Consider the following 57,671-nt stretch of genomic DNA (forward strand, 5'->3'; position numbering starts at 1 on the left):
AATTATCACAAATTGCGAAAAAGCTTGAAGAACATTACTTAGATATGCAGGATATAGAATTCACTATAGAAAATAATAAGCTATATATCTTACAAACACGTACTGCAAAAAGAACAGCCATCGCTGCTATTAATATTGCCGTACAAATGGTAGAAGAGAATCTTATTTCTAAAGAACAAGCCTTAATGCGAATCGATCCGGAATCATTAAATCAATTATTACATACAAGAATTGATTACAGTAAGGGGCTTACTTCTATTGCTGAGGGGCTACCTGCTTCTCCTGGGGCTGCAACAGGTATTGCGGCATTCTCACCTTATGATGCCGAAAAATTATCTCATCATCATAAAGTAATTTTAGTACGCCATGATACTAGTCCTGAGGATATTAATGGAATGCATGTTTCTTCAGGTATTTTAACTATTAGAGGGGGAATGACTTCACATGCCGCAGTTGTGGCAAGAGGTATGGGGAAGCCTTGTGTTTGCGGTACAAATAATTTATCTATAGATGAGAAAAAGCAAATATTAACAGCAGGGGACATAGTTATTAAACAAGGTGATATTATAACGATTGACGGAGGTAGCGGCAAAATCTTCTTAGGTGAAATGCCGTTAATTCAACCTACTTTCAGTGAGGAATCAAAATTAATTTTAGATTGGGCAGACGAGATTAGTAGCTTAAAAGTTCGTGCAAATGCCGAAACAGTTAACGATGCTTTAGTATCTATAAAATTTGGGGCTCAAGGTATAGGTTTGTGTCGTAGCGAACATATGTTTTTTGATAAAAATAAAATTCCTTTAGTAAGGGAAATGATTATTGCTCCTGATATAGAACGTAGAAAGCTTGCCGTGCAGAAATTATTACCTTTGCAAACTGAGGATTTTAAAGCTTTATTTAGAGTAATGAAAGACAAACCGGTAAATATTAGATTACTTGATCCGCCGTTACATGAGTTTTTACCTACTACTGAAGAAGATAAAAAGAATTTGGCAAATAGCTTAAATCTACCGTTATCCATGATTAATCAACGTCTTCATGCTATGCACGAAGTAAATCCTATGCTTGGTCACCGTGGATGTAGACTTGGTATATGTTCACCGGAAATTTACCAAATGCAAATTGAAGCAATTTTTACGGCTATTTTTGAGCTACATAAAAAAGAACATATAGAATGTAATTTAGAACTAATGATTCCTTTAATTAGCAATGTAGGTGAAATAAAAAAGCTTAAAATGGATATTTATGAGGTAATAGAGGAATTAGAGCAACGTTATAGATATAAATTTTCTTTTACACTTGGTACTATGATAGAACTACCAAGGGCAGCACTCAGCAGTAAGAAAATAGCTAAGGAAGTTGACTATTTTAGTTTTGGGACTAATGATTTAACCCAAACTACATATGGAATTTCTAGAGATGATATTGCATCTTTCCTCCCATATTACTTAGAAGAAAAGATTTTTGAATCTGATCCGTTTACTACTCTCGATGAAGAAGGAGTGGGAGAATTAATTGAACTTGCTATAAAACGAGGAAAAAGTAGTAATCCTAATTTAAAGTTAGGTGCTTGTGGAGAGCATGCAGGAAACCCTGCATCTATAGAGTTTTTTCATAAAATGAATTTAAACTATGTTTCTTGCTCTCCATACCGCATTCCTATAGCAAGAATCGCCGCAGCACAAGCTAAGATTAAACACGGGTGATAATATATAACTTGTAATAGTTGAGATTTAATCTCACATTTAGTAAAATTAAGATAATATTAAATGGAGGATTAGAGATGAATCTAAATCAAAAAATAATAAAGCCAAAAATAGGATTACTAGAATTAGCTAGGAGTCTTGGTAGTATATCGTCAGCATATAAAGCTATGGGTTACAGTAGAGACAGTTATTATAGGTTTAAAGAGTTATATGAAACAGGAGGAGAAGAAGCATTATATGAGATTAGTCGGAAGAAGCCAATTATAGCGAATAGAGTTGATCCTGCCGTAGAGAGAGCAGTATTAGATATGGCAATAGAATACCCCGCTTATGGTCAGCTGCGAGTATCAAATGAGCTTAAAAAGACTGGTATTCTTGTATCACCTGGAGGAGTTAGATCTATTTGGCTACGTAATGATTTAAATAATATCAATAAAAGACTTAAAGCATTAGAAGCCAAAATGGCTCAGGATGGTATTGTTCTTACCGAAGCTCAGTTACAAGTATTAGAGAAACGGCGTAGCGAGAAAGAAGCTCATGGTGAGATTGATACACAGCATCCAGGTTATCTAGGATGCCAAGACACATATTATGTAGGTAATTTTAAAGGCATAGGCAAGGTATATTCTCAAGTGTTTATTGATAGTTACACTCGGGTTGCAGAGGCTAAACTATATACTGATAAAACAGCACTTACCGCTGCTGACATGCTTAATGATAGAGTGTTACCATGGTATGAGAGTCAGCAAATACCAGTACTTCGTATTTTAACTGATAGAGGTGGTGAGTATAAAGGTAATATAGAACATCATGCTTTTGAATTGTTCTTAAGCATTGAGGGTATTGAGCATACTACTACTAAAGCATATTCTCCTCAAACAAATGGTATGTGTGAACGTTTTAATAAAACTATGAAACAAGAATTCTTTGATACTGCTATGCGTAAAAAGATCTATACTGATCTTGATGATCTACAACTAGATCTTGATATTTGGCTAGAATATTATAATAATGAAAGACCGCATTCCGGTAAATATTGCTATGGAAAAACACCTATGCAGACTTTTATGGATAGTAAAAAGTTAGCTGTTGAAAAGAATAACGAAATCTTATATCTTGAATACTCATCTGACAGTCATAACTTATCAGACATTCAGATATAATTTTTATAATGTCTGTAAGATTAAATCTTGACTTCTACATCGTCATTGCGTGCGGTCTTCGAACGTGCGGCAATCTCGTCAGATATCCTGCTGCGATTGCTTCGTTAGTTACTTCGTAATCTTCCTCGCAATGACGAAAAAACTGAATCCTGCAAGAACAACGTCCCTCAATCCCTAAACCGGCATTTCAAATGTTGATGACTCACCTATAAGATCGCTAGCATCGCCTACCTCTATTAGTGTATACCCATCAGCGTCTTTAACAGCATTATGATTACCCTCGTTATCAAATATGATTAGATGTTTATCACCGTTTCGATATCCTTTACTAGGATATAACCTGGTATCTTGATCAATTTTTAATTCTATTTTATCATCAAGGAGTTTTATTCCGTTTTCACCTTCGCTTCTATAAACAACACCTTTTTTTAAAGCGTTAGTAAATATATCGAATGTTGTTTTTTCAAGCTTTAGCTTAGAATCAATTACTGCATAGGTAACCCCCCCAAAAACAATCGACAAAAGGAGTAGAATTTTCTAGAAACAAAGGAGGAGATTCTATAAATGACAATATCAAAGCACAGTGATAGCCAAATCATGTCTATCTTAAAGCAAGCGAGCGGTGGGATGCCTGTAGCGTCTATACTGAGAGAGCACAAAATACCATCAGCGACATTTTATAAATGGAGATCAAAGTATGGTGGTATGGCTTTACCGATGATTACTAAATTAAAGGAGTTAGAATCGGAAAATGCACGGCTTAAAAAGATGTATGCTGAGGAAAGGCTAAGAGCTGATATATTAAAGGAAGTACTTGAAAAAAAAGTTAGGAAGCCATCTCAAAGGCGGGAGATGGCTAAAATAATATCTGGAGAAAAAGATATTTCTATAAGGAGTGCATGCAATATAATGGACTGAGAAAACAGGACAGAAAAAATAGTACTCAAGTTTCCGAAATAAGTTACAATAAATAGGTAAAACTTAGGAGGAAAGATGAAGAAAAATAAGGTTAGGATTTTCAGTAGTGAAGAAAAGACTAAGGTAGTATTAGAATTAATAAAAGAGGATGCTACCTTAAGTCAATTAGCATCAAAATATGAGATAAGCTCCAAGACAATTCAGAATTGGAAAAAGCAGTTTGTTGCTAATGCAGCTCTAGCTTTTGAGCCAGCTAAAGTTTTGAGTGAATATCAAGAACAAATTAGTGATCTCAAAGAACAAAATGATGAACTAGCTAAAGCTCTTGGGAAAGCTACGGTGGAGAGGGACTGGGCTGTGGGAAAGCTAAAAAGCTTGGACTTATCAAATAGAAAGAGTCTTGTCCAGTCCAAGCTAGATCAACTACCAAAGACAAGACAATGTGAGTTGCTAGATATTAGTCGCTCTACAACATATTATAAAGTTAAACCGCTTAGTGTAGATAAATTAAGTATCTTAAATAGAATAGATGAAATATATACAGATAATCCCGAATTTGGTTATCGTTATATTTATCATCAGTTATTAGAGGATGGTTTTTCAATTGGCAGAGATCGAGTATTAAAATATATGAGGATGATGGGAATAGAAGCCATTTATCCTCATAAGAGAAAGTCTACTTCTGTAAAGGATAATGAGCATAAAGTATACAGTTATTTACTTGATCAATATTGGACTAAATCTAGAACAACAAAAACAGTACATGTACCTAATGTCAATGAGGTTTGGAGTGGTGACATTACTTACATTAGAACTCATGATGGCTTTATGTATATGGCGGCTATTATAGACTGGCATAGCAAAGCTATATTAAGTTATAAATTATCCAATTCTATGGATGCAACTCTTGTTACTGATGTCTTGAAGGATGCCCTTAATAAATATAATGCTCCAAAGATATTTAATAGTGATCAGGGTAGTCAATATACTAGTCATGACCATATACAGATACTAAAAGATAATAATATTCAAATCTCAATGAATGGAAAAGGTCGAAGTATTGATAATATCGTAATAGAGAGATTTTTTAGGACTATAAAATATAACTGTATATTTATTAATGATTTTAAAAATATTAAAGAACTGAGGATAGGTATTGATAATTATCTGTATAAGTATAATTATCAAAGATTTCATTCGGGTATTGGTTACAAAAAACCTATGGATGTTTATCTGAATTATACGCAAAATTATTATCAATTAGCTGCTTAACAATATAATAAAAATAGGAAACGAATTTGATTATTTTTTGTCTTGATTTCTCAGTCCATTATAATTTACATTTTTATATTTGTTGGGTAGAATAGACCTCGTGAATAACCTAGCTAATTTTTAAAAATATATGATCATAATACCGATATTAAGCCTTTTTGGCTTTTCGTCTTTTTTTGCCGAATATTTCAAAACAAGATTGACCTTTGCTATTCCTATAACAATCAGCATATTAGTATCGATTTTATATTGCTTTGCTATGTTAAAGCTATTACCGGCTGCAACCTATGTAAGTTATTTCGTCGGTATATTTTTAGCTTTCATATCATCTTCGCCCTTTATGTCATTCCTGCGGAAGCAGGAATCAAAAAAAAATATAATTGAAATCATCGTATTTACTTTATTGATTCTTTTATTTTTTCTTTATACAAGAGAAGCATCGCTGCATGCTTATGATGATTTTTCACACTGGGGGATATTTACTAAGGAATTGCTATATTTCGGTGTTTTTGAAAGCCAAAACTCGTTAACTTCAATTATTACTACTCATGCACATTATCCAAGAGGTGCTGCCGTTTATCACTACTTTATGCTTTCACTTTCAGGTTATTCGGACGGTAACGTATTATTTGCTCATTTCTTATTACATTTAGCATTTCTAGCTCCCTTAGTCGCAAATAAGAAGCTCTGGCAAACCGGAATGTTGTTTTCACTTTTATTTTGCAGTGTAGTATTATACACAACCGGAATTCGCTCAATATATAACGATAGTACTATCGGCTTGATGTTCGGAGCTATTTTTACGATTTATATACTTGAGGAAGACAAGAAAAAGGCATTATTGCTTATTTTACCTATCACGATATTACTTGCACTTTTCCGAGAAATTGGAACATGGTTTGCAAGTTTTGCTTCGATAATTCTTATAGCTCATTATACAATTTTCTATAAGAAACCTAAAAAATCAAGTGATTATATTGTATATCTGATACTACTTACCTCACCAATTTTGTGTAATTTTATTTGGATGAGTTATTTTAAAAATACTCATGATTTTTTTGACAGAGGCGAACATAGTTTTAGCAATTTAATATATATTGTTGAGAATTTTAATGAACAGCATAGAGCGTTATTACTAAATTACGGTAAATTTCTCTTGTTATTCTTAGTAAAAGAAGGAAGTTTAGTTGTATATACTATTTGTATAGCTGCATGGTACGGAATTCGTAAATATAAACCAGATTTGCTGAAAGAATATAAATTTTTCCTGATAAGTATTTTTGTATGTTTTATAATTTTTGCTTTGTGGCGGTTATATTTATATTTCTTTAACTTTAGTTATGAAGAGGCAATTAGAGGAGCATCGTTACTGAGATATCTTGGATGTTATATTATAGCTATCGGAATGATTGCAGCTTCATATGTTAAAAATAGTATTTTCTTAAATAAGCAAAGTAATAAAGAATTATTTATATTCTTTCTGCTTCTTGCTGTTTCTGCGTTTTCCGTAGTAAAAAATATATTAAGAATCAAACACTTAAGCTTAGAACAAAAGAATTTTATTCGGCAAACGATAGAGATTAAAAAGCTATTAGAGCAAGGCAATAAAATTGAATTTAATTTTAGTGGTAAGAAAGGTAATTTACAATGTTATATATTAAATTATAATCTAGCACCGTATTTAGGTAAGAAATCCTTACAAGAATGTATAAAAACTCCTAAAGAAGCGATTATAGAAACAGAAGGAGAGTCGGTATATGCTCCTTTTAAATAGAGCCGAATTGCGTGGATACCCGAACACCGTCATTGCGAGAAGAATTACAAAGTAATTCGACGAAGCAATCTCAGAAGCTTATCATTATTTCATGAGATTGCCGCGTCGTTGCTAACGAAACTCCTCGCAATGACAACTTTTCAATATAGATTTTAATAATAATGAATATAAAATATAATTTAGCTGCCGCTTACCGAATAATGGCGTATTTATCGCTGGATGATCATACTTACACGCATCTATCCGCAAGACCTAAAAATGCCGATTTTTACTATATTTATCCTTTTGGACTAAGGTTTGAAGAAGTAACTACAGAGAATCTTTTAAAAGTTAGTTTAGATGGAAAAATTTTAGAAGGGGAAGAATATCAATATAATAAAACCGGTTACTTTATTCATGGTAGTATTTATAAAGCACGCCCTGATATTTCTGCCGTTTTTCATTATCATACTCCCGCAAGCATAGCAGTTTCTGCTTTAAAATGCAGGCTTTTACCTCTCAGTCAATGGGCATTACACTTTTACGACAGAATATCATATCACGATTATAATTCTCTAGTGCTAGATGCTGACAAGCAAAGTAGTAGGCTCGTTAATGACCTTAAGCAAAATTACGTGATGTTACTTCGTAATCACGGTGCTATTACCTGCGGCAAAACTATTCATGAAGCTATGTTTTATACTTACCATTTAGAACAAGCTTGTAAAACGCAATGTTTGCTAAATTCTACAAAAGAACAAGAACTTATAATTCCTTCCATAGAAATATGTACTCAGACAGTAAAAGACTTATTATCATTTGAAGAAGATTTAGGTAAACGTGATTGGGATGCTTGGCTACGACTTGTAAAGATGTAATCACAACACTACTATCCCGGCAGCTTTACTTGCTTGTTTTAAGGATTTATCAAGGGTTGCTATTGGTAACCCACAGCGTAATGCTAACTCTAAATAGCTAGCATCATAAAGTGTTAATCCATACTGCAACGCTAAATCCATTGTTTCAAACCATGTGTGCTCTAGAGTTATTTGATCAACTTTGATGTAAATATCTTTTAAAGTATAAATTGCCTGGTGGCGTTGGGTCGTGCCTCCGTATTGCAGTTTAGAGTAAATAGTCTATAATCCTCAAACAGTAATAAGAGAGAATTATAGTTAAGGAGTTATGGCAAAAATAGATGTTAAGTGTAGATATTGTAACAACACAGAAGAAGTAATAAAGTCAGGATATTCAATTTCAAAACAACAGAGATATCAATGCAAGCGGTGTAATCGATATTTTCAATTGGAGTATATTAATAATGCATCTAAGCCTGGAGTTAAGGAGCAAATAGTAGAAATGTCAATCAACGGCTCTGGAGTTAGAGATACAGTAAGAGTATTAAAAGTGGGTATCAATACAGTTATCCGTGTTTTAAAAAAATCTAGTATTAAAAAACAATAAATCATTCTATCAGTACAACAGAAGTAATTATTGCTCCTGAGATAGATGAACAATGGTCTTATGTACAGAATAAATCCATACAACGATGGCTTTGGTATGCCTTGGATAAGATTTCGTTAAAAGTAGTTGCTTATACGTTTGGTACAAGATGTGATAGCACATTAGAATCATTACTGAAAAAACTAGAGAATTTCAAGGTGACTTTTTACTATACAGATGGATGGGGGAGTTATGCTAGGTTATTAGACCCTAAAAAGCATATTATCAGTAAAAAATACACTCAACGGATAGAACGAAGTAACTTGAACCTTAGAACGAGATGCAAGAGGCTTGCACGTAAGACAATCTGCTTTTCCAAGTCATTGGATATTCATGATAAGGTTATTGGTACTCTTATTGAACGTATAGCTTTTTAATAGGCATAACTGCAATATGGGGGCATGACCCTTCGCCTTTACTAGCACGGTCTAATAACTTAGCAAAATGTGTTTTAGCATCAAAGGCTGTAATTGCGTTTTTCATATAATTAACTAGTTAATTATAACATATTTTAAATTCAAATGTCAAAAACTTTAGGCTCTGCGTGCGGAAAATTAAATTATTGATATTTTTAGATATTACAGCCTAATGCCGACAACCGCTACCGTGAATATGTGGAGGATGGAGTTTGATATGCTTTAGCATCTTTTTAAGGAGTGTATCACGCTTAAGTTTTGATACATAATCTAGGAAAGTTTTGCCGTTTAAATAATCTATTTCATGCTGAATTACAGTTGCTAAAAAGCCTTCTGCTTCTAGCTCTTGCTTATTACCGTTATAATCAAGATATTTTACCTTGATTGCTTTTGATCGTGTAATAGATGCTTCAATGCCTGGAAATGATAAAGAACCTTCAATAAAAGTTTGTTTTTCTTCCGAAAAATAAGTTATTTCCGGATTAATAAAAACTATAGGCGATGATTTATTATTTTCATGTAGGTCAACTACTGCTATACGTTTTAATATTCCTACCATATTAGCACCGAGGCCCACTGCCCTTTCTATATTTAAAGTCTGAAGCATTTTATCGACAATAGTACGAATATTATCATCAATAATGTCTATATATTCTGCTTGTTTTTTAAAAATATCGTTTGGTGCATAAACTATTTGATAGTAATGTTTCTCTTGATTCATTAATATACTCCGGATAAATGAAGAGTTATTTTTGCATTGTTAAATAAAGATAGATATCGTCATTGCGAGGAAAAGCTGCAAGTTTTGACTAAGCAATCTCGTGCCAAAGTCCTGAGATTGCCATGCTCCTTTTAGTCGCTCGCAATGACGTAGCCTTATTTAACAATACTGTTATTTAATGACTATAGCTGATAATATATTCTGATTATAAGGTTCTTGCAAATGATATGAGCGTCTTTTACTTGGGTATTTTAACGGATTTGTATAAGTATCTTCAGTAATATTTTTTATATCTTTAACGCCTGATTCTTTAAGTTTTAACTCTACAAAAGCAGGTAAATCAAACATATAATGATTTTCTTTTATTGAGTTTATAAAAAACTGTTTATTGTTAATATCCTTACTTAAGAAAGCTTTATAATATTCATCATCAACTTCATATGAACTTTGAGCTATAGCAGGACCTATCACTGCTATTAAATTCTTTGCTCCTTTTTCTGTCATTTTAGTAACTATATTACTAATAATATTATTTATACTTCCTTTCCAACCTGCATGTGCCGCTCCGATTATTTTACCATCGCCGCTTGCAAGTAATACCGGTACACAATCTGCCGATTGTACCGCTAATACTAAATTTTTCTTAGTTGTAATGCCTCCATCTGCTTCAGGTACTGCTATTATGGACTCATCAGCATTAATAATTTGATTGCTATGTACTTGGTTTAAAATTAAAATATCTTGTGCTTTAAAATAAGTAGTAATAGATTTTTTGTTTTCAACTATTTCTGTTTCATTTATAGAGTTATTTTTTTTTATATATCTATGACTAGAATTATTGAATGTTTTATCAAAAATTTTATAATAAACTGATTCGTTTATTAATCCTTCCATGAAAATACCCCATATTAATTATAATAGTTTTATTAATACTTTATCCAATCGTTTACAAAAAAATAAACAACTGGAAAAAATAATAGCACAATTTCACCAAGACTATAACCTAATTCCTATTATCGGCGTAGAACTAGAGTTTTATTTAAGTCGCAATATTGATATAGCTAAATTTGAAATACTTTCAAGAAAATACTTAACTAGATTTAAAATTTCTAAAATAAAAAAAGAAAAAGGCAATAACCAATTTGAAATAGATCTCCCTCCTTCTACAAACCTAATACAATATATAAAAAATATATTAGAGGTTAAAACTATTTTAAAAAAAATGGCACAGCAGTTAAACGGTTATATAGATTTTTCTCCTAAGCCGTTTTTGGATGATTATGGTAATAGTATGCATTTTCATATTAATTTTAATTCCGAGTTCAACGATTATTATATAATTTTAGCAGCACAAGGGTTATGTCACTATATGTTAGACACCCTGCTTGCTTTTATGCCGACTACTCTAGATTATTCACGGATAAATAAAAAATTTATGGCTCCTACGCATATATCATACGGTGGAAATAATAGAAGCGTAGCCGTACGAACTCCAAATTCTTTTCCAAAACGTTTAGAACATCGCTTATCTTCTCCCGAAACCGATCCATATATAGCAATTTTTACTATTTTAAAGTCAATATTGTTGGCTTTAAAATCTCCAAGTTCGCTCCAAAAAATAGAAAAGATTTACGGGAACGCTTTCGATCCACAATATAATTTAACTCCATTACCGACATCATCTCAGGAGAGCTTTATGTTATTTAAATCGGACTTTTTTAAATAAATTGTATTTTGTTCATAAAACCTAAAAACTAAAAAATAATTGTTTTTTACAACTAAAATAAAGATTGATATAAAGTTTTAAATACAAAACTACCGAAATTGTTTCAATTAATTATTTTATTTTTGTAAAACTAAATACTTATGAAGCACTTTAAGTCGCACTTCACTCTATATTTTCATAATTTTTCATTAGATAATTAAATTCCGCACCATAGATAAATATCATATTTATAATATAGAAGAATATTAATGTAACTATTATACTACCAAGGGAACCATACATTAGATTTAGTTGATTATAATAGACTATATATGTTGAAAGCAAATAGCCGCTTATTACCCATAATATTACAGTTAATAAAGCCCCTGGAAATACATCAATAAAATTTAGTTTTACATTAGGTAATATATAATACAAAGATGAGGCACCTAAAAATAATAAAATTAAAATTAAAGAATATCTTATAAAATTTAAAACGATCTTATATTTTTCAATAGTCTCTAATATTATCGGAATTTTTGTAAATAATATTGGAATTACCACTAAAAGAAACATAGTAAAGGTAATCAAGGCACTAATTATAAGAAACTGTATAATACTAAGTAATCTTCTTCTTATATAAGGGGGGGGAGATTTTATTTGATATACACGATTTAAAATAGTCCTTAAACATTCTACAAAAGAAGAAGCAGTCCAAATACTGCCTACTATGGCAAGATTCATTAAACTTTGAGGAGGAGAACTTAGTAATTCTCGTATTCTCTTTTCTATTGATTCCGTTGCTTGTTCCGGAAGACTCTCTAGAAAAATTTGTATAAAATTTTGACCAAGTTCTGAAGCTCCTAAAAAGCTTGTTAAAGCTAATAAGAATACTAGGAAAGGGAAAATAGATAAAAGTATCATGAATGACATATATCCCGAATGTTCAACGCCATCATCTTCTATTGTTCTAAATAAGGCTACGTAAAGACAATTAAAAATTTTTCTCATTATAAGCTTTAGTTGTTATTATTAATTTATATTTAACCTTAAATAAGTTCGCTGTAAATAATTAATTTATAATTTAAATGAAACTATATTTTATCTTTGATTTGAAATATTGATATAGAAATGAAATTTTCCCTTGCATTAGTTTTATATTTTTCTATAATACACCAAAATTTTATTTTTTTATAAATTGTAATTTATACCTCAGTAAATAAGTTTTTAAAACATAAGATATTCATATTTTATCTTTAAAATAATTTTAAAGCTCTTATGATATTTTTATTTGATAAGAAATAATATTGCACGATTCTTTAATAATTATTTAACAAATGATTACAAAAAACTTAAAAAATGTTATTTTATAGTTGCTTATAATATTAATTTATGGTATTATTTCTACTTACAATTGGATAAGTTTAATGGTATAAAATTATTAATAACCACATGTTTTATAATAATATAGGATAATATCATTTTTGTTCAAAGAAAATTTTTAAATATAGACATAATTAGTAACTAAGGAGAAGATAATGGGTAGAAAAAACGATATTATACAAAAAATCGATAGTTTTATCGGTAAGAAAATTTATTCTTTAAGATTAGCTAAGGGGTTGTCTCGTCAACAACTTGCTGAAGTAATTGATGTTACTCATCAACAATTACAAAAATACGAAAAAGCGATTAATAGAATTTCTGTAGGAAGGCTAGTGCTAATCGCAGAAGCTTTAGATAGGAATATTGATTATTTCTTTGAAGGTTTAGAAGAAGCTAATAAACCGCAGCCTATACATACTCAACATCAACGTATGTGCATTGAAGTTTCAAGAAATTTTATGAAAATTAATAGCACGGAAGAACAACAAGCTGTTAATAATCTAGTAAAATGTTTAGCCGGAAAAGATAAGCTAAAAACTAACGCATAAAGGCACGCTGATCTCCTGATTATGTTTTGATATCATTTATGTCATTCCCGCGGAAGCGGGAATCCGAAAATAACTTTAATATAGATACAGAATTTACATATTTGATAACATAAACATATAAAAACTTAGTTTTTATATGTTTTACTAGATTCCCGCTTTTAGCTAGGAATGACATTGCTTGCCTTTATAACATACAGCATACAAATCTTGATTAGCGTGGCGGAAAGGAAGACTCTCTTTTAATAGGTGTTGATTTATTTAAATTTTCCGACTGAATAATGCTATCTCTTGCATTCATTAATGCTCCCATAATTTTTATATTATCTTTGATATTAACTTTATCTCTTCCTACTACCATTTTAGCTTTTTCAATATCCGGCTCATCTTTACTTATAGGTTTTAATTCAGACTGTCCTGATACTACCCTTACATCTTCCGTTTTAACATTAGGGTTTTCAATTGCTTCTGCTCGTTTTTGCGCTTGTTCTTGTAATAACTTATCTATAGTTTGTAAACGTATCTCTTTAGATAAAGTTTTACCATCAATTAAATTAGCTTTAATAAAACTTTGCTGTTCTTCAGTAGAAGATTTAGTACCAAATTCCTTTACCAACTCATCTACTTTTTTTGTTGATTCAGCTTTTTTTTCTTCAAGAGTTTTAAGATTACCATCCGGAGAGAGCATAGCACGAAAATGATTGACTTTCTCAATTGCAAGCTTAGAGATATCATTTAATATACTGGAAGTTTTTTTCACAACTTCTTCTGAGACTTCACGTTTTTCAGGATGAGCATCTAAAACAGGCTTAATAACATTTTTTAATGCATCCGCTACATCTTGGGCTTTGTTATATATATCATCACGAGGCTTAGGTTCTTCTAAATTCTGTCCTTTTAACCCTTCAGTTAAATCTTGAGTTTCTCTATCTAAAGCTGCCTCACTCGCTGCATCTTTAAGAGCTTGTTTATCTTCCGGTATAGCAGTACTCTTATCAATCCCTCTAGAAACAGCTTTAGTCATTTCAGAAGTTATTTCAGGATTTGCTTTGCCTTCATAAATACCCTCTACTAACCCTTTAGTCATGAACTTTTTATCTTCCAAATCTGTTATACTTTCGGCTACCCCTTTTTCTACGGATTCTATAGCAGAAATTTTTGCTGTAGGTGCCATAGTTTTATGACTAACTATAGCTTCTCCCATACCTTTAACAATGTCTGCTTTATCTTGACCGTTCAAAGGACTCTCAGCAACTACCTTAGTAATACTTTCGAGCGTTTCGCCTTTTATTTCTGCTTTAATCGGACTATCTAAAACCTTTGTAGTAACATTTTGTATTGCCTCAGTTTTAGCGATAGTATTAAATGCAGGGTTAGCTAAAATACCTTGTACCTCTGTTATTTGAGCATTTTTAGTTTGTTCTGCTGTAATCTTATCTAAATTCTGCTGCATCAATTGTTGTTGTTCCGGACTGAGAATTTGGGCTTCTACACCTTGCTTTAATACAGAACCTAATAATTTTTGTTTTGCCGCATTGCTTAATTCAGAGGCATTAACCTTATCACCTACTGCTATAAGCATTGTACCTTTATCTTCAGTAGAAAGGTTACTTTTTATTACAGCATGCGTAATACCGTCAATTGCCGTAGCTCTACTTGCATCATCTTTAAGACTTAAACCGACATCTACTGCCTTTTCTAACATCTGCTGTTTTTGCTTCGGTTCAAGATTCTCTGAATTTAAAGCTATAGCTACTGTAGCTTCAAGCATTTTTGATTTTTCTAGGTCTGAAGTATTCTGATCATTTTTTATGGTTTCTAATACCGAATTTACTCCAGCTACTTTTGTATCCGGTGTGAGGTCGTGATTATTGACCGTATTTTCAGTTAAAGCAATGATATTAGCCTGCTTTTCAGCAATATCACTTTTCTCATTATTAAGAATTGCCGTGGCTGCTTCGTTAATTAAATCAATTTGTTTATTACCATCTTTTTCTTTTGTTAAACCTGCATTTACATAATTTAATAAATCTTGCATACTGGTTGATAAAGCCGTAGCTGCATTAAGGAGGTTTGGATTCACTTGTTGCGGCTGTGGCATTTGTGAAGTCTCAGGTTGCAGTGGTTGGTTAGCAGGAGTAATTGGCGGTACTTGTGTAGTAGTGGGCGTTTCAATAGATGATTTTAATTCTTGATTCGGAGTTATTATTGGTTGCGGTGTTTCCTGAGATCGACCTTGTACCTTTGTTAAATCTTCAGCTATAGTTTGTGATAAATCAACGCTCTGCCCTTGGTTTAGTTCTACCTCTCTCATCATTTCTTTATATTTACCGCGTGTTACCGCAAGTGTATAAATTTCTCCGCCATGCTCAATATAAGCTACCGCATCCGGTCCGTCTCCGGCAAATTTTAAAGGTTTCGGTGAGCTTATTTCTTTAAGTTGAGGTTTACCGTTTGGTCCTTCTTCGTAGTGAGCAGTGAAATATACTGCTTTATCTTTAGAGGGTTTTGTGCCATCAGCTTTTAATGCTACCATCGATAAGTGCATTGACCCATCGGCTTTATCAAGTTTTATAGGAAAATCTATTTCTCTATATGAACTAATTTGAACTTGAGTACCGTCTTGTTTAGCTACAGTAAAAGGCTTAGTTTTAACAGTTTCTTCATTTAAGGTACAGAGTTCATCGCCTGCATCATTTCTAACTACCGTGGCTCTAAGATCGCTTGCACTTATTTGGTTTTCCCACTGTACCGGCTTAAATCCACCCTGATATCCATTAGCGGCACTATATGTTGAGTGAACATTTTTATAACCGGCTATTTCTACTGCTTCTAGCTTCTTTTTCGTATCTGAATCTTCAAAAGCATTATTAATTAATCCTTGATTATCTTGGTTACTCAAAAAAGCACGGAATTTTCTATCTTCTTCTTCTTTTGCTATTTGTTCAGCTAATTCCGGATTTGCATTGGCAAAATATTCTCTTAATATATCACGCTGCTTCTCTAGAATTTCTTTTCTGATAGCCTCGGTTATTGGGTCTGATGTCTGACCGTCAGAGGAAATACTGCCCGATAAGCCGCTGATTGAAGGAGTAGATTGAGTAGAAGATGCAGGAGTAAAGCTAAAACCATCATCAGCTGTATCTAGTGTAGGTTGAGAAAAAAATTCTTGTCCTTGTTTCATTTGTTGCTGTTTTTCTTCTTCTGTAAATTCTCTATTTAAAGGATCAAACGCACTTGTATCGGGGTTACCGTCTTTATTTGCAGTACTACTAATGGGTTGAGCAGGAATAGCTTGCTCTTGTTTTTTTTCTTCGGTGCCTGACTCATATCCACTTTCATATCCAGGATTATCACTATCTTTACTCATAAAACCTCCAATTTAACCAAAAATTAATTAGCACAAACTGTAAGTAATGCGTAGTCAAGCCTATGTTGTTACGTTGAGCTTTGCCCTTTATGTCATTCCCGCGAAAGCGAGAATCCAGACACTAAAAGATCTTAACACATTAGATTTTAAAATTAAAAGCTCGATTTATCTTGCTTTATGATGGATTTCTGCTTTCGCAGGAATGACATAAATAGCAGTTTGTGTTATACTGTCAAAGATAGTATATAGAGATTTTAGTAATATCAAGAAAAAACTGATATTATTATTGAGAAAATTTAATAGAATTTTTATATTCTTTATTGAGTTCTTTAGTTGCCCAAAGCCAAGTTAAGCAAGTAATTATAAATATAATCATTAAACAGATGGAAATAGATTGATAACTAGCGGAAGGTAATATTATAAATACTAATGATTGTAAAAATGCACTACCGGATTTACCGAGTTTTGTACCTATCACGTCGGCAGCAGCTTTACCTTTTATTTTTATTTCCGGATCTAAAGGAACATAAGCCATTTCTTTTGTTGAATCAAATAAGGTATATTTACTTGATTTACTAAGCACATTTTGAATAGCACCTATTGTTATAGCAATTAAAGCCGGATCGGTTAGAATAAAATTTGCTATTATTAAGCCGGCAAATCCTTCAAAGTTATTAACAGCAAAAAATAATATACCGGTAATAAACACTATTAAAGGTGTGATAACAGCCGCCGTAAACCAGCCAAGTCTTCTAACTATATTTGAACCAAGTACGACAAATAAAATAGTAAATACTCCGGTGTAGCTCAAATAACTTCCTATAAAAGCTGCATATTCGGTTGGAGTTTTATAAATTTTAGTAGCTGCTGCTTTCCAAGGACCTTCTACTAAATTAATGGCAATGCCATAGCAGATAAGTAAAGTTGCAATTAATCTAATATGTCTTGACGATAGAATCATCTGAAAACTTTCGGCAATAGTCATAGATTTTTTCTTTGCTTTAAATTTGAGTAACGCCATATGCTCTTTATCTAGTACTTTATGATTAAGCAGCCAAAAAGTTTTAATAGCTATTATGCCTAAAATTAGTACTATAGTTAGAATAATTTGTATAGAAAGTGTATGAAAAGACGATTGCAATGCAAATTTATTAGTTACGTAATCATTAATATTACTTAGATTCTCTAAAAACTGCCCTGCTAAATAAATACCTGTTTGACTAAGTAGACCGAATAACGGATAAAATCTTTTAGATTCTTCCACTATAGTAATGTTATTAACAAACTGCCAAAAAAGTAATGCAAAAACTACGTTTGGCCATAATTCAGCAATTATATAAAATAGCGAAAAACTCCATTTTGATAAAAGCAATATAAACCATTTTAAATTAGGTAAATTTGCAGTTAAATTTTGAACGGTTACAGAGCTTAAATGCAGTATTTCATGATTTGGAAAAATAACATAAGCAAATAGTGCAAAGAATGCCAAAAAAATTGATATAATAAGATAAAATATATTCTCTGCTTTCATCCTATTAACGAGTTTTACATAGATAGCAGTCATTAAGAAAGCCGACGGCATCACTCCCCAAAACTTCAAAAATGAGATAGTCTCGGCACCTATCATAGTAGTAACAATACTATCTTTTAAAGCTCTGATTAGATTTTGGATAAATAAAATACAGAACATTAATAAGGTGATGAATAAAAATTTAGAAACTTCGTGGCGTTTTATAGGCCAGATATAATCGGTAAGTTTGGAAAAACGGCTATTGATTTTAGAGGGAGGATTTTCTATATTACTGGAGTTAATCGTCATTATTTGGTCTAACCTATATCTTGCTATTGGCTAGAATTACATATTAAAGATTTTCTAAACTTAAGTCAAGGATATACTCGTTTAATTTGAGGTATTAACTAAAAAGAGTTGATATCGTCATTGCGAGCGAACTTTAGTTCATGTGGCAATCCAGAAAAATTAATAAAAAATGCTAAAATTAGCATTTTTTTACTGGATTGCTTCGTCAATTACTTCGTAATTCTTCTCGCAAGGCATTGTTGCGTGGACTGGTAAAATCCACTGTGTCACCCCGTGGCTTGACCACGAGGTCCAAAAAATAATAAACAAATACTAATAATTTTAGTATTTTAACTGGATCCCGTGGTCAAGCTACGGGATGACAGTGGTGAAATTGATCCACGCGACAATCTCTTCTCGCAATGACGAAAAGTTTCAACTTATCAACCCTTCATTTTATGGTAATATATTAATGAATAGTTATTGGTTAAATATTTATAAACCAAGAGGTATAAGTTCTGCTAAACTGGTTAGCATGGTAAAAAAAATACTCGGTAAAGAAGCTAAGATAGGACATGCCGGTACTTTAGATGTTGAAGCAGAAGGGATACTACCACTTGCCGTAGGTGAAGCTACAAAGCTAATACAACTGCTAATTGATGCTAGAAAAACCTATATTTTTACTGTAAAATTCGGAATGAAAACCGATAGTGGCGATTATGCCGGCACCGTAATAGCAACGAAAGATTATATCCCTTCTCAAGAAGAGGCTTATAACGTATGTTCTAAATTTATCGGTAACGTAATACAAATACCGCCGGCTTTTGCTGCTCTTAAAGTTAACGGTGTAAGGGCTTATAAATTGGCTAGAGAGGGGAAAGAAGTAGAATTAAAGCCAAGAAATATAACTATTTATAATTTAAAATGTTTAAATTTTGATGAGAAAAATGCTACCGCTACATACTATACGGAATGCTCAAGAGGTACTTATATAAGGACTTTAGCAGAAGATTTGGCATTGTCCTTGCAAAGTTTAGGATTTGTGATAGAATTACGCCGTACTCAGGTTGGAATATTTAAAGAAGAAAATGCTCTCCGAATTAAATCACCTGACGAAATTACCAAAAATTTCCTAGAGGAAAAAAGTATAAAGATAGAAGCAATACTGGACGACATCCTGGTTCTTGATGCAACTGACAGCCAAGCACAAAAAATCAGATATGGGCAGAAATGCCAATTTGATTATGAAGAAGATTTTAGGCATCTTTCCAAATTACCTCTAGAAGTAGAGTTTGGGAAGATGTCTGTTAGTCTTTTATGGGTTCGCTATAAGGGAAATCTGCTTGCAATAGGTAGCTTAAATAAGGGTTGCTTTAATTCTTTACGAGTATTTAATTTATTATAACAATTTAAGGAGAAATTATCGATGTCGATTACTACAGAACGTAAACAACAATTAATTAAAGAATATGCTATAACGGAAAATGATACCGGTTCATGTGCGGTGCAATGTGCTATCTTAACTGAAAGAATCAACAATTTAACCGAGCATTTTAAATCTAACCATAAAGATCATACTTCAAGACGTGGATTATTAATTTTAGTCGGACGCCGTCGTAGATTACTTAACTATATTAAAAAGAATAATATTAGCGAATATTTAGATTTAATAAGTAAGCTAGGAATTAGAAAGATTAAGTAGCTAAATAACCGTCATTGCGAGCAGGCATTGCTCGCATGGATACTAAAGCCCATCATTGCGAACAGCCGTAAGCTGCGTGGCAATCTCGTCAAATATCCTGAGATTGCTTCGTCGAATTACTACGTAATTCTTCTCGCAATGACGGGATAGAATACAAAAAATATAAATTATGAAATGAGATAAATAGATGTTTAACGAAATAACTAAGAGTGTTACATGGAACGGGAAAGTTCTTGAGCTTAGTACAGGTAAGATAGCAAGGCAAGCTGACGGAGCAGTTACGATAAAAATGGGTAATTCCGTTTTATTATGTACAGCAGTAGTAGCTAAAAAAGCAAAAGAAGGTATTGGCTTTTTTCCTCTAACTATTAATTATAGAGAAATGGCATATGCTGCCGGTAAAATCCCCGGAGGATTTTTTAAACGTGAGGGAAAAGCATCAGATAGAGAAGTTTTAGTATCTCGTTTAATAGATAGACCGATTAGACCGTTATTTCATCCGGCTTTTGTTAATGAAACTCATGTAACTTGTACTGTTCTTTCATATGACCCTGAAACTCCGGTAGATATACTTGCAATTATTGGTGCATCGGCTGCCCTTAGCCTATCCCCTGCTCCTTATCTAGAAATAGTTGCTGCAAGTAAAGTAGGTTTAATCAATGGTGAATTTGTTTTAAATCCGACACTTGAATTATTAAAAACAAGTCAGCTTGATTTAGTAGTTGCAGGAACTTCAGATTCAGTAATGATGGTTGAATCGGAAGCTCATTTACTCGCTGAAGAACAAATGTTAGAAGCCGTAAAATTTGGATTTGAAAGCTTCCAGTCGGTAATAAAGATAATTAAAGAACTAGCAGAAGAAGCTAAAAAACCAAAGCTTGAAATGCAAGATTTATATCCTGCCTCATTAAAGAAAGAAATTGAGAAGTTATTTGTAAAAGAAATCGAACAAGCTTTTGCGATTAAATCTAAACATGAACGTAGTACTAATTTAGATTTAATACCTGAAAAAGTTCTTACACATTTTGTAAGCGACATAGAGAATAAAAAATATAGTAATTATCAAATCGAATCGGCTTTAAAATCTATTGAATCAGATATATTACGTAACGAGATTTTAGAAAAAAATAGACGTATCGATGGTAGAAGTGCCACGGATATAAGACAAATTGCTTGTGAAATAGGTTTATTACCTTCCGCACACGGTTCAGCTTTATTTACTAGAGGCGAAACGCAAAGCTTAGTTAGTACTACATTCGGTACTAGTTTAGATGAGCAGATAGTTGACAGTTTAGAGGGTGAGCATAAAGAGCGTTTTATGCTTAATTATATCTTTCCGCCCTACTCTGTAAATGAAGCAATGCCGATGAAAGCACCTAGTCGTCGTGAAGTCGGACACGGTAAACTCGCATGGCGCGCTATTAATCCAATATTACCTAATAAAGTACAATTTCCTTATTCTATTAGAGTAGTTGCTGAAACTACGGAGTCTAACGGTTCTTCTTCAATGGCAACCGTTTGCGGTAGTTCTCTTGCTTTAATGTATGCCGGCGTACCGATAAAAGCACCGGTTGCGGGTATTGCTATGGGGCTTGTTAAGGAAGGCAAAAAATTTGCGGTATTATCCGACATTCTTGGAGATGAAGATTATTTCGGTGATATGGACTTTAAGGTCGCAGGAACTAGCGAAGGGATTACCGCATTACAAATGGATATCAAAATATCCGGAGTAGATTTTAAAATAATGAAAGTAGCTTTAGAGCAAGCACGACTCGGTCGTTTGCATATACTTGAGCAAATGAACAAAGTTATTAATAAACCAAATAGCGAACTAAGTAAAAATGCTCCTTCTACTACTACTATAAAAATAGATAAGGATAAAATTAGAGATATTATAGGACCTGGCGGTAAAGTAATAAAGGAAATTTGTGAGACTAGCGGTGCTAAAATAGATATAAGCGATGACGGTACGGTTTCTGTTTATGCTTCAGATAGAGATAAGCTAAAAGTCGCTTTAGATAAAATTAAAGTTATTGCCGTTGAACCTGAAATCGGAGAAATATTTAACGGTACGGTAATGAAAGTGTTAGATTCCGGTGCTTTTATTAATTATTTAGGTAATAAAGACGGCTTTGTTCATATTAGTGAAATTTCAGAAGAAAGAATAGAAACGGTTAGCAGTGTTTTAAAACAAGGCGATATAGTAAAAGTTAAGCTGATAGGCTTTGATAATAAAGGCAAAGCAAAACTAACTATTAAAAATACCGATAAGGATAAATCTTCAAATAATCCAAAGCCAAAAAATAATGCTAATAATGCTAAGGAAAATTCAGAACCTGAGCGACGTGATTCTAGTAAAAAACGAGCTTGGAATGAAGATTCTAACAATGATAAAGAAGAAACAATTACGGAACGTAAGTATTTTAATTGATGTTGTCATAGTATATCCGGTGTCATACCGCGACTTGATCGCGGTATCTAATAATATTTTTAAATGGATACCGCGATCAAGTCGCGGTATGACAGTAAATAAATGAACCACACAAATAATTACCAAATCATCGCAAAGAGGGTTATTTCTAGTGAAGCAAGTGCTTTAGAAAAATTATCCGAAAATATCCCTGACGACTTTAACAAAATTATAGAATTTTTACTATCTTTCAAAGGACGGGTAATTTTAACCGGCATAGGCAAAAGCGGTTATATTGCAAGAAAAATAGCTGCTAGCTTTTCTTCAACCGGTATGCCTGCTTTTTATTTACATCCGGCAGAGGCAAGTCACGGCGATTTAGGTATGGTGACGAGAAATGATCTAGTAATTATGCTATCTAATTCCGGTGAAACTAAAGAGCTATTTAATATAATTGAATATTGTAAGAACTCTTCCATAAAAATTGCTGCAATGACAATGAATAAAAATTCCACTTTAGCTAAAAGAAGCGATTTTTTATTAATAGTACCTGAATATCCGGAAGCTTCTGTAATTGGAGCTCCTACTATATCATCTTTAATAATGTTATCACTAGGTGATGCCTTAATGACTGTTATACATGAAAAACGAGGCTTTACTAAAGATGATTTTAAAATTTATCATCCGGGAGGTACAATAGGTGCTAATTTAACAAAAATTAAAAACCTAATGCGTGAGGGGAATGAAATACCTTTAGTATATGAAGATACTGCCTTTGCCGAAACTATAATTATTATGAATAAAAAACGTTTAGGTTGTACACTTGTCACAGATAAAAACCAAAATTTGATAGGGATTATAACCGACGGGGATTTACGTCGTCATATTAACGATCAAATTCACTTAAAAACAGCATCAAGCATTATGACCAAAAACCCTATTCATATCTCATCGGAAATATTTGCAAAAGAGGCTTTAAATTTAATGAAAGCCAAGAATATCACTAATATACCGATTGTTGATGATAATGTTATTACGGGTATTATTCATATTCATGATTTACTACGCATCGGAGTTAGCTAAAATCTATGCCCTCTTCTTATAAACGGCGAAAAAAAATTTGGAAATCTGTATATCTTTTAATAATAGCTGGAATTTTGTATATAGGATATATATTAATTAAAAGCGGTTATATTAATGAAGAAAATGATATTAACGTTACAAAGAAAAGTTTAAAAGATACTAAAAATTTTGATTTAAAATATAATATTATATTGAAAGATTCAATTTTTGAAGGAGTAAATAAAAATTTAAATGCGTATAAAATTAAAACTGAGCGAGCTATAAAAGAGTCGGATAACAAATATAAACTAGATATAATAAATGCTATTTATAACGTAAATCAAGACCAAACTCTTATTATCAATGCGAAAGAAGGCTTTTTAGATGAAGAATCAAACATATTAGATTTAAAAAATGATGTAAAACTTTTTTTTGATGAGATCATATTTAACACTAACGATGCAAGGATTGATTTAGTAAATAAGAATATAACCGGCAACTCCTCTGCTAAATTACTTTATAAAAACTCTTCAATTACTTCAGATAGTTTTAATACGAAGGATGAAAATAATATTATAATTTTTAAAGGCAATGTCTCTACAATCATCGATTTATCGGATTATTAAACTTATAGTATTTCTTACTGTTAGTATATCTATATATGCTAATGATAAAAATATTTCAAATTTACATATAACATCTGATACTTTAATTATTGATAGGACCAAACAAAAAGCAGAATATCTTGGAAATGTTGTTGTTTACTTCGATAACGCAATACTTAGAACAAAAGAATTATATATTTTTTATAAAACAATAGATGATAAACAAACTATTGATTATATAGTTATTCCCACCATATTGACTGTAGAAAGAAAAATAAATAATGAATTATTACTTGCAGATAATGCTAAATATTTTTTTGATGACAAACAACTTATTTTACTCGGTAATGTAATATTACAGCGTGATGATAATGTCTTAAGAACTAATAAACTAATCTATTATGTAGATATTGTTAAGAAATAGTGTTCTTTAGTACGTCATTGCGAGAAGAAACTGAAAGTTTCGACGAAGCAATCTCAGGATATTTGACAAGATTGCCACGCAGCCTACGGCTGCCCGCAATGACGTTGAGAATTAATCCACACAAAAAACACAAATAAAAAAGATGGTCAGCTTACAAGTTAAAAATATATCAAAATCCTATAAAAAAAGGAATATATTAACTGATATATCTCTGAATATAAAACAAGGAGAGATAGTTGGTTTGTTCGGTCCGAACGGAGCCGGTAAAACAACTTGTTTTAACATTATTATCGGTTTAATGAAACCGGACTCAGGACAATTACTTTTAAACGATATAAATATTACCAACCTACCTATTTATTTACGAGCAAAGCTTGGAATCGGCTATCTTCTTCAAGAACCTTCAATATTTCGAGGATTATCGGTTGAGGATAATATTAAGGCTGTAGTTGAGATATCTGAAAATGATAAGGAAGTAATTGAACAAAAAACCCATAATTTACTAGAGAAATTTTCGATAGTTCATTTAAAAGATTTATCCGCTGCTAGCTTATCAGGCGGTGAAAGGCGTAGGCTTGAGATTGCACGTTCACTTGCAATAGAGCCTAAATTTATCATGCTTGATGAACCGCTTGCCGGTATTGACCCGCTTGCTATTTCCGATATTAAAAATCTAATTACTTATTTACGTGCGTTTAATATAGGCATATTAATTACCGACCATAACGTGCGTGATACTCTAGATATAGTCGACCGTGCTTATGTTATTTTTGAAGGTAAAGTATTGCTAGAAGGAAAACCTAAGGAAATAGCAAACAGCAAGAAAGTCAAAGAAGTGTATTTGGGTGAAAGCTTTAGTTTTTAGATTCCGATGTCCTTCCTATGGCAACGTTACATAGATACCAAAACCGTCATTCCTGCAAGACCTTGTTGCGTAGATATAAAAAAAGTAGCTGCGAACTAAGAAAAGTAGTAAATCGACAAAAAACTTAACCACAAGTGTGTATGTCAAAGCTACAAAAAGTTTGCAACTGGAAAGAATATAACAGAAGTTTAAAGAAAAGAGGAACAATAATTTTCACATTTTGTGAAGAATATTTAAAAGAGTTATATTATGGAGGGGAACAGAGGCAAGGAGGAGCGAGAAGATATAATAGCAAGATGTATGAATATTTGCTAACAATTAAGCTGTTATTAAGATTGCCATGGCGAGCAACAAGCGGATTTGCAGAAGGAATGTTTAGCAAAATATTTGCGGGTAAGGATTTAAGAATACCGGATTATGCCCATGCATCAAGAATCGCTAGTAAGCTAAAGTTACGAGTAAAAAATATTGGAGTACAAGAGAAAGGTTCAGGGAAAGAGATAGTATTTGATAGTACCGGAGTAAATGTATATAGCACCAGTGGGTGGCATCAAAGGAAATACGGTAAGGATGGATTATAACGGTAAGGATGGATTATATCGTAAGAGAGAACAGTGGAAGAAGATACATGTAGCAGTCGATTTAGATAGTATGGAAGTACTATCTGTAGCCTATACGGATAGTAACACAAACGACTGTGAAGTTGTTGGTGATATGAGCAAAGAGATAACAGGCAAAGCTAAAACCGTTATAGCAGATGGAGCTTATGATACGCAGGAGTTTAGAAAGATAATATATGATTGGGGAGTACAAGATTTAATGCCCCCAGCACGAACATCTAAGTCACAAGATGAATTAAAGAATAAAAGCAAGGTAGAGAAAGAACATTTAGCTTACAGAGATAAAGTAATAAAAGGAATTAGAGAATATAAAAATTTTGATGAAGGTTTAAAAGCATGGAAAATTAATAGCGGCTATCATCAAAGGTCAAGGGTTGAATCGTTTATGTTTAGGTTGAAGCGAACGTTTGGCTTTAACTTACAACAAAAAACAGAGAAAGGAAGAAAAAACGAAGTAATTACTAAGATAAATATATTAAATGAAATGATTGCCCTTGGGAAAGCTCAATATAGCTTTTAGAATTATATAAAATTTAATTATTTTTATACTCTAAGCGCTATATTGACTTTTTTTAATCTCCACGCAACAACGCCTTGCGAGAAAGGCTTGCTTGCGTGGACTCCCAGTCGTCATTGCGAGGAGCGAAGCGACGTGGCAATCTCATGAAATAATAACAAACTCCTGAGATTGCTTCGTCAAAATTTTCAATTTTTTCTCGCAATGACGGAAAATTTGATCCATACAGTAACACTCAAGACAGTTTTTATGCAAATTAACAAAGAAATTTTTAGAGCTTATGATATAAGAGGCAATAGCCTTAAGGATTTAACAGAAGAAGTAGATTATAAAATCGGCTTTTGTTTTGCCGAGATGACTATAACGGAAGATAACAACAAAATCTGTGTTGGCTTAGACGGTCGGCTCAGCTCCCCTACCCTTTGTAAAGCCTTAGAATTAGGATTAACTGAGGCAGGTGCTGAAATCATAAATATTGGCGTAGTTCCAACTCCCGTACTATATTTTGCCGATAAACAATTTATGTCTGCCGGTAGTATTATGGTTACGGGATCGCATAACCCTCGTGACGATAACGGCTTTAAAATACTACAAAACGGTAAATCTTTTTTCGGTGATCAGATACAGGATTTACTGGCGAGGGTTTTAGATAATCATGTCATTCCTGCGCCCTCGTGCATCATTCCTGCGAAAGCAGAAATCCAGATTAATACAAATGGAGACATGGATTCCCGCTTTCGCGGGAATGACATAGAGTATGGACATAATATACAATCTAAATACCTAAAGCGTATTTTAGAAGGAATAAATATTAATCCTAAATTAAAAGTAGCTTGGGACTGCGGTAACGGAGCAACCGGCGATATTGTTGAAGAACTTAAAAAGTATCTCTCAAACAAGAATATAATCATAAATAGTAAAATTGACGGGAATTTTCCAAGCCATCACCCTGACCCTACCAACCCTGCTAATTTACAAGAGTTAATTAAATTAGTTAAAGAACAAAATTGTAACCTTGGTATAGCTTTTGACGGTGACGGTGATAGAATCGGTATTGTAAGCGGGAACGGCAAGATATTATTCGGTGATCAAATTTTATGTATATTTGCTGAGGATATTTTAAAAGAAAATCCAAACGCAACCATAATAGTCGATGTAAAAGCCAGTCAGTTAATAGTTGATAGAATTAAGTCATTTGGCGGGAATCCTATAATATGGCGAACAGGTCATCCTTTTATTAAAAGCAAAATGCTTGAGACAAAAGCTTTACTTGCCGGTGAAATGAGCGGGCATATATTCTTTGCCGATAAATATTTTGGCTTTGATGATGCAATCTATGCAGCCCTTAGATTTTTAGATTTACTTAGCAAATCGGATAAAACGCTAGATGAGATAATAGAAGATTTACCGAAAAGCTATAGTACACCGGAAATTAAAATTTTTGTTCCGTCTAGGTTAAAATTACAAATTATTAAAGAGATTAAAGAAAAATTATTAGAAGAGAAAATAGAGTTTAGCGATATAGATGGTGTGCGTGTAAATACTGAACATGGTTGGTGGTTACTACGTAGCTCTAATACTGAATCTATTATAGTTGCAAGAGTCGAATCAGCTAGTAAAGAAGGGTTAGAGGAAATAATAGCTATAATTAATAAATATCTTGAAAAATATAGGTTATTAATTAAGATTTAAAAAATTAATTAAGCTGTTGATTTTTTAAATATTATTTTATATATTCTTCTCACATTAAATTAATATAAGGAGAAATTGTATGCTCAAAAAAGCTCTTAACGTTGGGTTTCCTATTGACATTAAACAACTGTAATAGTTGAGATTTAATCTTACATTTAGTAAAATTAAGATAATATTAAATGGAGGATTAGAGATGAATCTAAATCAAAAAATAATAAAGCCAAAAATAGGATTACTAGAATTAGCTAGGAGTCTTGGTAGTATATCGTCAGCATATAAAGCTATGGGTTACAGTAGAGACAGTTATTATAGGTTTAAAGAGTTATATGAAACAGGAGGAGAAGAAGCGTTATATGAGATTAGTCGGAAGAAGCCAATTATAGCGAATAGAGTTGATCCTGCCGTAGAGAGAGCAGTATTAGATATGGCAATAGAATACCCTGCTTATGGTCAGCTGCGAGTATCAAATGAGCTTAAAAAGACTGGTATTCTTGTATCACCTGGAGGAGTTAGATCTATTTGGCTACGTAATGATTTAAATAATATCAATAAAAGACTTAAAGCATTAGAAGCCAAAATGGCTCAGGATGGTATTGTTCTTACCGAAGCTCAGTTACAAGTATTAGAGAAACGGCGTAGCGAGAAAGAAGCTCATGGTGAGATTGATACACAGCATCCAGGTTATCTAGGATGCCAAGACACATATTATGTAGGTAATTTTAAAGGCATAGGCAAGGTATATTCTCAAGTGTTTATTGATAGTTACACTCGGGTTGCAGAGGCTAAACTATATACTGATAAAACAGCACTTACCGCTGCTGACATGCTTAATGATAGAGTGTTACCATGGTATGAGAGTCAGCAAATACCAGTACTTCGTATTTTAACTGATAGAGGTGGTGAGTATAAAGGTAATATAGAACATCATGCTTTTGAATTGTTCTTAAGCATTGAGGGTATTGAGCATACTACTACTAAAGCATATTCTCCTCAAACAAATGGTATGTGTGAACGTTTTAATAAAACTATGAAACAAGAATTCTTTGATACTGCTATGCGTAAAAAGATCTATACTGATCTTGATGATCTACAACTAGATCTTGATATTTGGCTAGAATATTATAATAATGAAAGACCGCATTCCGGTAAATATTGCTATGGAAAAACACCTATGCAGACTTTTATGGATAGTAAAAAGTTAGCTGTTGAAAAGAATAACGAAATCTTATATCTTGAATACTCATCTGACAGTCATAACTTATCAGACATTCAGATATAATTTTTATAATGTCTGTAAGATTAAATCTTGACTTCTACATATAAAAATAATTAAATTTTATATAATTCTAAAAGCTATATTGAGCTTTCCCAAGGGCAATCATTTCATTTAATATATTTATCTTAGTAATTACTTCGTTTTTTCTTCCTTTCTCTGTTTTTTGTTGTAAGTTAAAGCCAAACGTTCGCTTCAACCTAAACATAAACGATTCAACCCTTGACCTTTGATGATAGCCGCTATTAATTTTCCATGCTTTTAAACCTTCATCAAAATTTTTATATTCTCTAATTCCTTTTATTACTTTATCTCTGTAAGCTAAATGTTCTTTCTCTACCTTGCTTGGTCATGCCTCCATATTGCAGTTATGCCTATTAAAAAGCTATACGTTCAATAAGAGTACCAATAACCTTATCATGAATATCCAATGACTTGGAAAAGCAGATTGTCTTACGTGCAAGCCTCTTGCATCTCGTTCTAAGGTTCAAGTTACTTCGTTCTATCCGTTGAGTGTATTTTTTACTGATAATATGCTTTTTAGGGTCTAATAACCTAGCATAACTCCCCCATCCATCTGTATAGTAAAAAGTCACCTTGAAATTCTCTAGTTTTTTCAGTAATGATTCTAATGTGCTATCACATCTTGTACCAAACGTATAAGCAACTACTTTTAACGAAATCTTATCCAAGGCATACCAAAGCCATCGTTGTATGGATTTATTCTGTACATAAGACCATTGTTCATCTATCTCAGGAGCAATAATTACTTCTGTTGTACTGATAGAATGATTTATTGTTTTTTAATACTAGATTTTTTTAAAACACGGATAACTGTATTGATACCCACTTTTAATACTCTTACTGTATCTCTAACTCCAGAGCCGTTGATTGACATTTCTACTATTTGCTCCTTAACTCCAGGCTTAGATGCATTATTAATATACTCCAATTGAAAATATCGATTACACCGCTTGCATTGATATCTCTGTTGTTTTGAAATTGAATATCCTGACTTTATTACTTCTTCTGTGTTGTTACAATATCTACACTTAACATCTATTTTTGCCATAACTCCTTAACTATAATTCTCTCTTATTACTGTTTGAGGATTATAGACTATTTACTCTAAACTGCAATACGGAGGCACGACCGTTGCTCGCCATGGCAATCTTAATAACAGCTTAATTGTTAGCAAATATTCATACATCTTGCTATTATATCTTCTCGCTCCTCCTTGCCTCTGTTCCCCTCCATAATATAACTCTTTTAAATATTCTTCACAAAATGTGAAAATTATTGTTCCTCTTTTCTTTAAACTTCTGTTATATTCTTTCCAGTTGCAAACTTTTTGTAGCTTTGACATACACACTTGTGGTTAAGTTTTTTGTCAATTTACTACTTTTCTTAGTTCGCAGCTACTTTTTTTATATCTACGCAACAAGGTCTTGCGGGAATGACGGGAGAACGAATCACGTAACAACATTATTGATTAAAAGGAATTGAACATAATTTATGAACATTAACATTTATCAAGACGACCTACCTAATAATTTTGAACTTGAAGGGGATATTGCCATAGATACCGAGACAATGGGGTTAAATCTACATAGAGATAAACTCTGTTTGCTACAATTTAGTAACGGCAACGGTGAAGCCCATCTTGTTCATTTTGTAAATCAAGATTATACTGCTCCTAATTTAAAAGCATTATTGTTAGATAAAACTAGATGCAAGATATTTCATTTTGCTAGATTTGATTTAGCAGCTATAAAAAAATATTTGAGTATAGATTTAGAAAATATCTTTTGTACTAAAATATCTTCAAAGCTCGTTAGAACCTATACTGATAGCCACGGTCTTAAGGATTTATGTCGGGAGCTACTGTCCATAAATATTTCTAAACAACAACAATCTTCCTATTGGGGTACTGACAATTTATCTTCAGAACAAAAAGAATATGCAGCAAAAGATGTGCTTTATTTGCATCAGTTAAAAGATACTTTACAAAAAATGCTACTTAGAGAAAATAGGCTTGAACTTGCCCAAGATATTTTCCACTTTTTACCGACAAGAGCTAATTTAGACCTTATAGGTTGGAATGAAATCGACATTTTCATGCATTAATTTAAATTAATACAAATTAACAAAAAGATTAAATTATTAACTTAATAAATTGACTCGGCAACCCCCCCAAAAACAATCGACAAAAGGAGTAGAATTTTCTAGAAACAAAGGAGGAGATTCTATAAATGACAATATCAAAGCACAGTGATAGCCAAATCATGTCTATCTTAAAGCAAGCGAGCGGTGGGATGCCTGTAGCGTCTATACTGAGAGAGCACAAAATACCATCAGCGACATTTTATAAATGGAGATCAAAGTATGGTGGTATAGCTTTACCGATGATTACTAAATTAAAGGAGTTAGAATCGGAAAATGCACGGCTTAAAAAGATGTATGCTGAGGAAAGGCTAAGAGCTGATATATTAAAGGAAGTACTTGAAAAAAAGTTAGGAAGCCATCTCAAAGGCGGGAGATGGCTAAAATAATATCTGGAGAAAAAGATATTTCTATAAGGAGTGCATGCAAGATCTTTGGTGTCAGCGAAACATGCTATAGATATAAAAGGAAGCTATCATCTGAGGATGATATTATAGCAGGCCAGCTAATGCGTTTAGTAGGTGATCAAAAGAACTGAGGCCTTGGCCTCTGCTTTTTATATTTACGTAATATCAAAGGTTTTGGTTGGAATCATAAACGTGTATACAGGATATATAAGGAGCTAGCCCTTAATATGAGAATAAAGCCTAAGAAGAGATTACTTAGAGCAAAGCCTAAAAAGCTTATAGTGTCTAAAACAATAAATGATTGCTGGTCCATGGATTTTATGCACGATAGTTTAGAGAATGGTAGGAAATATCGTTTATTTAATGTGATTGATGACTTTAATAGAGAGAGCCTTGGTACTGAGACTGATTTTTTATTGTCAGCAGGAAGAGTTATCAGGTCACTAGATCAAATTATAGAATGGCGAGGTAAGCCAAAATCTATACGTTGTGATAATGGACCTGAATATATCAGTAAATTATTGAGCAAGTGGGCAAAAGAAAAGAATATCAAGTTATTATTCATTCAGCCAGGCATGCCTCAGCAAAATGCATATATTGAAAGATATAATAGAACTGTAAGATATGATTGGTTAAATCAGTATTTATTTGGTTTGTAATAGTTGAGATTTAATCTTACATTTAGTAAAATTAAGATAATATTAAATGGAGGATTAGAGATGAATCTAAATCAAAAAATAATAAAGCCAAAAATAGGATTACTAGAATTAGCTAGGAGTCTTGGTAGTATATCGTCAGCATATAAAGCTATGGGTTACAGTAGAGACAGTTATTATAGGTTTAAAGAGTTATATGAAACAGGAGGAGAAGAAGCATTATATGAGATTAGTCGGAAGAAGCCAATTATAGCGAATAGAGTTGATCCTGCCGTAGAGAGAGCAGTATTAGATATGGCAATAGAATACCCCGCTTATGGTCAGCTGCGAGTATCAAATGAGCTTAAAAAGACTGGTATTCTTGTATCACCTGGAGGAGTTAGATCTATTTGGCTACGTAATGATTTAAATAATATCAATAAAAGACTTAAAGCATTAGAAGCCAAAATGGCTCAGGATGGTATTGTTCTTACCGAAGCTCAGTTACAAGTATTAGAGAAACGGCGTAGCGAGAAAGAAGCTCATGGTGAGATTGATACACAGCATCCAGGTTATCTAGGATGCCAAGACACATATTATGTAGGTAATTTTAAAGGCATAGGCAAGGTATATTCTCAAGTGTTTATTGATAGTTACACTCGGGTTGCAGAGGCTAAACTATATACTGATAAAACAGCACTTACCGCTGCTGACATGCTTAATGATAGAGTGTTACCATGGTATGAGAGTCAGCAAATACCAGTACTTCGTATTTTAACTGATAGAGGTGGTGAGTATAAAGGTAATATAGAACATCATGCTTTTGAATTGTTCTTAAGCATTGAGGGTATTGAGCATACTACTACTAAAGCATATTCTCCTCAAACAAATGGTATGTGTGAACGTTTTAATAAAACTATGAAACAAGAATTCTTTGATACTGCTATGCGTAAAAAGATCTATACTGATCTTGATGATCTACAACTAGATCTTGATATTTGGCTAGAATATTATAATAATGAAAGACCGCATTCCGGTAAATATTGCTATGGAAAAACACCTATGCAGACTTTTATGGATAGTAAAAAGTTAGCTGTTGAAAAGAATAACGAAATCTTATATCTTGAATACTCATCTGACAGTCATAACTTATCAGACATTCAGATATAATTTTTATAATGTCTGTAAGATTAAATCTTGACTTCTACATTGGCGGTATAACACCAATACAAAAATTAGCTCTCGCAACTTAACTCTCTACTCTCTGTTGCGATTAAAAATGGGAGGATTACACTCTAGGTATAAAATCAGGCACACTATTTATAGGACTACTAACAAGATAGCTTTCAAATTATTTTGTTAACAGTCCTAATTAACAACTAAAATAGGGGATCTTTATGACTGATAAAATAACAACACTCTTAGATTCAAATGAAGCACTAAATCTAAGTCTAGAGGGTGGTTATCTTAGTGATATAACTAAGGAAAAATAATTTAGGTGATGCAGATTTTATAACATCAGAAGAAAAATATGCTTTAGATCCGGACACAATCCTATCCATGACTCTAAGCGGTATATTTGGAGAAATAAGATCACAACCAGAAACAAATATTGTAAACTCCCCATTAGAACTAACATCAAAAGAAAAAAATACTTTGAATGTTGATAATAATGAAAATGCTTTAGATGCAGAAATAATCCTATCTATGACTCTAAGCGGTATAGATGACGAGGTAATATCAGCAGAAGAAAGTGCTTTAATTTCTCCAAGTGATGCAGATTCTACAGCCCTCACAGAACCAAAAAACGAAAATGCTTTAAGTGTTGATAATAATGAAAATGCTTTAAGTATTAATGTTGTTGTAGCATTTTGTTGGTGGGCAGTAAATTATATAATAGCATCAGTTGCAAATATTTGTAATTACCGCGAGAGTCCGTCACAGCAACAACAAGAAGAGCCGTTTGATATTGCAAAACTGTGGTTCAATGACCCTGTTATTTCAAGCATATGCAAATGGGAGGAGACACAGGGATGGTTGCGATTGGAGCGATGGGGACGATTGAGGCACACTAAAAAGTGATGCAACTAAGCATACTCTACTGACATTCGTAATTGTGAATGAGCGTAGGTATTATCTGCGTGGATACCAAATCGTCATTGCGAGGAGCGAAGCGACGCGGCAATCTCATGAAATAATAACAAGCTCCTGAGATTGCTTCGTCAATTGCTATGCAATTTCCGTAGCTCAGACAGAAAAAATATCAAACTATAATATTCACAATTTTACGAGGCACGAGAATAATCTTCTTCGACTCTTTCCCTTCTAAGAATTTTTGTACTTTTGGCAAATTGACGGTAATTTGCTTTATTTCATCTTCGCTTGCAGAAGTTTTAAACTCATAAGTATCACGGAGTTTGCCATTAACCTGCACTGCCATAACATATGTATCTAATTCTAACATTGATTCATCAAATGCTGGAAAGGCTGAATTATATAACCGCTCTTTATTCCCAAGCTTTTGCCAAATTTCTTCCGTAATATGCGGGATAAAAGGGTTTAGCAGCTGAACTAAAACATTAAAGCCGTATCTTACGGTTTTAACATCAACCACTTCTTTATTAAGCTCAGCAGATATAGCATTAGAAAGCTCACGCATACGTGCTATTGCTCTATTTAGGGCAAAATGCTTTATACCGTCTGCGACGTGCTTTATGGTAAAATGCACTAATCTATTAAGTTCTTTATTAAACTCACTATTCACATCATCTGTTAAAGAAGCTATCGCCTCAAACATATGCTTAAGCTTATTAATAAAACGTGAGCAGCCTTCAATACCGCTTGCCGACCATTCTAGATCTTTCTCAGGCGGACTATCGGACAGTACAAAAAACCTAATAGCATCAGCTCCATATTGCTCTTGCATCGTCTCAAGATCGATGAGATTCTTTTTAGACTTACTCATCTTTTCAATGCGTCCCTGCACTACTCTATTATTGCTTTCTTTATGAAAAAATTCATTACCTTTTTTAACTACTTCTTCAGGGTATAACCAATTATTATGTTCATCTTTATAAGTAGCATGCAGCACCATTCCTTGAGTAAATAGCCCTTTAAAAGGCTCACGAACGCTTACGTAATTCTGTTCATTCATTACTTTTGTGAAAAACCTCGCATATAATAGATGCATTACTGCATGTTCTATACCGCCTATATATTTATCCACCGGTAGCCAATAATCACAAGCTTTTTTATCGGTCATCTCTGTAGCATTGCTATTGCAATATCTCGTAAAATACCAAGATGACTCGAAAAATGTATCAAAAGTATCGGTTTCACGAATAGCCGACTTATCGCATTTCGGACAATTAACATGTTTCCAACTAGGATGATGATCAAGCGGATTACCGTGACCGTCAAAACTAACATCATCAGGTAACGTAACGGGTAAGTTACTGCACGGTACGGGAACTATGCCGCAAGCTTCACAGTGAATCATAGGAATAGGACAACCCCAAAAGCGTTGACGAGAAATTCCCCAATCTTTTAGACGATAATTTACACTGCGTTTACCTATGCCTAGTTTCTCAAATTCATCGATTACTTTTTGTTTTGCTTCATTACTAGTTAAGCCGTTTAGAAAATCTGAGTTAACCAAAATTCCATCTTCCGTATAAGCGGTCTTTTGTACATCAATATCCGTTTCAATTACCTGCTTAATAGGCAAATTCATTTTAACAGCTAATTCATGGTCACGTTCGTCATGAGCAGGACAACCGAAAACAGCACCAGTACCGTAATCCATTAACACAAAATTCGTAATAATAACCGGTAAAACTATATTTGAATCGAAAGGATGAATGACATAAAGACCGGTAAAGACTCCCTCTTTTTCAGCCTTTTCTAGTTCGCTACTTCCTGTAATGTGCGAACATTTAGTTATAAAACTCAATATTTCAGGTGTCTTGGAAATTAATTTCTCTATTATCGGATGATTAAAGGCAATTCCTATAAAACCAGCGCCGAAAATAGTTTCAGGTTTGGTTGAGAATGCTTCTATAGTATTATCTTCATTATCCTTAATTTTGAAATGAAAGTTAGCACCTATCGATTTACCTATCCATTTCTCTTGCATAGAGCGAACGGCTTCAGGCCATTCTTTTAAATTCTGAATTTCATTTAATAACTCTTCAGCATAATCGGTGATTTTTAAGAACCATTGCTTTAAATAACGCTTCTCAACAATTGCACCTGAACGCCAACCACGCCCGTCTACAACTTGCTCATTTGCAAGAACGGTATTATCAACCAGATCCCAGTTAACAAGCGATTCTTTTTGATAAGCAAGATTTCTCTCATAAAGCTCTAAAAAGAATTTCTGCTCATGTTTATAATACTCTGGATCACAGCTATTTATCTCTCTAGTCCAATCATAAGAAAAGCCCATGGATTTTAGCTGCTTTTTCATATTTTCGATATTAGAATAAGTCCAATCTTTCGGATGAGAATTATTGTTTATTGCGGCATTTTCGGCAGGTAGCCCAAAAGCATCCCAGCCCATCGGATGAAGCACGTTAAAACCTTGCATAGTCATAAACCTTGCAATAACATCACCTATAGAATAGTTGCGTACGTGACCTACATGGATTTTGCCAGAAGGATAAGGCAACATTTCAAGTACGTAATATTTCGGCTTGCTACTCTCGTTTGATACCTCAAAAGCTTTCTCATCATGCCAAATTTGTTGCCATTTTTGATCTATTTGATTCATATTTTTTTATAATTTATATACTGCGTCGTCATAGGATTTGTTGCATGGATCAGTTGTCTCGTTATTGCGAGCTAGCATTTATGCTGGTGTGGCAATCTCAGGAGTTTTATGCTACTTCACGAGATTGCCACGTCGCTTCACTCCTCGCAATGACGGGTTTGGTAATACCTCTTCGCAATGACAGAGTCATTACCTAGCACTGTTAATGTACAAATCCCTAGCTTTTCTTAAAATTTTATCTTCAAGCGTGATAGCAAGATTTGAGGAGTTTTCATTAAGTACCCATTGTTTATTTTTAAGCATTTCTTCAAATACTTTCACTTCAATTGAATCAGGGCTTATTACATCGTCTTTGATAAATATATTAATTTTAAATCGAAAATTAGAATTAGAGCGTGGGCTATACCATTCCGTAATAATCACACCGCCGTTTGAGTCAGCTGATGCAAGAGGAGCAAAACTTATAGTCTCTAATGCTGCTTGCCAAAGATATTTATTAACTGAACCTCCTACAGCTTTAGTAGATTCGTTTTTTACCCTGCCCGGTCTAAAAACTAATCCTTCTTCACCTGCTATAGAACCTACTTCGTCCCATTTCTGCTCTCGTTCTGTTTTTGGATAATCATCCGCTAAGATACTAGTACTTATTGTACTAAGTATAATTACAAAAAATAATCCGATAATTTTTTTCATAACCAATATTTAATTAGGGTGCTTGAGGGAAATAATAGAGAAGCTTTGGCTATTAGTCAAAAATTATTTGAACTAATTATATGTCATTCTCACCGCCTTTTATGTCATTCCTATACCTCTCTATGTCATTCATAGCTAGAAGTGGGAATCTTTCGTTGTCATACTGCGACTTGTGAGCTAGATCCAGCTAAAAATACTAAAATTATTAATACTTTAAGCGTCTTTTTGGATCCCGTGGTCAAGCCTATAGTACCGGACAATTTTCACTTTATGTCATCCCTGCGAAAGCAGGGATCCATGCTAAAAAACCTTGATTTCAAAGATTTTTTTTATTAGATAATTTTTTTTCAAATAAAGCTTTTTAAAGCTCGATTTATCTCGCTTTATTTTGGACTCCTGCTTTCGCAGGGATGACATAAAGTGAAAATTGTCCGGTACTATAGGCCGAGCCACGGGATGACAGAGTACAGATTTAATTATTTCTCAGAAATAAATTCAAAACGTGGAATATTTTTTCCATTTAATAAAACCTTTCCGTTAAACATTTCAAGCGGTCTTACCCAAAGCTGAAAATCGTCATATAATGCTTTATAAACTACTAATTCTTCCAAAGTTTCGGTATGTTTCGCGGTATCTATAACTTGGTATAATTTTCCTTTGCAATGCTTATATATTCCGGTTTTCATAAAACTTACACCTTAACAGGCATGACGACAAAAATATCTTTAGGATTCTCAGGAAATTTAATAAGTACCGGTGCTGAAACATCTGAAAAATATAGTTCTACTAAATCCGACTTCACGACTTTTAAGACATCTTCCAAATATTGCGGATTAAAGCCTATAGCTAAAGACTCATCACTATTATATTCATAAAAACTTTCCTTATCTTGTGAAGAATTAATAACCTCTTTTGCGTTACCTCTTGCTTCACCGATGGCACTAATCTCTAAGGTTTCACGAGATAAAGATAATTTTACCGCTCTAAATTTTTCAACGGTTATTATCGCTATCCTTTCTATACTATCTACAAATATTTTTCGATTAATTACTAATTTTAAACTGTTGCTTTCCGGAATAAAAGCACTATAATCAGGGAAAGTACCGTCTATAAGCTTTGATAGCATAATAGTATTTTCGTTACATATAAATTTGATCTTATTGCTACTTAATAAAATTTCTATATCTTCATTTATATTTTTAGGATCTTTAACTATTTTTAAAATTTCCTCTGCGCTTTTTTGTGGTAATATAACTCCAAAATTCTTTATTTGTTTTTCTAAGGTTACCCATGAAATTGAAAGCCTATGCCCATCGGTACTTGCCGAACAAAACTCTTTGTCTTTTATGTGTAAATAAACACCGTTTAAATTATAACGAGTTTCATCTAAAGAAATCGAAAATTTTGTCGATTCGATTATTTTAGCAAAATCCGTGCAGGAAATTTTAAAGCTTGCTTCAGGATTAATACTATCCATTGGAGGAAAAGAACTAACCGGCAAAGTAAATAAATTAAATTTACAATTTTGTCCTTTGATTTCAAGTCCCGTTGTACCGAGATCTGTTAATGTAAGCTCGGAATCCGGAAGTTTTCGGACTATATCATTTAGAGTTTTCGTAGAAACGGTAAGCTCACCTTCACTGACTACCTGCGCTGCTATTTTTTGACTTAAGTACAAATCCATATTAGTAGAACTAAGCTCTAGATTGCCGTCTTTTGCCGATAATTTAATGTTTGTATATTCAGGTATTACATTACGTTTTTCAACAACGGAACTTGCAAACCCTAGGGACTGAACTAACGTTTTTGTTTCAACTATTAATTTTAACATATTGTTATTCTCTTAATGTTCCTTGAAATTTTTGTTCAATAGCTGCAATTAAATCTTGGCTAAATAAATTTAAGTCAGCTTCAGTTAAAGTACGATCATCTGCTTGTAGCTCTATTTTAACCGCTATAGATTTTTTACCTACAGGTAATTTATCACCGCTATAAATATCAAATAATATAACTGATTTGACAAGCTTTTTATTAAAATTATTTATATATGATATTATTTCACCGACTCTATGATCTTGATCAACAATGAATGCGTAATCTCTAAAATTAGCTTGGAAATCCGATGCCGCAAATTCGTCTCTTTTACCGAATTTAGCTTTTATCAACGGCAAATTTGTAATATTTAGCTCGAATGCAAATATTTCCTGATTAATATCGTAATATTTCAAGATTTTAGGGTGTATCTGCCCAAAATGACCTAATAAATTTTTACCAAGCCCTATATTTACTGCTCTAGTTGGATGATAATATTGTGGCAATGCTGTCTCATTTGTTGCTATACATTTATCTATAGATAGTCCTGCATAATCCACTACCAGCTCTAAATCGCCTTTAAGATCAAAAATATCATAGCCTCGTCCAAGCGAATGAGGATTTTTATTATTATATGAACCGCTTATAATTGCCGTTAAATAAGTTGCTTCCGTATTTAAATCTATAAAGCTCGGTCCAACTTCAAAAAAAGCCATATCTTTTATAGAGCGTGCTAGATTTTTACTTACTATACTTAACAAATTTGGCAGTATAGTAGGACGCATATAATTGTCTCCTATGCTAATAGGATTAAGCAAAAATAACTCTTCTTTTAATTCAGCAAACAACTTTGCATCTTCACTACTCATAAAAGAGTTAGTTACTACCTCATCATAGCCTTTGCTTGCTAATATCCTTTTAAAACTAGATATTCTTTTATGCTCTCTTAGCTTATTATTATCTTGGTCTAGTTCGGGTAGTTTTATACTCTCTATTTTATCATAGCCGTAAATACGAGCGATTTCTTCAGCTATATCTTCTAAAATAGTTATATCATGACGCCAAGAGGGAGCTATTACCTTTATAATCTCACCTTTAACATCCGTAACAAATCCAAGTCTATTTAATATATCTTCTATCTCTTTGATACTTAATTTAATTCCCGTAATTTTTTCTAAATAGTATGCTGAAAAATCTAAAGGTTTTTTTTGAGGCTCTTTCTCACCGCATTTCACTACTTCCGATACTTCACCATTTCCGCATACTGACAAAATAAGATTAGTCGCTATGTCTAAAGCTTTTTCCGTAAAATTTCTATCGATATTACGCTCATTACGATATCTAGCATCCGTATCAATTTGAAATCTTCGCCCGCTCGCTGCAACCATTTTAGCATTAAAACATGCAGCTTCCAGTATTATATTAGTCGTACTATCAGTACAACTACTCTTAGCCCCGCCAATGACACCGGCAAGACCTTGGATACCGCTTTCATCTTTTATAGCTAAATCATTTTCGGTAAGTGAATATTCTTTGCCGTTTAGAGCGTGGAATTTGGCTACATCATTGCGAGATGGCATGGTCCGCGTGGATACCAAACCGTCATTGCGAGGCTGCAAAGCAGCTGCGGCAATCTCAGGACTTTTGCACGAGATTGCTTCGTCACTACGTTCCTCGTAATGGTGTGCTACACTAATTCCCCCTTTTATCCTATCCGCATCATAAGAATGCATCGGCTGCCCAAAGCTATAAGAAATATAATTTGTTACATCCACTAAGCTTGAAATAGTTTTTACCCCGACATTTTTTAATAATTTCCGTAACCAATCAGGGCTTGGTTTATTTTCTAAATTTCTTATTTCTCTAAAAGTAAATAAAGGGCAGGTTTCTTTGTCTTGCACGTTAAGCTTCATTTTAGAAGTAAATGTACTTTTTATTTCTGGGATTTCTAGCTCTCTAAGTATTCCTATTCCTTTAGCTGCTAAATCTCTCGCAATACCGTAAACTCCAAGTGCATCACCACGATTAGGAGTAACGTTAATAACAAATATAGGATCATCTAAACCGTAATATTTAGTAAAATTCTCTCCAACTACGGCATCTTCAGATAACTCTATAATCCCTTCAGACTCTGAAGCTAGCAGTAATTCCTCTTCAGAGCAAAGCATACCGCAGCTTTTTTCACCTCTAATAATAGATTCCTTAATTTTAAACTTACCGTTTGGTATTTCTATTCCGATATTTGCAAGTACTACTTTTATACCTGCTCTTGCATTACTCGCACCGCAAACTATTTGTCGTATACCGCTTTTAGTCTCAACATCACAAAGTTTTAACTTATCGGCTGACGGGTGAGGTTTAGTATTTGTAATATATGCTACTTCAAACTTTTGTAGCTCTGCCGCTTTATCTATTACCTCTTCTACTTCAAGACCAATAGCTGTTAGGGCTTCGGAAATTTCAATAACTGTGCTAGAAGTCTCTAAAAATTGTTTTAACCATGATAACGTAAATTTCATTTCGTAAGCCCTCCTGCTAAATTCGGTATATCAAAGCTCCCAAAATTATAATGTTTAAGCCAACGCATATCTCCTTCAAAAAATTGTCTTAAATCTTTGATATTATATTTTAGCATTGCAAAACGCTCTACCCCAAGCCCAAAAGCAAAACCTTGATACTCGCTACTATCGATACCGACATTTTTAAGCACGTTTGGATGAACCATCCCACAACCGAGTACCTCAAGCCATTTATCGTTTTTATTCATCCGAATATCAACTTCGGCAGAAGGTTCGGTAAATGGGAAAAAGCTGGGTCTAAAACGTAATTCAATATTAGAATTTTCAAAAAAGCTTTTTATAAATTCCGTGATAACATATTGTAAATGCCCCATATTGATATTTTTATCAATAACAAGTCCTTCTATTTGGTGAAACATCGGCGTATGCGTCATATCCGAATCTGATCTATAAGTCCTACCAGGCGCTATAAACCTAAAAGGTGGTTTGCCGTTTTGCATAGCTCTAATCTGCACTGTTGAGGTATGAGTACGTAATAACAGCGGTTTATTGTTTTCTTGACCTTTCAAATAAAAAGTATCATGCATTTGCCTTGCGGGATGGTCATCTTCAAAATTGAGAGCAGTAAAATTATGGAAATCATTCTCGATATTCGGTCCGTTTTCTATAATAAAACCGAACTGCGAAAATACTTGTATTAACTCCTCACTACATTGTGTTATTGGATGAATAGAACCTTGCTTATATCTCCTTGCTGGGATTGTTAAATCAATTTTATCGGCAGCAAGTTTTAAATTTAGTTCCTGCTCCTCTAAAATTTCTTCTTTTGCTTTTATTATATTCTGTATTTTATCTTTTAATTTATTGATTTTTAAGCCAAATTCTTTACGTTCCTGTTCATTTAAACTACCTAATTTTTTAAGCTCACCTGTCACTATACCGTTTTTACCTAAAAATTCTACTTTATATTCTTGTAGTTCTTTTAAGTTTTGTACTAATAAGATTTTTTCCTCAGTAAGCCTTAATATTGCGTCTATATTTTCCATGATGTTTTTTTTGTTTTATGTTAACACTGTCATCCCGTGGCTTGTCCACGGGATCCAGTAATAAAAAATACAGCTATAAAAAGCTCGATTTATCTCGCGTTATGCTGGATCCCGCGGACAAGCCACGGGATGACACAGAGGACGTTTTTTGATCGATGCGGCAATCTCAGGAATTAGTATTATTTCATGAGATTGCCACGTCGCCTACGGCTCCTCGTAAGGACGAGGTGGTTAAATCAACATACACTTCATATTATTCCCCTCTATTCCCACCAACTTCGCTTTAAATATCTGCCCTATTTCTAAAGGTTTGTCTAGCTTTACCGGAATAAAATTTTCGGTATGGGCGATATTATTATTCTCTACCAATAACTCTACTTTCTGACCTATATGCTTTTTAAAGAACTCAGATAGCTGATTCTGCCCCTCTTGTCTTAGAATTTCGGTTCTTTCTTTCCTTATAGCTTTCGGTACTTGCGGCATACGTGCTGCAGGCGTTCCTTCTCTTTCCGAATAAGGAAAAACATGCAGATATTGCAGCTCCGCTTCTGTAATTAGTTTCCTGGTATTTTCAAACATTTCAGGAGTTTCAGTCGGGAAACCAGCTATAATATCCGCACCAAACGATACTTCCGGTCTTATTGCTCGTAGCTTTCGACAAAACTCTATTACGTTTGCTCTATTATGTCGTCTTTTCATACGTTTTAATATCATATCATCGCCTGCTTGCAAGCTAATATGAAAATGCGGCATTATCCTCTCACTATAAGCTATAAGCTCAAACAGTTCATCATCTATTTCTGCAACATCTATTGAAGATAAACGAAGCCTTTTTAGTTCAGGTACTAAATTTAAAACTCGTTTAATCATTTGTGCAAATGTTGGACTTCCGGGTAAATCTGAACCGTAAGCCGTAACGTCAACACCGGTAAAAACTACTTCTTTAAAGCCGTTTAGTACTAAACGTTTTACCTGCTCTGCTATAGCTCCTATCGGTACTGATCTACTTTTACCTCTACCGTAAGGGATAATGCAGAAAGTACAAAAATGATCACAACCGTTTTGTACCTGAATAAAAGCACGAGATTTACCGTCAAAGCTACTTACTAAATGACCTGCCGTCTCTTTCACCGACATTATATCGTTAACTGCTATTTTTTCATCCGTAATTTGGTAATAGCTAGGCAATAACTTCTCTTCATTACCTATAACCTTATCAACTTCCGGCATATTACCGTACATTTGTGGACTTGTTTGAGCGCTACAACCGGTAACGATAATTTTTAAATCAGGTTTATTTTTTTTAGCCTTGCGGATAGCTTGTCTTGCTTGTTTCTCAGCTGTTTTAGTTACTGCACAAGTATTGAATATTGTCACATTATCGATACCCGATAATTCCAAATTTTTTCGTATTATCTCACTTTCGTAAATATTAAGTCTACAGCCGAATGTTACTACTTCTTGTCTTAAATTATTGCTCACAATAATATTCCCCGCGTGCTACAAGCGTAGCTGCTCCTTGCATTATTATATTACCGTTTTCTTCTTTCATAGTAAGGCTGCCATGCTTAAATACTACCATACTCGGTGAATGGATAAAACCAAGCTTTAAACCGGCAGCAAAGCTACCGCAAGCCCCGCTTCCGCAAGCAAGAGTTAATCCTGCCCCTCGCTCCCAAACAGATAAATAGATTTTATTATCTTTTACTTCAGCAAAATTAACGTTTACCCCATCTGCGAATAATTCCTTAGCCTGTAATTTTTCACCAACAATTTTTTGATCTTGAGATTCTAACTTACTAAAAATAACCAAATGCGGATTACCTATATCAACACAAATAGTTTCCTTTAAATCAATCATATAACGCTCTGCGAGTTCCCAAATTTTATCACGGCTTGGCATCCAGGCTTCATTAAAACTAACCTTTCCTACATTAACGCTAATATTATTTTCATTCTCCACATTACATAGCAATTTTTTATTGCCTACCATTACAGTAATATCTTTCTTTCCCGTATCAAGATAAATTAACTTGGCTAAACATCTTGTAGCATTACCGCATAATTTAGCACTAGAGCCATCTATATTATATATAATCATCTCATAAAAATCATCATGCTCTTCATAAATAATAAACTGATCACAACCTATACCAATATGACGATCAGCCATATTTTTTGCTAACTGCGATAAACCGTATGAACTTAATAAATCTCGTTTGTTAACAACAACAAAATCATTACCGAGACCATGCATTTTTACAAAATTAATTTTACTAATCATAATGTTTTATATATTAGGAAATTGTATTATAGCAAATTTCTTGGAATTTGCTATAATGAAGTGATGATATATAAAAATATAGATTATTATGCTAATTTCACGTTTCTTAGACCCTAAAAATAACTACGCATTTTTAAAAATTTTCGACACGGAAAAAAACAAGGATATACTTATTCATTTTCTAAATGATATTTTAGGTTATGCGGAAAAAGAAGTAATTACCGAAGTTACTTTTTTAAAAACTAACCAAGATCCTGATATTGCAGCTTATAGACAATCTATAGTAGATGTATTGCGCAAAGATAAACACGGTACTCAATTCATCGTAGAGATGCAAGTAAGTAAACATCCGGGCCTTGAGAAAAGAGATCAACTTTATGCGGCAAAAGCCTATTCAAGGCAAAGACTCAAAGAGGATGAGAATCATAAAAAAATGGCAGTATACGCAAAACTTCGAGGAGTAATATTCCTAGCTATTGCCGATTTTATTTTATTTCCCGATAAAAAAGATTGGAGATCAAATCATAGGCTTCTTGATACCAAGACTTACGAGAACGACTTACAAGATTTTTATTTTATTTTTTTAGAGCTTGAGAAATTTAATAAAGAATTAGATCAATTAGAGAGTCTTCAAGAAAAATGGGCATATTTCTTTAAACATGCACATGAAAGCTCTTTAGAAGAAATGGAGCATTTGATAGGTGAAGACCCAATAATTAAAAAAGCTTTTTATGCTTTGGATCAAGCTAGCTGGTCTGAAGAAGGGTTAAATACTTATGAAAAAATGATAAAAACCGAAATGGATAATTCAGCCGTAGAAGAACAAAAAATTATGGAAGCTGAAGCTAAAGGAGAGGCAAGAGGAGAGGCCGAAGGAGAAGCTAGACAAAAAATTTCTATGGCCAAAAAAAATGTTAGCAAAAAATAGACATTTAGATGAAATTATGGAATTTACCGATTTAACAGAAGAAGAAATCGAAAAGTTAAAGTAATGAAGATACTTAATATTATGCTAAGTCGTGATCTTGGCGGAATTCAACAAGCATTTTTAGATTATAATGCAGCTCTTGAAATGCAAAAAATTGAGGTTATAAATATCACTTCTTACAAAGCAAAAATAAATTCCTTTCTACTCCCCATACGATGTCATTCCCGCGAAGGCGGGAATCCAGTAAAGCATATAAATTTTTTCACTAAATTAAAATTATTTTTTTTGGATTCTAGCTACAGCAGGAATGACATCGGTAGAAACTTCAAACTACTTAACTTAAGCCCTTTTGACTTAATCTCAATTCTTATTCTTAAATACATAATCTACAAAATTAAACCCGATATAATTATAGCACACGGTAATAGAGCAATAAATTTTAGTAAATTTGCTAAATCACAAAATATAAAATTAATCGGTATCGCTCATAATTATAGTTTAAAAGGACTACGTAAATGTGATTTTGTTATTGCTCTAACAAATCATATGAAAGAATACTTGATGAAAAATAACTTTGCCGAGCCTAGGATATTTATTCTGCCGAACATGATAAATATTACTAAAGATGTTGTTTCAAATAAAACATATAGAAAACCTATTGTAATCGGAGTACTCGCAAGATTTGTAGCTAAGAAAGGTGTTGATGTTTTTATTAAAGCTATAAAGATTTTGAAAGATAAACAATATAATATTCAAGTAGTTATAGGTGGAAGTGGAGAAGAACGAGATAATTTAACTGCTTTAGTACATAAACTTAATTTACAAGATCAAATATTATTTACGGGATGGGTTAACAATAGAGATAAATTCTTTAAACAGATTGATATTTTTTGTTTACCATCTCTTCATGAACCGTTTGGCATCATAGTACTTGAAGCAATGGAAGCAAGTGTGCCTATAGTTAGTACGGATACTGAAGGACCTGCAGAAATTCTAACATATCTACAAGACGGGCTTATTTGTAAAGCTGACTCGGTGGAAGATTTAGCAGAAAAAATTGCCTATCTAATAGATAACCCCTTAAAAGCAGAAGAATTTTCTAAAAACGCTCACCTTACCCTCAAACAAAATTATGATATTAAGGTTGTTTCTAAAAAATTAGCAACATTATTATACAATATAAAAATAGTTAGTTGAAAAAATAATAGAGTATATTGACATAACAGTTTAAAGATTCATAATTAATATTAAGTAATATTAATTTATTTTAATGAATCTACTAAATAATCGTCATTGCGAGCGACCAAAGGTGGCGTGGCAATCTAGAAAAATAATAAAAATTCTGTAAATCAGAATTTTTTACTGGATTGCTTCGCCAATTGCTATGCAATTTCTTCGCAATGACAAATAAAACATTCCACACAAACAAGCTAATTTCATTAATTTTTATATTCCTCCTATGTAATTGTAGTGCTAAACAAAATAATACTATACCGAGTCTCTCATTACCTACTAGTTGGAATAATTATTCTCTAGAACACAACAATAATACACCCTCCAAATGGTGGCTACAGTTTAACGATCCGGTGTTAAATAACCTAATCGAAGAATCTTTAACTGGTAACTCTGATATTGAGCTGGCAATGAGTAATGTGCTAGCAGCAAAAGCACAGCTTAATCTTGTTAATTCTTATAGATTCCCGCAAATCAATTTACAAGGCGGAGCAAATCGAACAAAAAATAGCAAAGAAACAAAAGCACCGAATGAGCCGAAATTCTCTAATAATTTTGGACTTGCAAGCGTGCTTAATTACGAACTAGACTTATGAGGAGCGGCCGCAAATGCTAGCGGGTCAGCTAAAAAAACTTTCCTTGCAAGCGGGTATAGCAAGAAAGTGGTACGTTTATCGGTTATAAGTTGTAGAAGTCAAGATTTAATCTTACAGACATTATAAAAATTATATCTGAATGTCTGATAAGTTATGACTGTCAGATGAGTATTCAAGATATAAGATTTCGTTATTCTTTTCAACAGCTAACTTTTTACTATCCATAAAAGTCTGCATAGGTGTTTTTCCATAGCAATATTTACCGGAATGCGGTCTTTCATTATTATAATATTCTAGCCAAATATCAAGATCTAGTTGTAGATCATCAAGATCAGTATAGATCTTTTTACGCATAGCAGTATCAAAGAATTCTTGTTTCATAGTTTTATTAAAACGTTCACACATACCATTTGTTTGAGGAGAATATGCTTTAGTAGTAGTATGCTCAATACCCTCAATGCTTAAGAACAATTCAAAAGCATGATGTTCTATATTACCTTTATACTCACCACCTCTATCAGTTAAAATACGAAGTACTGGTATTTGCTGACTCTCATACCATGGTAACACTCTATCATTAAGCATGTCAGCAGCGGTAAGTGCTGTTTTATCAGTATATAGTTTAGCCTCTGCAACCCGAGTGTAACTATCAATAAACACTTGAGAATATACCTTGCCTATGCCTTTAAAATTACCTACATAATATGTGTCTTGGCATCCTAGATAACCTGGATGCTGTGTATCAATCTCACCATGAGCTTCTTTCTCGCTACGCCGTTTCTCTAATACTTGTAACTGAGCTTCGGTAAGAACAATACCATCCTGAGCCATTTTGGCTTCTAATGCTTTAAGTCTTTTATTGATATTATTTAAATCATTACGTAGCCAAATAGGTCTAACTCCTCCAGGTGATACAAGAATACCAGTCTTTTTAAGCTCATTTGATACTCGCAGCTGACCATAAGCGGGGTATTCTATTGCCATATCTAATACTGCTCTCTCTACGGCAGGATCAACTCTATTCGCTATAATTGGCTTCTTCCGACTAATCTCATATAATGCTTCTTCTCCTCCTGTTTCATATAACTCTTTAAACCTATAATAACTGTCTCTACTGTAACCCATAGCTTTATATGCTGACGATATACTACCAAGACTCCTAGCTAATTCTAGTAATCCTATTTTTGGCTTTATTATTTTTTGATTTAGATTCATCTCTAATCCTCCATTTAATATTATCTTAATTTTACTAAATGTAAGATTAAATCTCAACTATTACAGCAGGAATAACATATATTATATCGAACAAGCATTACTATCGTTATCATCATCTTCACGAATAAATTTTTGCTTTACCTTAGAATTGTTATTATACGGCTTACTATTTTTTGCCGGTGGATAATTTACAGGTTCATAATTTGTAACGGGCGGTGCATAATTTTGGTTTACCGTAGCATTTGGACAAGTATATTTTGATATATCACGCTTAGTTTCTCTAAGCATTGCTTTTATCTGATTTAATTCCTCTTGCATCCTTTTTTCTTTATCGCTATCGTCTTTTCTAACCTTTTTATTTGCTCTACTTAAAGTCATATCATCATCGGATTCAGTGAAGCCGGATTCTGCTTTTTGCCTTGCTATATCTCTTTTAATCATCTTAAGATACATATCACGATTTCTCTTTACAGGATCGATTCTTTCTCCTCTTAAAGGATTATCGCTATCATAGTCATCATCATCGTCGTTATCATCATCAAGATTATCTTCTACTATATTCTTTTTAGCCAAAGTAATATATTTATTATTATATACAGGTTTTCTTTTGCCGCCTTTAGCACCTTTACTATCAACCAATCTATTATTTGCGGATCTTTGAAAATAGCTTCTAAAATTATCGGTACAAGCCGAAAGTAAAAACATTCCTAAAAATAATATTATAATTTTTTTTAACATATATTTATATTATTCCAAAACTTTTATTATAACGTAGCTAATAATAGCTAATTTTGCAAGGATAAAGCACCAAAGCTCTATGTGCTTAATTAAATTATTGTTATTCTGAGGTATTTTTGGTCTTGTTGTATGTTTCCCATCACGTCATTGCGAGCGACTGAAAGGAGCGTGGCAATCTCAGGACTTTAGCACGAGATTGCTTCGTCAAAACTTACAGTTTTTCCTCGCAATGACGGAAAAACAGAACCTAAATCACTTCTTCTATTAAATCACTCAATAGCTTATGCCCTTCTTTTCTTCTTTTTAATAAATTTTGTGAAGCATCATATAATATCTGTGGATTACTTATCAAACCGAGTATTTTATCTGCTAATTCCTCGGCAGAAATGCTATTCTGCTCTAAACACCATCCTGCTTTTTTATCTGCAAGCAATTTTGCATTGTAATATTGATGATTATCCGCAGCACTAGGCAGTGGGATAAAAATTGCCGGCAACCCTATATAGGTCAATTCTTCTATAGTAGATGCCCCTGCTCTTGAAATCACTAAATCAGCTTCTTTATATTTTAATGCCATATTATCAAAGAATTTGGCAAATTCATAATTAATGTTTAATTTCGAGTATATATCTTTTATTTTTACTTGATCATCTAATGCTGCTTGCTGGATTATATTTAATTTAAGATTTGGCTGTTTTTGCATTAAAATTTGAATACTTGCAGGTATCAGCTCTGAAAATAGCTTAGCTCCTTGACTACCGCCAAAGATGAATATAGTAAAAAGCTTGTCATTCCCGCGAAAGCGGGAATCCAAGCTTAATTTTTCTAGATTCCTGCTTTCGCAGGAATGACATATATCCCTAATATTCTCCCTAACTACCCCACCGGTAACTACTATTTTACTTTTTGCAAATTCCGCTAAATTTTTTACGTCTTCATAAGAAATAGCTATCTTTTTAGCAAAGCTTGCAAAAAATTTATTAACTTTTCCGAGGTAAGAATTCTGTTCATGAATTATAATCGGTACTCTTAAAAAAAATGCTGCAAACATTGGAGCTATAACAGGATAACCACCAAATCCTATAATAGCTGAAGATTTGGTATTATATAATAATTTAATAGCTTTTAAGATCGCAATTGATAAGTTTGGTAAAAATAAAAAAATATTATCTGAGCGTTTTAAATCTAAGATATGGAAAATTAACCCCATATTCTGATTTATATATTTTTGGCATCTTAAATCAGTAATAAAATGAACTGCATAACCACGCTTGATTAATTCTTCTCCAAGAGCAACAGCCGAAAAAAAATGCCCGCCCGTGCCACCTGCTACTAAAATTATTTTTTTCATATTTCAATATTACGAATTTTGTACGAATTTAAAGGAGTTCGGTGTCTTGTAAAGCCAAGAAGCATACCGGTAGCGATAGCTATTGCAAGCGTTGAAGAACCACCGTAACTAATAAACGGTAATGTCATACCTTTAGTAGGAAGTAAATGCAAGGTCACGCCCATATTAATTATTGCCTGAAGTCCTAATTGTGCAATTATACCGCTAGCAGCGAATTGTACAAATTTATCTGTTTCATTTAATAACTTAATAAGACTTCTTAATACTATAAAAGCAAATATACCTATAACAATAAGGCAAATAATAGCACCAAATTCCTCACCTGCTACGGCAAAAATAAAATCCGTATGCGAATCGGGTAGTACCTGCTTTACTGCTCCCTCCCCTGGACCTCGTCCATATAACCCCCCATGCTCAAAAGCCTTAAGAGACTTACTAACTTGATAATTCTCGCTACTATCGGGATCTAAAAATGAATTAATTCTTTGCGTGACGTGCGGTAACCAAAAATAAGCGATAGTTACTCCTATCATTCCTAAAAAACCGGCTAGAACAATCCAAAATATCGGCATACCCGCAATAAACAGCTGAATACCGAAAACTGCCGTAATCATTACAAGCATTCCAAAATCCGGCTGAATAATTAAGAGAATAGCAACAATAGGATAAAGTATTACACAAATCGTAAAACTTGGAAAATCATCATTAAATTTTAGCGATAATATCCAGCCTGTAACAACCGCAAAAAACGGTTTGATAAATTCCGAAGGTTGAATAGATAGACCTAAAATATTAATCCATCGCACTGCCCCTTTTACTTCATAACCAAAAAATTTAACTGCTATTAATAAAACTATACTAGCAATAAACCCAACTATTGCAAAACGCCTTAACCATTTTTTATTAAGACATGAAAATAATAATATAAGACCTGAAGCGGCAGCTAAATAAAATATTTGTCTAGATGCAAAATAACTTTCTTCAAGCCCTATTCTACTTGCTACTGCCGAACCTGAGGTAGTAACAAGCATTAGACTAAAAGCAAATAAGATAATTAAAGAAATTATTATTTGCCTATCGGTACTCCGCCACCATAATTTTATAAAATTATTAGATATTTCGTTATTCATATTATATGTCCTTTTCGTCATTGCGAGCAGTCGTAGACTGCGTGGCAATCTCATGAAAATAATAACAAACTCCTGAGATTGCTTTGTCAATTATTATATAATTTCCTCGCAATGACGTTTGGATAACTTCATAAACAACTCGCCACGCTCTTCAAAATTTTTAAACTGATCATATGAGCTACAACTAGGTGCTAACAAGATATTTTTCACCTCCGCGTTATCACCTACTGCATCCTTATAAGCAAGATCAAAAGCCTGTTCAAGATTATCACATATTACAAAATATACTATATTCTTAGCAGTATTTGCAAATATTTCTTTAGCTTGACCATAAAAATAAGCTTTCTTAATTTTACTGAAATAAGGCTTTATTTCCTCAATACCGCCCTCTTTAGGGACTCCTCCCGCAAGCCAGTAAATATTATCCAGTGCTTTAATTGATTGCACGGCAGATATGGCATTTGTTGCTTTACTATCATTATAAAAACTTATATTATTTATACTACCGATATATTGCATTCTATGAGGTAAACTTTTAAAACTACTTATAGACTCAAGTATTTTTTTAGACTCTACCCCTATTATTTTGGCTACTGCATAGCTTGCAGCTATATTCTCGCAATTATGAGTTCCTTGCAAATTTTTATTGAACGGTAATTTATAACTTATATCATTATCGTTAATTAGACTTCTTGCATAACTTGCTTCTAAGGGTAATTTGTGCGTCGATCCGGTACTCGATTCCTCACGTATGTCTATATACGCTGCGGTTCTGCGTTCCGTGTCTCCTACGAATTCCTCCTTATTAGCTTCGTTATGCAAGAAGTCTATTGTATCATCAACTATTGATATACCCTTTTTAAGGATTTTAGTAACAGAAAAAGGAATTAGTTTTATACGCTGCTCTTGCTGTAATAGCATAAACATTTCACGACAATAATCATTATCAATATTAATTACTGCATAACTATCTTTATCCATTCGATCAAAAATCTTAGATTTTGCTGCAATATAACCGGTCATGTCTTGATGTCTATCTAGATGGTCGGGAGTGATATTAAGAAGTACTGCTATTTTAGCTGTAAAAGCTTTTACTAGATCTAGCTGAAAAGAAGACAATTCAAGTATATATCCATCCTTACTTGCTTTAGCTTGCAAAGCAGGAACTCCAATATTACCGGCAACCGGATAGTCTAAACCATTACTATTTAAGATATGACTTATTAAAGAAGTAGTAGTACTTTTACCGTTTGTACCGGTTACGGCGATAAAGTTTAAATTTTTTGATTTTTCAAATAATAAATCTATATCGGAAATGATTGGAATATTAAAATTTTTTGCAATACCTACTATCTTATGCGTTAAAGGAATTCCAGGGCTTAAGACAATTTTATCTAAATTTTGCCATCTTGAATCAGATAAAGCAGCAATTGAGTTGTTGGTATATAATTCTTCAAATATATCTCTATTTACTTTTAAATCATCATAAACAATTACGTCACATTTACCTTGCAGCTCTTCATAAACCGATATACCGGTTTTACCAAGCCCAAAAACACCTATTTTTTGTTTTGTATGAGAATTCATGAGTTAATTTGAAAGAACAACGTCATTGCGAGCGACTGAAAGGAGCGCGACAATCTCATGAAACAGTATATAAACTCTCGAGATTGCCACGTCGAGGCTTTGTCTCTCCTCGCAATGACGTTAAAATAACAATTCTTAATCCATATCCTGCATTAAAGCGTGTTCCCCTTCATTAAATTCACCCTGTCCTTTTATATTATTATAGGTCGATTTACTATTTCCGGGATCAGGCAAATAATAATGAGGCGGAACTTCTAGTGCTTTAGCACGCTGTACTTGATACTCATTAGGTCCGGCTGTTGATATACCTACAGTTTCTTTTAACTTTTTACTACAAGCAGAAGTAATTAATAAGACAGTAACTAATAAAAAAATCTTTTTCACTTAATACACCTTTAATTAAAATTATATTTTATAGTTTTTAACTTGGACTAGGAACAATCAATTTTGCAAGCCTCGACTGTGCTCACGTATTATATATACGCTGTGCAGTCTCGCTTTTAAATTAACCGTCCCTAGCCCAAGTTAATTCACTATATCGCCCCCGTTATGAACGGCATTACGAATTTTTTCAGCCATAGCTTCAATTTGAGCATTATCATAATTCCCTTTAGCCTTTTCTTCAATAACTTTTTTAGTACTATAATAATCTTCTATTAAGATAATTACTCCTATTGTAATAAAGCAATCAGCTAAATTAAATACGGGGAAGCTATAATTCTGATAATGAAAATGGATGAAGTCAAAAACTGCTCCTCTAAAAAATCTATCAATTAGATTACCAACAGCTCCGCCGATTACAAAGCTATAACCTGCAAAACTCCTTATTGTTTTTGAACGTATCATCAGATAATATAAATAACAGACAATAAGTGTGTTAGTTATTAAAAAAATAGCATTGCTATATTGATAATATTCACGCATTAAACCAAAACTAATACCGTAATTCCAAGTATAAACCATATTTAAGAAAGAAGTAACCTTAAGCATTAAGCCCGGCTTCCATCTTAAATTATCAATAAACCACCATTTACTTAACTGATCAATAATTACTAATGTTATTATTATACGACTACTACGAGCCAGTGTTATATATAGTTTTTTTAGGAGTAAGAACATAGATGTTTATGAAATATTAAATGTATGGGACTGGTTACGCAAATCGTCATTGTGCGAAGAAACTGCAAGTTTCGACGAAGCAATCTCAGGATTTTGGCACGAGATTGCAACAATGCTTTGCTCCGGCTTTGTTGCATGGCTCATTTATGTCATTCCCGCATAGGCGGGAATCCAGTACTTTAAAGATTTTTAAAAGGCTTTTTTAAAGCTCGATTTATCTCGCTTTACTCTGGATTCCCGCTTTCGCGGGAATGACATCGAGCAGGTTTTTTGGGCCATGCAGCAACGCTCTTCGCTCTCTGCAATGACGATTTCTTTACAAAGAAACCACGACTGCTTTATCATCTTGCAATTCCTTATCAAGCTTAATATTTAAAGTTTTTATTTCTTTTTTAAATTGTTTAAACTTCTCTAAATTTTTTCCGTTTAATTCTACACCCGGTGTTGTTTTAACCGACATAGGATTAACATGTTTGCCGTCAATTTTAACTTCATAATGCAAATGTGGGCCTGTAGCTCTGCCGGTACTTCCGACATATGCTATAACCTGCCCCTGTTTTACTATGCTTCCCACTTTTAAATTTTTTGCAAAATTTGAAGCATGGGCATAAGCAGTAGATAGCGTACCACTATGTTTTACCTGAATAAATTTTCCATAACCCGACTTCCAACCTATCTCTGTTATAACTCCGTTTCCTGCGGAATATATCGGCGTACCGGTTGGAGCTGCAAAATCAACTCCCTTATGAAGTTTAGTATAACCTAGTATTGGATGCTTTCTATTACCGTAATGTGAAGAAACTTTTATAACCTTTAACGGAGTTTTAAGTAAGCTTCTCTTTACGCTCTTACCGTCTTCGGAAAAAAACACCTGATTATTTGCCTTATTATCATACGAATAGCGATATATATTATATTCCTTTCCTGAAAGATTTAATGAAACATAAAGGATTTTACCGTGATGGGAAAATTTACCGTCTTCCGTTACGTATTTTTCCGTTATTACGGTTGCAGTATCGCCGCTTTTTATTTGACGCTGAAAATCGATTTGATAAGCGTAAGCATTAATCAGCTCTATTATACTATTATTCGATAAACCCAGTTTTTTAAGGGCTGACATAAAATTTGATTCAATACTTACTGATGATTTAGCAACTTTCTTAGTTAAAGGTACTATAATTTCTGCAACTTTGAAATTATCACCTTCTCTAATTACTTCAATAGTTTTTAACTTATCGATAATTATAACGATTTTATTTAAGAATGTTACCTCTGAAGTTAAATCTTCATCTTCGTTTTCGGTAATTTTTGTTTCATATTCAAAAGTAATTTGCTGCCCAATTTTAAGAGCAGAAGATAATTTTCCTTCTTTTATTAAACTTACAATTTTTTCTATTTCATTTTTAGGGATATGTTGTTCTATCAAAATTGACTTTATAGTATCGCCTTTTTTTACTACTACTTCTTTAAATGAAATTGTTTCTTCTTCATTACTATCAGGTTGTACTAAAGTTATGGATAAAGTGTCGTTAACATAATTATTAACGGCAAAAGAGACAAAAACAACTAATGCTATAAATAATAATAAGGAGAAAGAGGTGAGAATTTTCCTGAGACGTGCACTAATAAAAGATGATGGTAATATGTCATTAAAATCATAAGATAGTGCGGTATCATTCATTAAAATTGCTCTGAAGATTATTTGAATCAATTTTTCATTACTAATAATAATATGAACTATATATAAACAAATTACAATAGAAAATTATAAAATTTTGTTTTATTTCTGTTTTATTAGTTTTTTATTGTTTGAAATTAAATTTTTTATATAAGTTAATTTGTAATAGTTGAGATTTAATCTTACATTTAGTAAAATTAAGATAATATTAAATGGAGGATTAGAGATGAATCTAAATCAAAAAATAATAAAGCCAAAAATAGGATTACTAGAATTAGCTAGGAGTCTTGGTAGTATATCGTCAGCATGTAAAGCTATGGGTTACAGTAGAGACAGTTATTAT

The 57,671-nt window shown here is 33.1% G+C and carries 50 protein-coding genes and 4 pseudogenes (2 of these 54 running past the window's edge); 28 read left to right on the plus strand and 26 right to left on the minus strand.

Annotated features, from left to right (window positions below; all coding sequences use genetic code 11):
* Together ppdK and AC0ODJ_RS06065 are read left to right on the plus strand one after the other, a co-directional pair.
* Positions 1 to 1,706, plus strand: the 3' portion of a protein-coding gene (gene ppdK / locus AC0ODJ_RS06060) for a pyruvate, phosphate dikinase (protein ID WP_218460425.1). The gene continues 931 nt to the left of window position 1, outside the view; 1,706 of the gene's 2,637 nt are visible here — the last part of the coding sequence; the start codon falls outside the window, past its left edge; the stop codon is at positions 1,704 to 1,706.
* A gap of 77 nt (positions 1,707 to 1,783) precedes the next feature.
* Positions 1,784 to 2,869 carry an IS481 family transposase gene (locus AC0ODJ_RS06065; RefSeq protein WP_121834048.1) on the plus strand — a complete coding sequence of 362 codons (1,086 nt, stop codon included), beginning with the start codon at positions 1,784 to 1,786 and terminating at the stop codon, positions 2,867 to 2,869.
* A gap of 174 nt (positions 2,870 to 3,043) precedes the next feature.
* Here the strand turns inward: AC0ODJ_RS06065 and AC0ODJ_RS06070 are convergent, their stop codons facing one another.
* Positions 3,044 to 3,391, minus strand: coding sequence for a hypothetical protein (locus tag AC0ODJ_RS06070; protein WP_474465376.1), 348 nt, complete (start codon positions 3,389 to 3,391; stop codon positions 3,044 to 3,046).
* Between the two features lie 42 nt (positions 3,392 to 3,433).
* Here AC0ODJ_RS06070 and AC0ODJ_RS06075 point away from each other — a divergent pair.
* From AC0ODJ_RS06075 to AC0ODJ_RS06090, 4 genes and pseudogenes are all read left to right on the plus strand, one after another.
* Positions 3,434 to 3,772: pseudogene (locus tag AC0ODJ_RS06075) on the plus strand (transposase); the annotation flags it as partial.
* 90 nt (positions 3,773 to 3,862) lie between these two features.
* Positions 3,863 to 5,059, plus strand: coding sequence for an IS3 family transposase (locus tag AC0ODJ_RS06080; protein WP_474464651.1), 1,197 nt, complete (start codon positions 3,863 to 3,865; stop codon positions 5,057 to 5,059).
* Positions 5,060 to 5,189: 130 nt separating this feature from the next.
* Positions 5,190 to 6,833, plus strand: a complete 1,644-nt coding sequence (locus AC0ODJ_RS06085; protein ID WP_474465378.1) for a hypothetical protein — start codon at positions 5,190 to 5,192, stop codon at positions 6,831 to 6,833.
* 161 nt (positions 6,834 to 6,994) lie between these two features.
* A complete protein-coding gene (locus AC0ODJ_RS06090) occupies positions 6,995 to 7,690 on the plus strand; it encodes a class II aldolase/adducin family protein (protein ID WP_218460592.1) in 696 nt (231 codons plus the stop codon).
* Here the strand turns inward: AC0ODJ_RS06090 and AC0ODJ_RS06095 are convergent.
* A pseudogene (locus AC0ODJ_RS06095) lies at positions 7,691 to 7,915 on the minus strand (type II toxin-antitoxin system VapC family toxin); the annotation flags it as partial.
* A gap of 82 nt (positions 7,916 to 7,997) precedes the next feature.
* On the opposite strand from AC0ODJ_RS06095, the gene AC0ODJ_RS06100 reads away from it, so the two are divergent.
* A protein-coding gene (locus AC0ODJ_RS06100) for an IS1 family transposase (RefSeq protein WP_474464353.1) occupies positions 7,998 to 8,692 on the plus strand; the annotation gives its coding sequence in 2 pieces (ribosomal slippage) (positions 7,998 to 8,271 and positions 8,271 to 8,692; 696 coding nt in all).
* Between the two features lie 208 nt (positions 8,693 to 8,900).
* Here AC0ODJ_RS06100 and def read toward each other — a convergent pair.
* Positions 8,901 to 9,452 carry a peptide deformylase gene (gene def / locus AC0ODJ_RS06105; RefSeq protein WP_218460605.1) on the minus strand — a complete coding sequence of 184 codons (552 nt, stop codon included), beginning with the start codon at positions 9,450 to 9,452 and terminating at the stop codon, positions 8,901 to 8,903.
* Positions 9,453 to 9,623: 171 nt separating this feature from the next.
* On the minus strand, positions 9,624 to 10,346 hold the full coding sequence (pgeF, locus tag AC0ODJ_RS06110; RefSeq protein ID WP_218460604.1) for a peptidoglycan editing factor PgeF: 723 nt from the start codon (positions 10,344 to 10,346) through the stop codon (positions 9,624 to 9,626).
* Here pgeF and AC0ODJ_RS06115 point away from each other — a divergent pair.
* Positions 10,345 to 11,178, plus strand: coding sequence for a type I glutamate--ammonia ligase (locus AC0ODJ_RS06115; protein ID WP_218460603.1), 834 nt, complete (start codon positions 10,345 to 10,347; stop codon positions 11,176 to 11,178). The genes pgeF and AC0ODJ_RS06115 overlap by 2 nt on opposite strands.
* 162 nt (positions 11,179 to 11,340) lie before the next feature.
* Here the strand turns inward: AC0ODJ_RS06115 and AC0ODJ_RS06120 are convergent, their stop codons facing one another.
* Positions 11,341 to 12,168 carry a YihY/virulence factor BrkB family protein gene (locus tag AC0ODJ_RS06120; RefSeq protein WP_218460602.1) on the minus strand — a complete coding sequence of 276 codons (828 nt, stop codon included), beginning with the start codon at positions 12,166 to 12,168 and terminating at the stop codon, positions 11,341 to 11,343.
* Between the two features lie 527 nt (positions 12,169 to 12,695).
* On the opposite strand from AC0ODJ_RS06120, the gene AC0ODJ_RS06125 reads away from it, so the two are divergent.
* Positions 12,696 to 13,088: a helix-turn-helix domain-containing protein gene (locus AC0ODJ_RS06125; RefSeq protein WP_218460601.1), complete on the plus strand. Its 393-nt coding sequence runs from the start codon at positions 12,696 to 12,698 to the stop codon at positions 13,086 to 13,088.
* Between the two features lie 211 nt (positions 13,089 to 13,299).
* Here the strand turns inward: AC0ODJ_RS06125 and AC0ODJ_RS06130 are convergent, their stop codons facing one another.
* Entirely contained in the window at positions 13,300 to 16,455 is a 3,156-nt protein-coding gene (locus tag AC0ODJ_RS06130) for a Sca4 family spreading effector (RefSeq protein ID WP_474465383.1), read from the minus strand.
* A 283-nt stretch (positions 16,456 to 16,738) separates the two neighbouring features.
* Positions 16,739 to 18,274 carry an NTP/NDP exchange transporter Tlc4 gene (tlc4, locus tag AC0ODJ_RS06135; RefSeq protein WP_218460599.1) on the minus strand — a complete coding sequence of 512 codons (1,536 nt, stop codon included), beginning with the start codon at positions 18,272 to 18,274 and terminating at the stop codon, positions 16,739 to 16,741.
* A 451-nt stretch (positions 18,275 to 18,725) separates the two neighbouring features.
* On the opposite strand from tlc4, the gene truB reads away from it, so the two are divergent.
* The 11 genes from truB (at position 18,726) to AC0ODJ_RS06190 (ending at position 29,429) form a co-directional block, all read left to right on the plus strand.
* Positions 18,726 to 19,658 carry a tRNA pseudouridine(55) synthase TruB gene (gene truB / locus AC0ODJ_RS06140; protein WP_474465804.1) on the plus strand — a complete coding sequence of 311 codons (933 nt, stop codon included), beginning with the start codon at positions 18,726 to 18,728 and terminating at the stop codon, positions 19,656 to 19,658.
* Between the two features lie 21 nt (positions 19,659 to 19,679).
* Positions 19,680 to 19,955, plus strand: coding sequence for a 30S ribosomal protein S15 (gene rpsO, locus AC0ODJ_RS06145; protein ID WP_218460681.1), 276 nt, complete (start codon positions 19,680 to 19,682; stop codon positions 19,953 to 19,955).
* 187 nt (positions 19,956 to 20,142) lie between these two features.
* Positions 20,143 to 22,386, plus strand: coding sequence for a polyribonucleotide nucleotidyltransferase (gene pnp, locus AC0ODJ_RS06150; protein WP_474465388.1), 2,244 nt, complete (start codon positions 20,143 to 20,145; stop codon positions 22,384 to 22,386).
* Between the two features lie 102 nt (positions 22,387 to 22,488).
* Positions 22,489 to 23,448 carry a KpsF/GutQ family sugar-phosphate isomerase gene (locus AC0ODJ_RS06155; RefSeq protein WP_218460679.1) on the plus strand — a complete coding sequence of 320 codons (960 nt, stop codon included), beginning with the start codon at positions 22,489 to 22,491 and terminating at the stop codon, positions 23,446 to 23,448.
* Between the two features lie 5 nt (positions 23,449 to 23,453).
* Positions 23,454 to 24,053: an LPS export ABC transporter periplasmic protein LptC gene (lptC, locus tag AC0ODJ_RS06160; protein WP_474465391.1), complete on the plus strand. Its 600-nt coding sequence runs from the start codon at positions 23,454 to 23,456 to the stop codon at positions 24,051 to 24,053.
* On the plus strand, positions 24,019 to 24,456 hold the full coding sequence (locus AC0ODJ_RS06165; protein WP_218460677.1) for an LptA/OstA family protein: 438 nt from the start codon (positions 24,019 to 24,021) through the stop codon (positions 24,454 to 24,456). Before lptC ends, AC0ODJ_RS06165 begins: the two co-directional genes overlap by 35 nt.
* Before the next feature lie 142 nt (positions 24,457 to 24,598).
* Positions 24,599 to 25,321 (plus strand): LPS export ABC transporter ATP-binding protein, encoded by a 723-nt coding sequence (lptB, locus tag AC0ODJ_RS06170; RefSeq protein ID WP_218460676.1) that lies wholly within the window; start codon positions 24,599 to 24,601, stop codon positions 25,319 to 25,321.
* A 140-nt stretch (positions 25,322 to 25,461) separates the two neighbouring features.
* Positions 25,462 to 25,902, plus strand: coding sequence for a transposase (locus AC0ODJ_RS06175; protein WP_121843865.1), 441 nt, complete (start codon positions 25,462 to 25,464; stop codon positions 25,900 to 25,902).
* A complete protein-coding gene (locus tag AC0ODJ_RS06180; RefSeq protein ID WP_474464397.1) occupies positions 25,892 to 26,461 on the plus strand; it encodes a transposase in 570 nt (189 codons plus the stop codon). Before AC0ODJ_RS06175 ends, AC0ODJ_RS06180 begins: the two co-directional genes overlap by 11 nt.
* 246 nt (positions 26,462 to 26,707) lie before the next feature.
* Positions 26,708 to 28,150, plus strand: a complete 1,443-nt coding sequence (locus tag AC0ODJ_RS06185) for a phosphomannomutase/phosphoglucomutase (protein WP_218460220.1) — start codon at positions 26,708 to 26,710, stop codon at positions 28,148 to 28,150.
* 193 nt (positions 28,151 to 28,343) lie between these two features.
* Positions 28,344 to 29,429: an IS481 family transposase gene (locus AC0ODJ_RS06190; RefSeq protein WP_121834048.1), complete on the plus strand. Its 1,086-nt coding sequence runs from the start codon at positions 28,344 to 28,346 to the stop codon at positions 29,427 to 29,429.
* Positions 29,430 to 29,496: 67 nt separating this feature from the next.
* Here the strand turns inward: AC0ODJ_RS06190 and AC0ODJ_RS06195 are convergent, their stop codons facing one another.
* From AC0ODJ_RS06195 to AC0ODJ_RS06205, 3 genes are all read right to left on the minus strand, one after another.
* A complete protein-coding gene (locus tag AC0ODJ_RS06195; RefSeq protein WP_474465039.1) occupies positions 29,497 to 29,631 on the minus strand; it encodes a hypothetical protein in 135 nt (44 codons plus the stop codon).
* Positions 29,632 to 29,800: 169 nt separating this feature from the next.
* A protein-coding gene (locus AC0ODJ_RS06200) for an IS1 family transposase (protein ID WP_474464353.1) occupies positions 29,801 to 30,495 on the minus strand; the annotation gives its coding sequence in 2 pieces (ribosomal slippage) (positions 29,801 to 30,222 and positions 30,222 to 30,495; 696 coding nt in all).
* Between the two features lie 51 nt (positions 30,496 to 30,546).
* The gene (locus tag AC0ODJ_RS06205; protein WP_474465369.1) at positions 30,547 to 30,789 is read right to left on the minus strand and encodes a hypothetical protein; all 243 of its coding nucleotides are present in this window, start codon (positions 30,787 to 30,789) and stop codon (positions 30,547 to 30,549) included.
* Between the two features lie 149 nt (positions 30,790 to 30,938).
* Here AC0ODJ_RS06205 and AC0ODJ_RS06210 point away from each other — a divergent pair, with 149 nt between their 5' ends.
* The 4 genes and pseudogenes from AC0ODJ_RS06210 (at position 30,939) to AC0ODJ_RS06225 (ending at position 34,710) form a co-directional block, all read left to right on the plus strand.
* Positions 30,939 to 31,550 carry a ribonuclease D gene (locus tag AC0ODJ_RS06210; protein ID WP_218460686.1) on the plus strand — a complete coding sequence of 204 codons (612 nt, stop codon included), beginning with the start codon at positions 30,939 to 30,941 and terminating at the stop codon, positions 31,548 to 31,550.
* A gap of 125 nt (positions 31,551 to 31,675) precedes the next feature.
* Positions 31,676 to 32,643, plus strand: a pseudogene (locus AC0ODJ_RS06215) (IS3 family transposase); the annotation flags it as partial.
* 69 nt (positions 32,644 to 32,712) lie between these two features.
* Positions 32,713 to 33,798, plus strand: coding sequence for an IS481 family transposase (locus AC0ODJ_RS06220; protein ID WP_121834048.1), 1,086 nt, complete (start codon positions 32,713 to 32,715; stop codon positions 33,796 to 33,798).
* Positions 33,799 to 34,188: 390 nt separating this feature from the next.
* Positions 34,189 to 34,710 (plus strand): hypothetical protein, encoded by a 522-nt coding sequence (locus AC0ODJ_RS06225; RefSeq protein ID WP_218461014.1) that lies wholly within the window; start codon positions 34,189 to 34,191, stop codon positions 34,708 to 34,710.
* Between the two features lie 181 nt (positions 34,711 to 34,891).
* On the opposite strand, the gene leuS is transcribed toward AC0ODJ_RS06225, so the two are convergent.
* From leuS to dapF, 8 genes are all read right to left on the minus strand, one after another.
* Positions 34,892 to 37,399 (minus strand): leucine--tRNA ligase, encoded by a 2,508-nt coding sequence (gene leuS / locus AC0ODJ_RS06230; RefSeq protein ID WP_218461013.1) that lies wholly within the window; start codon positions 37,397 to 37,399, stop codon positions 34,892 to 34,894.
* 189 nt (positions 37,400 to 37,588) lie between these two features.
* Positions 37,589 to 38,092 carry a DUF3576 domain-containing protein gene (locus AC0ODJ_RS06235; RefSeq protein ID WP_218461012.1) on the minus strand — a complete coding sequence of 168 codons (504 nt, stop codon included), beginning with the start codon at positions 38,090 to 38,092 and terminating at the stop codon, positions 37,589 to 37,591.
* Positions 38,093 to 38,568: 476 nt separating this feature from the next.
* Positions 38,569 to 38,778, minus strand: a complete 210-nt coding sequence (locus tag AC0ODJ_RS06240; RefSeq protein ID WP_218461011.1) for a DUF1653 domain-containing protein — start codon at positions 38,776 to 38,778, stop codon at positions 38,569 to 38,571.
* Positions 38,779 to 38,783: 5 nt separating this feature from the next.
* On the minus strand, positions 38,784 to 39,923 hold the full coding sequence (dnaN, locus tag AC0ODJ_RS06245) for a DNA polymerase III subunit beta (protein ID WP_474465398.1): 1,140 nt from the start codon (positions 39,921 to 39,923) through the stop codon (positions 38,784 to 38,786).
* A 4-nt stretch (positions 39,924 to 39,927) separates the two neighbouring features.
* Positions 39,928 to 42,423 carry a phenylalanine--tRNA ligase subunit beta gene (gene pheT / locus AC0ODJ_RS06250; protein ID WP_218461009.1) on the minus strand — a complete coding sequence of 832 codons (2,496 nt, stop codon included), beginning with the start codon at positions 42,421 to 42,423 and terminating at the stop codon, positions 39,928 to 39,930.
* Positions 42,420 to 43,469 carry a phenylalanine--tRNA ligase subunit alpha gene (pheS, locus tag AC0ODJ_RS06255; RefSeq protein WP_218461008.1) on the minus strand — a complete coding sequence of 350 codons (1,050 nt, stop codon included), beginning with the start codon at positions 43,467 to 43,469 and terminating at the stop codon, positions 42,420 to 42,422. Before pheS ends, pheT begins: the two co-directional genes overlap by 4 nt.
* A 231-nt stretch (positions 43,470 to 43,700) precedes the next feature.
* On the minus strand, positions 43,701 to 44,951 hold the full coding sequence (mtaB, locus tag AC0ODJ_RS06260; protein WP_474465400.1) for a tRNA (N(6)-L-threonylcarbamoyladenosine(37)-C(2))-methylthiotransferase MtaB: 1,251 nt from the start codon (positions 44,949 to 44,951) through the stop codon (positions 43,701 to 43,703).
* Positions 44,941 to 45,753, minus strand: a complete 813-nt coding sequence (gene dapF, locus AC0ODJ_RS06265; protein ID WP_218461006.1) for a diaminopimelate epimerase — start codon at positions 45,751 to 45,753, stop codon at positions 44,941 to 44,943. Before dapF ends, mtaB begins: the two co-directional genes overlap by 11 nt.
* A gap of 88 nt (positions 45,754 to 45,841) precedes the next feature.
* On the opposite strand from dapF, the pseudogene AC0ODJ_RS06270 reads away from it, so the two are divergent.
* The 3 genes and pseudogenes from AC0ODJ_RS06270 (at position 45,842) to AC0ODJ_RS06280 (ending at position 48,510) form a co-directional block, all read left to right on the plus strand.
* A pseudogene (locus tag AC0ODJ_RS06270) lies at positions 45,842 to 46,745 on the plus strand (Rpn family recombination-promoting nuclease/putative transposase).
* On the plus strand, positions 46,745 to 47,878 hold the full coding sequence (locus AC0ODJ_RS06275) for a glycosyltransferase family 4 protein (protein ID WP_256621611.1): 1,134 nt from the start codon (positions 46,745 to 46,747) through the stop codon (positions 47,876 to 47,878). The pseudogene AC0ODJ_RS06270 and the gene AC0ODJ_RS06275 overlap by 1 nt, the downstream one beginning before the upstream one ends.
* 389 nt (positions 47,879 to 48,267) lie before the next feature.
* Positions 48,268 to 48,510, plus strand: coding sequence for an outer membrane factor lipoprotein domain-containing protein (locus tag AC0ODJ_RS06280; RefSeq protein ID WP_218461015.1), 243 nt, complete (start codon positions 48,268 to 48,270; stop codon positions 48,508 to 48,510).
* A gap of 129 nt (positions 48,511 to 48,639) precedes the next feature.
* On the opposite strand, the gene AC0ODJ_RS06285 is transcribed toward AC0ODJ_RS06280, so the two are convergent.
* The 8 genes from AC0ODJ_RS06285 to AC0ODJ_RS06320 form a co-directional block, all read right to left on the minus strand.
* Positions 48,640 to 49,725, minus strand: a complete 1,086-nt coding sequence (locus AC0ODJ_RS06285) for an IS481 family transposase (protein WP_474465598.1) — start codon at positions 49,723 to 49,725, stop codon at positions 48,640 to 48,642.
* Positions 49,726 to 49,806: 81 nt separating this feature from the next.
* A complete protein-coding gene (locus tag AC0ODJ_RS06290) occupies positions 49,807 to 50,463 on the minus strand; it encodes a hypothetical protein (RefSeq protein WP_218460999.1) in 657 nt (218 codons plus the stop codon).
* A gap of 247 nt (positions 50,464 to 50,710) precedes the next feature.
* Positions 50,711 to 51,814, minus strand: a complete 1,104-nt coding sequence (gene murG / locus AC0ODJ_RS06295; protein ID WP_218461000.1) for an undecaprenyldiphospho-muramoylpentapeptide beta-N-acetylglucosaminyltransferase — start codon at positions 51,812 to 51,814, stop codon at positions 50,711 to 50,713.
* Positions 51,811 to 52,944: a putative lipid II flippase FtsW gene (gene ftsW, locus AC0ODJ_RS06300; RefSeq protein ID WP_474465406.1), complete on the minus strand. Its 1,134-nt coding sequence runs from the start codon at positions 52,942 to 52,944 to the stop codon at positions 51,811 to 51,813. The genes murG and ftsW overlap by 4 nt, the downstream gene beginning before the upstream one ends.
* A 93-nt stretch (positions 52,945 to 53,037) precedes the next feature.
* A complete protein-coding gene (murD, locus tag AC0ODJ_RS06305) occupies positions 53,038 to 54,531 on the minus strand; it encodes a UDP-N-acetylmuramoyl-L-alanine--D-glutamate ligase (protein ID WP_218461002.1) in 1,494 nt (497 codons plus the stop codon).
* Positions 54,532 to 54,666: 135 nt separating this feature from the next.
* Positions 54,667 to 54,915 carry a DUF3035 domain-containing protein gene (locus AC0ODJ_RS06310; protein WP_218461003.1) on the minus strand — a complete coding sequence of 83 codons (249 nt, stop codon included), beginning with the start codon at positions 54,913 to 54,915 and terminating at the stop codon, positions 54,667 to 54,669.
* A gap of 141 nt (positions 54,916 to 55,056) precedes the next feature.
* Entirely contained in the window at positions 55,057 to 55,650 is a 594-nt protein-coding gene (lspA, locus tag AC0ODJ_RS06315; RefSeq protein ID WP_218461004.1) for a signal peptidase II, read from the minus strand.
* Between the two features lie 316 nt (positions 55,651 to 55,966).
* The gene (locus AC0ODJ_RS06320; RefSeq protein WP_218461005.1) at positions 55,967 to 57,331 is read right to left on the minus strand and encodes a M23 family metallopeptidase; all 1,365 of its coding nucleotides are present in this window, start codon (positions 57,329 to 57,331) and stop codon (positions 55,967 to 55,969) included.
* A 223-nt stretch (positions 57,332 to 57,554) separates the two neighbouring features.
* On the opposite strand from AC0ODJ_RS06320, the gene AC0ODJ_RS06325 reads away from it, so the two are divergent.
* A protein-coding gene (locus AC0ODJ_RS06325) for an IS481 family transposase (protein WP_127896995.1) crosses the window boundary here: on the plus strand, positions 57,555 to 57,671 show its 5' end (the start). It continues 969 nt past the right edge of the window; 117 of the gene's 1,086 nt are visible here — the first part of the coding sequence; its start codon is at positions 57,555 to 57,557; the stop codon falls past the right edge of the window.

Source organism: Rickettsia senegalensis (assembly GCF_056135685.1).

Excerpts from the sequence above, each read along its gene's own strand:
- dnaN (WP_474465398.1), bottom strand. The coding sequence starts at position 39,923 with ATGTTAAAATTAATAGTTGAAACAAAAACGTTAGTTCAGTCCCTAGGG.
- dapF (WP_218461006.1), bottom strand. The coding sequence starts at position 45,753 with ATGATTAGTAAAATTAATTTTGTAAAAATGCATGGTCTCGGTAATGAT.
- AC0ODJ_RS06185 (WP_218460220.1), top strand. The coding sequence starts at position 26,708 with ATGCAAATTAACAAAGAAATTTTTAGAGCTTATGATATAAGAGGCAAT.
- AC0ODJ_RS06175 (WP_121843865.1), top strand. The coding sequence starts at position 25,462 with ATGTCAAAGCTACAAAAAGTTTGCAACTGGAAAGAATATAACAGAAGT.
- pnp (WP_474465388.1), top strand. The coding sequence starts at position 20,143 with ATGTTTAACGAAATAACTAAGAGTGTTACATGGAACGGGAAAGTTCTT.
- ftsW (WP_474465406.1), bottom strand. The coding sequence starts at position 52,944 with ATGAATAACGAAATATCTAATAATTTTATAAAATTATGGTGGCGGAGT.
- AC0ODJ_RS06125 (WP_218460601.1), top strand. The coding sequence starts at position 12,696 with ATGGGTAGAAAAAACGATATTATACAAAAAATCGATAGTTTTATCGGT.
- AC0ODJ_RS06165 (WP_218460677.1), top strand. The coding sequence starts at position 24,019 with ATGTCTCTACAATCATCGATTTATCGGATTATTAAACTTATAGTATTT.
- AC0ODJ_RS06195 (WP_474465039.1), bottom strand. The coding sequence starts at position 29,631 with ATGTTTAGGTTGAAGCGAACGTTTGGCTTTAACTTACAACAAAAAACA.
- AC0ODJ_RS06190 (WP_121834048.1), top strand. The coding sequence starts at position 28,344 with ATGAATCTAAATCAAAAAATAATAAAGCCAAAAATAGGATTACTAGAA.
- murG (WP_218461000.1), bottom strand. The coding sequence starts at position 51,814 with ATGAAAAAAATAATTTTAGTAGCAGGTGGCACGGGCGGGCATTTTTTT.
- AC0ODJ_RS06220 (WP_121834048.1), top strand. The coding sequence starts at position 32,713 with ATGAATCTAAATCAAAAAATAATAAAGCCAAAAATAGGATTACTAGAA.
- AC0ODJ_RS06085 (WP_474465378.1), top strand. The coding sequence starts at position 5,190 with ATGATCATAATACCGATATTAAGCCTTTTTGGCTTTTCGTCTTTTTTT.
- AC0ODJ_RS06180 (WP_474464397.1), top strand. The coding sequence starts at position 25,892 with ATGGATTATAACGGTAAGGATGGATTATATCGTAAGAGAGAACAGTGG.
- AC0ODJ_RS06120 (WP_218460602.1), bottom strand. The coding sequence starts at position 12,168 with ATGAGAAAAATTTTTAATTGTCTTTACGTAGCCTTATTTAGAACAATA.
- AC0ODJ_RS06205 (WP_474465369.1), bottom strand. The coding sequence starts at position 30,789 with ATGTCAAAGCTACAAAAAGTTTGCAACTGGAAAGAATATAACAGAAGT.
- lptB (WP_218460676.1), top strand. The coding sequence starts at position 24,599 with ATGGTCAGCTTACAAGTTAAAAATATATCAAAATCCTATAAAAAAAGG.
- AC0ODJ_RS06065 (WP_121834048.1), top strand. The coding sequence starts at position 1,784 with ATGAATCTAAATCAAAAAATAATAAAGCCAAAAATAGGATTACTAGAA.
- AC0ODJ_RS06225 (WP_218461014.1), top strand. The coding sequence starts at position 34,189 with ATGACTCTAAGCGGTATATTTGGAGAAATAAGATCACAACCAGAAACA.
- AC0ODJ_RS06290 (WP_218460999.1), bottom strand. The coding sequence starts at position 50,463 with ATGTTAAAAAAAATTATAATATTATTTTTAGGAATGTTTTTACTTTCG.
- lptC (WP_474465391.1), top strand. The coding sequence starts at position 23,454 with ATGCCCTCTTCTTATAAACGGCGAAAAAAAATTTGGAAATCTGTATAT.
- AC0ODJ_RS06275 (WP_256621611.1), top strand. The coding sequence starts at position 46,745 with ATGAAGATACTTAATATTATGCTAAGTCGTGATCTTGGCGGAATTCAA.
- AC0ODJ_RS06240 (WP_218461011.1), bottom strand. The coding sequence starts at position 38,778 with ATGAAAACCGGAATATATAAGCATTGCAAAGGAAAATTATACCAAGTT.
- AC0ODJ_RS06115 (WP_218460603.1), top strand. The coding sequence starts at position 10,345 with ATGAAAATACCCCATATTAATTATAATAGTTTTATTAATACTTTATCC.
- AC0ODJ_RS06130 (WP_474465383.1), bottom strand. The coding sequence starts at position 16,455 with ATGAGTAAAGATAGTGATAATCCTGGATATGAAAGTGGATATGAGTCA.
- pgeF (WP_218460604.1), bottom strand. The coding sequence starts at position 10,346 with ATGGAAGGATTAATAAACGAATCAGTTTATTATAAAATTTTTGATAAA.
- murD (WP_218461002.1), bottom strand. The coding sequence starts at position 54,531 with ATGAATTCTCATACAAAACAAAAAATAGGTGTTTTTGGGCTTGGTAAA.
- AC0ODJ_RS06320 (WP_218461005.1), bottom strand. The coding sequence starts at position 57,331 with ATGAATGATACCGCACTATCTTATGATTTTAATGACATATTACCATCA.
- AC0ODJ_RS06155 (WP_218460679.1), top strand. The coding sequence starts at position 22,489 with ATGAACCACACAAATAATTACCAAATCATCGCAAAGAGGGTTATTTCT.
- leuS (WP_218461013.1), bottom strand. The coding sequence starts at position 37,399 with ATGAATCAAATAGATCAAAAATGGCAACAAATTTGGCATGATGAGAAA.
- pheT (WP_218461009.1), bottom strand. The coding sequence starts at position 42,423 with ATGAAATTTACGTTATCATGGTTAAAACAATTTTTAGAGACTTCTAGC.
- AC0ODJ_RS06285 (WP_474465598.1), bottom strand. The coding sequence starts at position 49,725 with ATGAATCTAAATCAAAAAATAATAAAGCCAAAAATAGGATTACTAGAA.
- pheS (WP_218461008.1), bottom strand. The coding sequence starts at position 43,469 with ATGGAAAATATAGACGCAATATTAAGGCTTACTGAGGAAAAAATCTTA.
- def (WP_218460605.1), bottom strand. The coding sequence starts at position 9,452 with ATGAATCAAGAGAAACATTACTATCAAATAGTTTATGCACCAAACGAT.
- AC0ODJ_RS06210 (WP_218460686.1), top strand. The coding sequence starts at position 30,939 with ATGAACATTAACATTTATCAAGACGACCTACCTAATAATTTTGAACTT.
- AC0ODJ_RS06090 (WP_218460592.1), top strand. The coding sequence starts at position 6,995 with ATGAATATAAAATATAATTTAGCTGCCGCTTACCGAATAATGGCGTAT.
- rpsO (WP_218460681.1), top strand. The coding sequence starts at position 19,680 with ATGTCGATTACTACAGAACGTAAACAACAATTAATTAAAGAATATGCT.
- tlc4 (WP_218460599.1), bottom strand. The coding sequence starts at position 18,274 with ATGACGATTAACTCCAGTAATATAGAAAATCCTCCCTCTAAAATCAAT.
- AC0ODJ_RS06080 (WP_474464651.1), top strand. The coding sequence starts at position 3,863 with ATGAAGAAAAATAAGGTTAGGATTTTCAGTAGTGAAGAAAAGACTAAG.
- lspA (WP_218461004.1), bottom strand. The coding sequence starts at position 55,650 with ATGTTCTTACTCCTAAAAAAACTATATATAACACTGGCTCGTAGTAGT.
- AC0ODJ_RS06235 (WP_218461012.1), bottom strand. The coding sequence starts at position 38,092 with ATGAAAAAAATTATCGGATTATTTTTTGTAATTATACTTAGTACAATA.
- truB (WP_474465804.1), top strand. The coding sequence starts at position 18,726 with ATGAATAGTTATTGGTTAAATATTTATAAACCAAGAGGTATAAGTTCT.